The organism is uncultured Sanguibacteroides sp. (assembly GCF_900543425.1).
Lineage (GTDB): Bacteria > Bacteroidota > Bacteroidia > Bacteroidales > Marinifilaceae > Gabonibacter.
The window spans coordinates 173,015-222,040 of the sequence record NZ_UQRQ01000002.1; the positions used below are offsets into that span (position 1 = coordinate 173,015).

The 49,026-nt window shown below is 42.8% G+C and carries 35 protein-coding genes (1 of these 35 running past the window's edge); 18 read left to right on the forward strand and 17 right to left on the reverse strand.

The genetic code is table 11. The annotated features are described in order from the left end of the window. The 4 genes in view from QZR76_RS01840 to QZR76_RS01855 are tightly spaced (at most 44 nt apart) and all read left to right on the forward strand, a layout consistent with a single transcriptional unit that may run on beyond the window. A protein-coding gene (locus QZR76_RS01840; protein ID WP_294139858.1) for a GNAT family N-acetyltransferase crosses the window boundary here: on the forward strand, positions 1 to 214 show its end. The gene continues 644 nt to the left of window position 1, outside the view; only the last 214 of its 858 coding nucleotides appear in the window; its start codon lies off the left edge, out of view; its stop codon occupies positions 212 to 214. A gap of 44 nt (positions 215 to 258) precedes the next feature. Continuing rightward, a complete protein-coding gene (locus tag QZR76_RS01845) occupies positions 259 to 1,110 on the forward strand; it encodes a polysaccharide deacetylase family protein (RefSeq protein WP_294139860.1) in 852 nt (283 codons plus the stop codon). A 1-nt stretch (position 1,111) separates the two neighbouring features. Next, positions 1,112 to 2,011, forward strand: coding sequence for an NAD(P)-dependent oxidoreductase (locus tag QZR76_RS01850; RefSeq protein WP_294139862.1), 900 nt, complete (start codon positions 1,112 to 1,114; stop codon positions 2,009 to 2,011). A gap of 25 nt (positions 2,012 to 2,036) precedes the next feature. Further along, positions 2,037 to 2,993, forward strand: a complete 957-nt coding sequence (locus QZR76_RS01855; RefSeq protein ID WP_294139863.1) for a glycosyltransferase family 4 protein — start codon at positions 2,037 to 2,039, stop codon at positions 2,991 to 2,993. A gap of 41 nt (positions 2,994 to 3,034) precedes the next feature. On the opposite strand, the gene QZR76_RS01860 is transcribed toward QZR76_RS01855, so the two are convergent. The 7 genes from QZR76_RS01860 to tgt form a co-directional block, all read right to left on the reverse strand. Continuing rightward, positions 3,035 to 4,180 carry a Wzz/FepE/Etk N-terminal domain-containing protein gene (locus QZR76_RS01860; protein ID WP_294139865.1) on the reverse strand — a complete coding sequence of 382 codons (1,146 nt, stop codon included), beginning with the start codon at positions 4,178 to 4,180 and terminating at the stop codon, positions 3,035 to 3,037. A 3-nt stretch (positions 4,181 to 4,183) separates the two neighbouring features. Continuing rightward, positions 4,184 to 6,601, reverse strand: a complete 2,418-nt coding sequence (locus tag QZR76_RS01865) for an SLBB domain-containing protein (protein ID WP_294139867.1) — start codon at positions 6,599 to 6,601, stop codon at positions 4,184 to 4,186. Between the two features lie 142 nt (positions 6,602 to 6,743). Then, complete coding sequence (locus tag QZR76_RS01870) at positions 6,744 to 7,271, reverse strand: UpxY family transcription antiterminator (RefSeq protein ID WP_294139869.1); 528 nt, start codon at positions 7,269 to 7,271, stop codon at positions 6,744 to 6,746. Next, a complete protein-coding gene (locus QZR76_RS01875; protein ID WP_294139871.1) occupies positions 7,264 to 9,258 on the reverse strand; it encodes a nucleoside-diphosphate sugar epimerase/dehydratase in 1,995 nt (664 codons plus the stop codon). Before QZR76_RS01875 ends, QZR76_RS01870 begins: the two co-directional genes overlap by 8 nt. A gap of 104 nt (positions 9,259 to 9,362) precedes the next feature. After that, positions 9,363 to 10,808: a pseudouridine synthase gene (locus QZR76_RS01880; protein ID WP_294139873.1), complete on the reverse strand. Its 1,446-nt coding sequence runs from the start codon at positions 10,806 to 10,808 to the stop codon at positions 9,363 to 9,365. 132 nt (positions 10,809 to 10,940) lie between these two features. Then, entirely contained in the window at positions 10,941 to 12,020 is a 1,080-nt protein-coding gene (locus QZR76_RS01885; protein WP_294139875.1) for an LptF/LptG family permease, read from the reverse strand. Further along, entirely contained in the window at positions 12,021 to 13,151 is a 1,131-nt protein-coding gene (tgt, locus tag QZR76_RS01890) for a tRNA guanosine(34) transglycosylase Tgt (protein WP_294139877.1), read from the reverse strand. 228 nt (positions 13,152 to 13,379) lie between these two features. Here tgt and QZR76_RS01895 point away from each other — a divergent pair, with 228 nt between their 5' ends. The 3 genes from QZR76_RS01895 (at position 13,380) to QZR76_RS01905 (ending at position 19,197) form a co-directional block, all read left to right on the forward strand. Beyond that, positions 13,380 to 15,590 (forward strand): S9 family peptidase, encoded by a 2,211-nt coding sequence (locus QZR76_RS01895; protein ID WP_294139879.1) that lies wholly within the window; start codon positions 13,380 to 13,382, stop codon positions 15,588 to 15,590. Between the two features lie 233 nt (positions 15,591 to 15,823). Beyond that, the gene (locus QZR76_RS01900) at positions 15,824 to 17,287 is read left to right on the forward strand and encodes an aminoacyl-histidine dipeptidase (RefSeq protein ID WP_294139881.1); all 1,464 of its coding nucleotides are present in this window, start codon (positions 15,824 to 15,826) and stop codon (positions 17,285 to 17,287) included. Between the two features lie 233 nt (positions 17,288 to 17,520). After that, complete coding sequence (locus QZR76_RS01905; protein ID WP_294139882.1) at positions 17,521 to 19,197, forward strand: AMP-binding protein; 1,677 nt, start codon at positions 17,521 to 17,523, stop codon at positions 19,195 to 19,197. A gap of 31 nt (positions 19,198 to 19,228) precedes the next feature. On the opposite strand, the gene QZR76_RS01910 is transcribed toward QZR76_RS01905, so the two are convergent. Both QZR76_RS01910 and QZR76_RS01915 read right to left on the reverse strand, forming a co-directional pair. Continuing rightward, the gene (locus tag QZR76_RS01910) at positions 19,229 to 19,795 is read right to left on the reverse strand and encodes a fumarylacetoacetate hydrolase family protein (RefSeq protein ID WP_294139884.1); all 567 of its coding nucleotides are present in this window, start codon (positions 19,793 to 19,795) and stop codon (positions 19,229 to 19,231) included. Positions 19,796 to 19,834: 39 nt separating this feature from the next. Next, a complete protein-coding gene (locus tag QZR76_RS01915) occupies positions 19,835 to 20,398 on the reverse strand; it encodes a nitroreductase family protein (protein ID WP_294139886.1) in 564 nt (187 codons plus the stop codon). 136 nt (positions 20,399 to 20,534) lie between these two features. Between QZR76_RS01915 and QZR76_RS01920 the strand changes: the two genes are divergently transcribed. Continuing rightward, on the forward strand, positions 20,535 to 23,366 hold the full coding sequence (locus tag QZR76_RS01920) for a PD-(D/E)XK nuclease family protein (RefSeq protein ID WP_294139887.1): 2,832 nt from the start codon (positions 20,535 to 20,537) through the stop codon (positions 23,364 to 23,366). A gap of 650 nt (positions 23,367 to 24,016) precedes the next feature. Beyond that, complete coding sequence (gene udk / locus QZR76_RS01925) at positions 24,017 to 24,631, forward strand: uridine kinase (protein ID WP_286137461.1); 615 nt, start codon at positions 24,017 to 24,019, stop codon at positions 24,629 to 24,631. 63 nt (positions 24,632 to 24,694) lie between these two features. Here the strand turns inward: udk and QZR76_RS01930 are convergent, their stop codons facing one another. The 4 genes from QZR76_RS01930 to rbr form a co-directional block, all read right to left on the reverse strand. After that, positions 24,695 to 27,361 carry a DNA gyrase/topoisomerase IV subunit A gene (locus QZR76_RS01930; protein ID WP_294139889.1) on the reverse strand — a complete coding sequence of 889 codons (2,667 nt, stop codon included), beginning with the start codon at positions 27,359 to 27,361 and terminating at the stop codon, positions 24,695 to 24,697. Positions 27,362 to 27,435: 74 nt separating this feature from the next. Then, positions 27,436 to 29,268 (reverse strand): DNA topoisomerase IV subunit B, encoded by a 1,833-nt coding sequence (locus QZR76_RS01935; RefSeq protein ID WP_294139890.1) that lies wholly within the window; start codon positions 29,266 to 29,268, stop codon positions 27,436 to 27,438. Between the two features lie 174 nt (positions 29,269 to 29,442). Next, the gene (locus tag QZR76_RS01940) at positions 29,443 to 30,183 is read right to left on the reverse strand and encodes a biotin--[acetyl-CoA-carboxylase] ligase (RefSeq protein WP_294139891.1); all 741 of its coding nucleotides are present in this window, start codon (positions 30,181 to 30,183) and stop codon (positions 29,443 to 29,445) included. A 154-nt stretch (positions 30,184 to 30,337) separates the two neighbouring features. Continuing rightward, entirely contained in the window at positions 30,338 to 30,916 is a 579-nt protein-coding gene (gene rbr, locus QZR76_RS01945) for a rubrerythrin (RefSeq protein WP_294139893.1), read from the reverse strand. Positions 30,917 to 31,114: 198 nt separating this feature from the next. Here rbr and QZR76_RS01950 point away from each other — a divergent pair, with 198 nt between their 5' ends. Genes QZR76_RS01950 through QZR76_RS01970 form a run of 5 tightly spaced genes read left to right on the forward strand, consistent with a single transcriptional unit; the run spans position 31,115 to position 36,112 of the window. Next, complete coding sequence (locus tag QZR76_RS01950; RefSeq protein ID WP_294139895.1) at positions 31,115 to 31,807, forward strand: 4Fe-4S dicluster domain-containing protein; 693 nt, start codon at positions 31,115 to 31,117, stop codon at positions 31,805 to 31,807. 42 nt (positions 31,808 to 31,849) lie between these two features. Next, the gene (locus tag QZR76_RS01955) at positions 31,850 to 32,923 is read left to right on the forward strand and encodes a heterodisulfide reductase-related iron-sulfur binding cluster (protein ID WP_294139896.1); all 1,074 of its coding nucleotides are present in this window, start codon (positions 31,850 to 31,852) and stop codon (positions 32,921 to 32,923) included. Between the two features lie 46 nt (positions 32,924 to 32,969). Next, positions 32,970 to 33,989: an FAD-dependent oxidoreductase gene (locus QZR76_RS01960; RefSeq protein WP_294139897.1), complete on the forward strand. Its 1,020-nt coding sequence runs from the start codon at positions 32,970 to 32,972 to the stop codon at positions 33,987 to 33,989. 16 nt (positions 33,990 to 34,005) lie between these two features. Further along, entirely contained in the window at positions 34,006 to 34,341 is a 336-nt protein-coding gene (locus QZR76_RS01965; RefSeq protein WP_294139898.1) for a 4Fe-4S dicluster domain-containing protein, read from the forward strand. Between the two features lie 7 nt (positions 34,342 to 34,348). Beyond that, the gene (locus QZR76_RS01970) at positions 34,349 to 36,112 is read left to right on the forward strand and encodes a (Fe-S)-binding protein (RefSeq protein ID WP_294139899.1); all 1,764 of its coding nucleotides are present in this window, start codon (positions 34,349 to 34,351) and stop codon (positions 36,110 to 36,112) included. 164 nt (positions 36,113 to 36,276) lie between these two features. Here the strand turns inward: QZR76_RS01970 and QZR76_RS01975 are convergent, their stop codons facing one another. The 3 genes from QZR76_RS01975 to rpsO form a co-directional block, all read right to left on the reverse strand. Then, complete coding sequence (locus QZR76_RS01975) at positions 36,277 to 37,380, reverse strand: 4-hydroxythreonine-4-phosphate dehydrogenase PdxA (protein ID WP_294139902.1); 1,104 nt, start codon at positions 37,378 to 37,380, stop codon at positions 36,277 to 36,279. A 243-nt stretch (positions 37,381 to 37,623) separates the two neighbouring features. Continuing rightward, positions 37,624 to 39,831 (reverse strand): polyribonucleotide nucleotidyltransferase, encoded by a 2,208-nt coding sequence (gene pnp, locus QZR76_RS01980; protein ID WP_294139904.1) that lies wholly within the window; start codon positions 39,829 to 39,831, stop codon positions 37,624 to 37,626. A 118-nt stretch (positions 39,832 to 39,949) separates the two neighbouring features. Then, positions 39,950 to 40,219, reverse strand: coding sequence for a 30S ribosomal protein S15 (rpsO, locus tag QZR76_RS01985; RefSeq protein WP_286359297.1), 270 nt, complete (start codon positions 40,217 to 40,219; stop codon positions 39,950 to 39,952). A 252-nt stretch (positions 40,220 to 40,471) separates the two neighbouring features. On the opposite strand from rpsO, the gene QZR76_RS01990 reads away from it, so the two are divergent. Continuing rightward, positions 40,472 to 41,173, forward strand: coding sequence for a DUF1573 domain-containing protein (locus tag QZR76_RS01990; RefSeq protein WP_294139906.1), 702 nt, complete (start codon positions 40,472 to 40,474; stop codon positions 41,171 to 41,173). Between the two features lie 73 nt (positions 41,174 to 41,246). After that, positions 41,247 to 43,736 (forward strand): Smr/MutS family protein, encoded by a 2,490-nt coding sequence (locus tag QZR76_RS01995; protein ID WP_294139907.1) that lies wholly within the window; start codon positions 41,247 to 41,249, stop codon positions 43,734 to 43,736. A gap of 29 nt (positions 43,737 to 43,765) precedes the next feature. Here QZR76_RS01995 and QZR76_RS02000 read toward each other — a convergent pair whose 3' ends face one another. Further along, positions 43,766 to 44,107 (reverse strand): helix-turn-helix transcriptional regulator, encoded by a 342-nt coding sequence (locus QZR76_RS02000; RefSeq protein ID WP_294139908.1) that lies wholly within the window; start codon positions 44,105 to 44,107, stop codon positions 43,766 to 43,768. Positions 44,108 to 44,466: 359 nt separating this feature from the next. Here QZR76_RS02000 and QZR76_RS02005 point away from each other — a divergent pair, with 359 nt between their 5' ends. Both QZR76_RS02005 and QZR76_RS02010 read left to right on the forward strand, forming a co-directional pair. Continuing rightward, entirely contained in the window at positions 44,467 to 47,376 is a 2,910-nt protein-coding gene (locus QZR76_RS02005; protein ID WP_294139909.1) for a hypothetical protein, read from the forward strand. A gap of 216 nt (positions 47,377 to 47,592) precedes the next feature. Beyond that, positions 47,593 to 48,885, forward strand: a complete 1,293-nt coding sequence (locus QZR76_RS02010) for an arginine deiminase family protein (protein WP_294139912.1) — start codon at positions 47,593 to 47,595, stop codon at positions 48,883 to 48,885. The last annotated feature ends 141 nt before the right edge of the window (positions 48,886 to 49,026 follow it).

Here is a 49,026-nt window from a genome sequence, read left to right on the forward strand (position 1 = left end):
CAGGTTGAATTTAAAAAAATCCAATAATTTTTTAAGACCATTAAATCTTTACGTGGGACTGGGGGCCGATTTAAAAAATGGACATTATTTCAGCATCCCCGGTTTTATTAAGCACTCTCCTTTCAATTTAATCTTCATGGATTTAACGGGCGACCTACCCCCGGTCACGAAAGATAATATCTTTTTTCAGCTGATCGATTTTGACGTGGCGTGATCCTCGTTTGCCACCTGGTATAACCTTTTTATCACTTTATTATAATGAACGTTCTGACCTTCGATATAGAGGACTGGTATTGTCATGATAATTACTCTCAAAACATGGATTGGGATAAACATGAAGTTAGAATACACGAGCCCCTGGAGAGAATATTGTCTGAATTGGAAGAGAAAGGGGTGAAGGGAACTTTCTTCTGTCTGGGATGGCTCGCGCGAAAGCATCCTGAGGTGATCCGGATGATTCATGAAAAAGGACACCATGTCGGTTGTCACTCTTACCAGCATGAATTGGCGTTACGATTAGATTATAAAGCGTTCAAAGCTAACACGCGTGAAGCGAAAGCCCTGCTGGAAGACATTACTGGCGAACCCGTGGACGCATTCAGGGCTCCCTCTTTTTCCGTCACGAGACAAAACCTGTATGTTTTCGAGGCCCTCGCGGAACTGGGATTCAAGTACGATTGCTCGATATTTCCCGCGGACCGGGAATTCGGGGGATTAAAAGAATACGGGGAAGGTATTCCCGGAATTATAAACGTTAACGGTTACAAATTGAAAGAATTTCCGATGAACGTGTATCGTTTTCTTGGTAAGGATATCATTTTTTCCGGGGGAGGTTATTTCCGGGTATTACCTTACAGGTTAACGAGGTATTTCATGCAACACAGTGATTACGTGATAAATTACTTTCACCCGAGCGATTTTGACCCGGAACAACCAAGAATGAAACACTTGCCCTTGACGCGTCAAATCAAAAATTCAATAGGCTTGAGAGGAGCTTTTAAAAAATATCAAAAACTAATCCGGGATTTTGACTTCATCGATATCCGTCAGGCCGATGCCTTGATAGATTGGGATAAAGCAAAAACTTTCGATATCAAAACACAAGGGTAATATGAACAGTCTACTTTTCACGGGAGCTTCCGGTTTTTTAGGAAACGAGATACGTCCTTTATTATCGACGAGATACGAGATAGAGACAGTAGGGCTAACCCCTGTCGATAATTATACGGTCGATCTGGCCAAAGCAATTCCCGCCTTGGCTAAAAGGTACGACGTGGTATTGCATGCGGCCGGTAAAGCACACGTCATTCCCGGGACGGAAAAGGAAAAACGGGAATTTTACGAGGTTAACCTTCAAGGCACGAGGAATTTATGTGAGGCGTTGGAAAAAGCGGGAGTACCCGGGTCATTTGTATTTATCAGCACGGTGGCCGTTTACGGTTGCGAATCGGGAGAGTCTATCGGTGAAGAACACCCGTTAAACGGGGATACTCCTTACGCCGATAGTAAAAAACAGGCGGAAGCTTATCTACAGGACTGGTGTGCGAGGCATAAAGTAGTGTTAACTATTCTTCGTCCATCCCTGTTGGCGGGGAAAAATCCCCCGGGAAACCTGAGATTCATGATAGAGGGGATTAGAACCGGACGTTATTTAAGTATTGCCGGGGGGAAAGCCCGTAAGAGCGTGTTGATGGCGGAGGATATCGCCAGGTTATTGTTCCTGGCCGTCGATAAAGGCGGCGTGTACAACGTGTGCGATGACGAGCACCCGAGTTTCCGGCAACTGGAAAAAACAATCTCGGCTCAATTGGGCAAAAAATTACCCGTGAACATACCTTACTGGTTGGCTAAAACTCTGGCGTTAACGGGAGATTGTCTGGGTAATAAAGCCCCGATCAATTCCTCAAAATTAGACAAGATAACGAAGTCGTTGACTTTCAGTAACGAGAAAGCCAAAAAAGAGTTAGGTTGGGAACCGTTGAACGTGTTGGAGCATTTTAAAATTCATTAATTTTTCTTCAGGTTTGATCCCCATCATGTATTATTTTTTAGTTTTTGTCTTGTTACTGGCGGTCGAGTTAACCTATTTCCGGTTAGCGGATCGATTCAATATTATTGATAAGCCGAACGAGAGGAGCTCGCATACACGTGTTACCCTACGGGGAGGCGGAATTATATTCTATTTCGGAGTCTTGTTTTACTTCCTTACAAACCGTTTTGAATACCCGTGGTTCGTAACCGGGCTGACCCTGATAACCATCGTGAGTTTTATCGATGACATTCATTCCGTGTCCAAAAGGGCACGTTTAGCGATACACGTCACGGCCATGCTACTCTTGTTCTACCAGTGGGGACTTCTTACTTTGCCCTGGTGGTATATCCCGATCGCCTTGATCTTCTGCACGGGAATAATCAACGCGTACAATTTCATGGACGGTATTAACGGCATTACCGGGGGGTATAGTCTGGTCGTACTCGGGTCGTTACTCTACATCAACGAATACCGGGTAAACTTTGTAGAACCGTCGTTACCATGGATCGTGATCATCGCCCTGACGGTATTCAATATTTTTAATTTCCGGAAGAAGGCAAAATGTTTTGCCGGGGATGTCGGGTCAGTCAGTATAGCGTTTATTATTTTATTCCTGCTGGGAAAGTTAGTTATACAAACGCGTGATCTCAGTTACATCATTTTGTTGGTCGTGTATGGTGTGGACAGCGTGCTCACTATCGTTCACCGGCTTCTGTTACATGAAAACATCAGTCTTCCCCACCGAAAACATCTGTATCAATTGATGGCAAACGAACTTAGAATCCCTCACACCGTCGTTTCCGGATTCTATATGTTACTTCAAAGCATCATATGTATAGGTTATATATATTGCGAAGATTACGGATACCGATATCTCATAAGTATGATTTTGATTCTAAGTTGTGGGTATATATGGTTTATGAAAAAGTATTTCAGATTACATTCTATAAAACAAAAATAAAAAAGCCAACAAAAAAGCAGACTTAAAAGTCTGCTTTTTTGTTATTCTTTAACGATCCGCTTTAATTTCTCGCTCCCTGTAAGTTCTGAAACAAAAGGCAATCCCAACACCACGCCGATACCGGCAAATCCTCCCAAAAAAGTAAATAAGATACAAATCAAAGCTCGCTTAGGCTTGGACCGTTCATTGGGAATAACCACCGGATCTACGACCGTCAATATGGGAGTCGTCTCTTTTACGGCAATCTTAGCCTGTTCCAATTGTTTAGCCAACTCATTGTAAACATTATTAGCCAAGGTATACTCTGCCGTCAATCTCTCCTCTTCAATCTTAGCCATGGCCGAAGAGAAATTTTTATTACGATCCTGAAAACGGGCCAACTCTTTCTGTTTCTCTTCAAAATCATTCTTGGTCTCGTTATAACGATCCTCGACAAACTTCAAATTAGAAGCCACTTTTTCTAATTTAAACTCCGTGATATATTTCTGTAACAAAGCCTGTGCCTGTTGAGCCAATTGAGCTACAGCAAGCGGTTCCGGCAATTCCGCAGATAGTTGGACATATCCGTCTTTATCATTGACATTAAGAGAGATGATATCTTTCAATTTTTTAGATACTTCCAATTCATCTTTTGTCATATACTGAATCAGAGAGTTTGCCCCTGTCGGTACGATAGAAGTCGTATCCTTCCCACGAATCGCTTCCATAATAACTCCCGGTAAACCAATTGTATATTTCTTAATAAAACCTATCAAACTGAATTTTTCATAGGTGTCATTGGTATAATAATCAAAAAGTGTTACCGGATGATCAATTTCCTCAAAAGTTAAAGCCGTATTCATCAACTCTTTTTGAAAAGGTACACTAGCTATAATTTTCGGATAAATCTTAGGAGAGAGCACCTCTCCTCCATTCATACTTCCTAAATTAATGCCGACCATGGATGCCAATCCGCTCAAGTTTCCCGATACATTCTTTTCTCCGGACTGGGGTACCAAAGTACTACCGGCAGTATATACCTTAGGGCTAAAGAGAGCCACTAAAACTCCAAGTATCATAAAACAAACCGTTACTTTCAAAATCAACTTCCTGTTTCTCCACAATTTACGGATCACCTCGACCAGATCTATCTCTTGTTCCTCAGGACGTACTTTATTTTGTTGTGGTATTGCTTCGTTCTGTTCCATATCTTATTTCGAATTATTCATAATGGTGGTAATCATAGCGGCCATTGAAGTCGTAGACGAAGTCAAACTCATGATTTCGGCCAAGCTCATTCCTTTTCTTATCGGCTTAATCGGCACGATGATCTCACACCCGGGTTCTATCTGTTTTGCACTGTTTCCCTTTCTCTTCGCTACCATTCCATTCATATAAACAATATACGTTCCCCGCTTTTTGGCTCTGAAAGCAAAACCTCCGGCACTGGAGATATACTCTTTCAATTTCTTCTTAGGATTGTAAGTAGTAGTATTGGGACGCATCACGGCTCCATCCACTTTCACCGTTCCGTCATAAAGCGGAACAATGATACGGTCTCCTTCCCGAAGCACCACATCGTAATCCGATCCCGGATCAGCCATCGCTTTATCCAACTCGATACCTACATAATAGGTATCACCCAGCTCCAAGGTCTTTATGTCGACCGAGTCTTTGCCAACCCCTTGAGTCATCAACTTTAATTTAGACTCTAATCTCCGGCGTTCGTCTTCATTTAGCTTCCGGACCAAACGGGCTCCCTTTATATATGCCTTGGAGGTAAGTCCTCCGGCACGATTGATAACACTCGACAAACGCTCGTTTTTCACCGATTTAGCGTATTGTCCTTCATACATCACCTCTCCTTCTACAATCACATTTTGCTGCTCGCTATAACCGGGAGAACGACGCACCTCTATCTCGTCAAAAGGTTCCAAGACAAAATCCTTAGGACCATCGATAATCAAACCGTCTTTTAGGGTATAACTATATATCTTCGCTTCAAAAAGAGCCTCCTTTTTCGCTTTGGGATTTTTTACCCGACGAGCTACATCCACCTTTACCGTGGAAGCCGATTCCAAAAGTCCGCCCGCCTGTAATACCAAATCTTCCAATGACATATTCTGTATATAGGGATATATACCCGGTTTCTTCACTTCTCCGCGGACCGAAACGATAAAATTTTCCTGTAACTCCAGAGTAGAAGGAATATAGAGTAGGTCATTCTTCTGTAATGCCATATCTTCTTCTTGCCCGGAGAAAATCTCTTGCAGATTCAAAGACTGAACCTGTTTGGTTAAATCCGGATTTTCCCTGTACAACAAAACCCGTCCTGTAAAAGCATCTCCTTTCAATCCTTCAGCAACCTCTACCAGCTGGGATACCGTTTGAATATCTTTACCTAAAGAATAATCTCCCGGACGATAGACCGCCCCTTGCACGGAGACCTTATTTTCAAAACGCGATACGATAGAATCCACCTCGATCACATCTCCATCATCCAGCAAGAACAGAGGAAAATCCTCCTTTTTCACCGTGTAAATCCGGTATTCGGAACCACTCTTACGAATCAAACGTACATTCTTTTTATAAGCATCCCCCGTAAATCCCCCGGCATAGTCTAACAACTTCTGAAGGTTCTCTTCTGCCGTCATCTCGTATTTCATGGGTCTTTTTACCCTTCCTTTTATCTGCACCAAGTCTTTATAAGGACCGACAACAACATTATCCCCGTCCTGCAAAACGATATCTCCGATATTTCCTCCCTCCAGAATATATTTATACACGTCAAGAGTGGCTATCTTATTTCCCTTTCTAAAAATATGTATCTCCCTTAAAGTACCGATATCATTGACTCCTCCGGCTGAATAAAGTGCATGGAAAACGGAAGCCAAGGAGGGTAAGGTATAGCTACCCGGAACAAGCACCTCTCCCATCACATTCACCTGAATACTCCGGATTTGTCCTAAAGTCAGGTTAACAAAAGTAGTCGGTTGCGTTGCCGTTATCGCAGAATATATCTTGGAGAATTCGCTCTTGATTTTCCCGTTTGCCTCTTTTATGGAAAGGCCACTCAAATAAATGGGCCCTAAATTCTCGACAATAATACTTCCGTCGGGAGAAATCACCGATCGTACGGTCTGTTCGGAATCTCCCCACACATCGATAATAACCTCATCGCCTGCCGCCAATTTATAATTTTCAGGAGTAGGAATATTCAATACCGGTTCAAAAGTCAATTTCTTATTATTAAAGAGATCCTTACCAAACACCTCTTCCGTACGATCGACAACAGGAGCCGAAACGGAATCCATCATTACGAACAATGAATCCATGGAACTCAACATCTCTTTGTTCAATGTCCGTAGACGGCTTTCTCCCGATTTGTTACCAGTCGTCTTACCTGTTCCTCCTCCCTTCTCTGCCATCATCTTTTCGTATTGCGCTTTCAGACGTAACATTTGTTCCTTGGTAACCCCACGGTCTTTTAACATCAGCATCATCTCTTGCTGTGTTTTTCCGTCTTTTTGAGCTTGTTTCAACAATTCAATGACCTGTGCATCGGTCATCTGGGCAAAAGAAGCAACAACAGCACCAAATAAAAATACAATAAGCAATAAGAATCTCATATAACCGATTTTAATTGTTTTAAAGTTTTCATTAAAATTATTTACCGCAAAATGACGAAAACGACACTCTCTCACGGGCGACGGCAAAGATACGTTTTTAATTGAAAATCAAAAAAACATATCTGAAAATTGTCTGCTATAACTACCTATCGGAAACGACTCTTTGGTAAGGTTCCACACAACTTAAAGGAACCGAGGTCAGGGCACATCCCAAATGCCCCAGACGAATCATAATTTGATGTTTTCCCCGAACTTCAACCAACTCGCCTTCCAAACCCGCTAATTTTCCCAACACCACCCGCACATAAGAACCGACAGGCAAATCCATAGTAGAAATTTCCACCTCTTCTTCTGCGTTGTCGTTCATAAAACGCAATGCCTTTATCTGCCCATCCGGTATCGGAGCCGGTACACCGAATTCTTTCAAGAAAGAGACCACCCCAAAAGTTGTCAACACCTTCTGCATTTGCAACGAGTTCACATACACGAATATATACCCGTTTATCAAAGGAATCTCCACCTTTTTATTACGGTCACTCCACTTTCTGATCACAATACGTAATGGCAAATAATTAACAATCCCCTGCTGATCCAATCGCTCTTTTACTTTCTTCTCAGCCCGGGAAGCCGTATAAACAGCGTACCAACGTGGTCGATTTTTCTCAGACATCACCCACAACCTCCTGTTTTTCCGATATTTCTATGCGATCAAGCACTCCTTGCATCTGCTCGCTCATTCCCTCTTCTTCCATCTGGAAATCAATGGATTCGAAAATGGAATTTTTAGACTTAAATTCAGGAACGATGTTTTTCATCTGTTTCACAACAACGAAACTATCCGTCGTCTCCAAAGCAGAACGTAATGTATTTATCTCCTCCAATACCTCTTTGTAATCATACTCCCTAACCTTAGCTATTTTTATCCGATCGTGAACCGTGGGTAGAGTCGTCTCTTTCACATTCAAAACCTCCTCGTATAGTTTTTCTCCGGGACGCAATCCGGTAAAGACAATGTGAATATCCTTTCCGACCTCAAAACCGGATAACTTGATCATTTTCCGGGCCAGATCAACGATTTTTACACTTTTTCCCATGTCAAATACGAAAATCTCCCCTCCATGTCCCAAAGCTCCCGCTTGCAAAACCAATTGGCAAGCTTCCGGGATAGTCATGAAAAAACGGGTAATTTCCGGATGCGTCACCGTAACCGGCCCTCCCGTTTCGATCTGCTTTTTAAAACGAGGAATAACCGATCCGTTTGATCCCAAAACGTTTCCAAAACGGGTCGTTATAAAACTGGTTTGTGATATCTTATTCAAAGACTGGGTGTAGATTTCGGCAACCCGCTTACTGGCTCCCATGACATTTGTCGGATTTACCGCCTTATCCGTAGAGATCATAACAAAGCGCTTACATTCGTATTTCACGGCACAATCCGCCATATTCTTGGTTCCGAACACATTGGTTTTCACACCCTCCACAGGATGCATCTCAACCATCGGCACATGTTTATAAGCCGCAGCATGATAAACGATATCCGGATGATACACATTGAATATACCTTCCACTCTCTCTTTATCGCGTACATCTCCGATTTCAATCTTATAATTATAGAAATGAAACTCCTCTTTCAACTCTAATTCTATATCATACAGCGGGGACTCTGCCTGATCAAAAAGCACAATTAAAGAAGGTCTGAAATGAGTCAGCTGACGGACGATCTCGCTTCCGATAGACCCGGCTGCGCCCGTCACCAAGACGATCTTATTAAGTAATTGCTTCCGCAAATTATCCTCATCCAATTTGATCTCTCCCCGCTCCAGTAAATCTTCGATCTTTATATTCTTTATATGCCGTATGCTCAGATCTCCGTTAATCCAACTCTCGAAACGAGGAACCTCCAACACGTTGACATTATATTTCAAACAGGTCTCGACAATCGTACGCTTCTTATCGTGAACAATCATCTTTTTAGCGATAATAACTTTATCCACCTTATTTCGCTTCAACAAATACCCTAAAGAAGACATTTTGTAAATCTTAATTCCCTCCAATACTTTCCCGGCCTTTTTATCATTTACATCAATAAATGCAAGAATATTATAGGACATGTCTTCCGCGTTATCCATCGCATGCTTAGCCATGATCCCATACTCATCACTTCCACAAATAATTACATTTTTCTTTACTTTTTCCGCACCTATATATTGAATAAAAAGAGTTTTTACAATCAGCCTGCTTACGATCATCATACTCATCAACAACACGTACTCCGTCAAAAGAACGGAGATAGCTATCAACAAATGACCGGTTATCAGAAAATAAGCACCACTCCCCAAAAGGAGTACCAGCTCTCCGGCCGTCAGGACATAATAAATGCGTAAAGCGTCTTCCGTTCCGGTAAATCGAACAATACCGGAATAAGTTTTTCCCAGAATAAAACTGATGATCCTCACCCCCACGATACAAATCGCCCCTCGTGAAACAAGAGACATATCTATGCGGTCTAACTGGAAATTTCCAAGTATCAAATAAGTGATACTGACCGCAAAAAAACTCAACATCACGTCGATTATAAAAACGATCCATCTTGGAGTATAGGAGAAAGAGTGCAGTGCTTTCATCCTATTCAAACCATTTGTAACAAATGCAACCATAATTCCCTTTATATTACATCTCTCATGGGACCATGCAACTACCCCATGAAAGATGTTGTTAAAGTATAAAAAACCACAATAGTATCTACATTATATCTATATATTTAATAAACTTTTAACACATTTACCTCCTCAGGTGTTAAAAATCTCCATTTTCCGCGAGGCAAGTTTTTTTTCGTAATTCCGGCAAAATAAACCCTATCCAGACGAAGAATCTGATAGCCGAAATGTTCGAATATACGACGAACGATTCGATTCTTCCCGGAATGAATTTCAATACCGACCTGCGTACGATCATCAGCAGCGATTTGAATATCGTCAGCCTGAACAAAGCCGTCTTCCAGCTCAATTCCGTCCCGGATGGCCTGAATATCTCCCACGCTTACTACTTTATCCAGAAAAACATGATATATCTTTTTCTGATTGTACTTCGGATGCGTCAACTTCTTAGCCAGATCGCCATCATTCGTGAATAAAAGCACCCCCGTCGTTTGGCGATCCAAACGCCCGACAGGATAAACCCGCTCTTTACAAGCTCCTTCGATCAAAGACATAACCGTCTTTCGTTCCATGGGATCATCTACCGTGGTCACATAATCTTTAGGTTTATTCAGTACCAGATATACTTTACGTTCCGGCACCACAACACGATCATCCACCTCTACCTTATCTTCCCGTTTAACCTTCACGCCTACCTGTTGTATTACTTCGCCATTTACTTTTACTCGCCCGGCCAAAATCAATTCATCTGCATCCCGGCGGGAACAAATTCCTCCTTTGGCAATATATCTATTCAAACGCAATTCCGTCTCATCGCTTTCGTTCTCCAACCGATGAGCCAACTGCTTTTTTTGAGAATAAACACTCCTCTTTCCTTCTCTTGCATCCTGAAACGTCCGGCGTTCGCGACTGGGACGATCTGCCCGGTTATATCGATCGCTTCTCTCTTCACGTTCACCCCGGTTATATCCTTCCCGGTCAGAGCGTGTGTCTCTCCTAAACTCTCTTCTTTTTCCCGATTCCTCCCGGTTATCCCTCTGCTGAAAACGTCTTTCCCCTCTGTCGCCCCGCTTCTCTCTGTCGGAAGAAAACCTCTCGTTTCTATCTTCCCGATTTTCTCTTCTCTGAAAACGATTCTCCCTCCGTCCTCCTTGTTCTTCACGTCTTTGATAATTCTCGTCTCTGCGATTGAATGAACGCTCTTTTCTTTCCCCGTCACGCTCCCCCCGATCTTCCTCGTAACGATTCCTCCGATCTTCCTCGTAACGATTCCTCCGGAACCTTTCTCCCTCTTCGTTACGTTCACCTCTGTCAAAACGACGAACAAATTTACCTTCACGTTCTTGTTTCAAATCTCTAATTTCAACCCGTTTAAATCTTCTGACCGGACGATCAGACTCTCCCTCTTCGGAAAAATCATCTCTCCGCTCTCTGTTAAAACGATTTGCCCTTTCATTTCCCTCACGGGTATCAGGCTTCCTTTGCCGATTCTCATCACGATTCCCGGCATTCCGACTAATCCTAGGTCTTTTCTCTTCCCGATTGTACATAACAGACTTCTAATAAATTTAAATATTAATTATAATTGAGCATACTGTAAATCAACAGCATATTAAACTCTTTTCGATTTTTAGATAACTGATCTTTCTATTTTTTTAATTAAATTATACTCCCGATTCAAATTATTTCGGAGCTGTCCGATAAACAAAAAATGCTACAAAAGCATACAGGATATTAGGTATCCATACTGCTAATAACGGATTCATATTTCCATTGGTTGCAAATACCGTTGAAAATTGCATAAATAGAATATAAGAAAAACTGATCAACAACCCTAATCCCAGATGGAATCCCATCCCTCCCCGAATTTTTCGAGAAGCAATACTCACCCCAATCAAGGTCAGGATAAAAGTGGCAAAAGCATTGGAGAATATCCTGTATTTCTCGATCTGAAATTCAACAACATTACTACTTCCCCTCAACTTTTGTCGGTCAATGTACTCATTCAATTCCGGCAGAGTTAAACGCTCCTTTATCTTTTTGGGATCTTCTGAAAATTCCGCCGGAGTAAAATTCAATAAAGTATCGATCTGCCGACCTGTTGTGTATGTCTCTTTCATCCCGTCAAATTCTCTATACGTCCAATCCTTAATCGTCCATTTTCCTTTATTCTCGTTCCATTCGATCAATCGGGCATTCAATTTATTTATTAACGTATCCCCCCGAAAATTCTCGTATGAAAAATCATATCCGACTTTAGGGCCGACTGAAAAAGAAGACATATAAATATAAGAACCGGGAGCAACTTGACGATGAATATTCTTCTCCCGATTTTGAAAAGTTTTCCAAATGTATTTTTCCGAAAACTCTATTCGCTTCTTATTGGCATTAGGGATGATAAAAGCTGTCAACAACAAGGACAATATCGCAATAACGCCCGCCGAAATCATATAAGGACGTACCATCCGACTAAAACTGGTTCCCGTACTCAAAATAGCTATGATCTCACTATTATAAGCCATTTTGGAAGTAAAGAAGATGACTGAAATAAATGTGAACAGAGAGGAGAATACATTCGCGAAATAAGGCACAAAATTCAGGTAGTAATCAAAAATAATAGCATTGACCGGAGCACTATTCTCTATGAATTTCTCCAAACGCTCCGAAAGATCAAAAACGATAACAATACTAAGTATGAGTACCATTGAAAAAAAGAAGGTACCCAGAAACTTTCGTATAATATATATATCCAGTTTTTTCATCTACAACCGAGTTGTCACTTTTTTTATTGTTTTCGTTTTCCACTCAAGAAAATCACCTTCCAATATATGTTTCCGCGCCTCTTTTACCAACCACAAATAAAAGGACAAATTATGGATCGAACAAATTTGCAACCCTAAAATTTCATCTGCCTTAATCAAATGGCGCAAATAAGCTTTTGAATAATCTTTATCCACGAAAGAGAGCGCTAAAGGATCAATGGGTGAAAAATCCTTTTCCCATTTTTTATTCTTAATATTAATTACTCCCTCCGTCGTAAACAACATCCCGTTCCTTCCATTCCGGGTAGGCATAACACAATCGAACATATCCACTCCCAAAGCGATGGCTTCTAAAATATTCTCAGGCGTACCGACGCCCATCAAATAACGGGGTTTGTCTTTCGGCAAAATCCGATTCACGATCTCAATCATCGCGTACATCGATTCCGCAGGCTCTCCCACCGCCAATCCTCCAATAGCATATCCTTCCCGTTCCAAAGCCACCGCATGCTCAGCGGCACGTTCCCGAAGATCTTTATACACACATCCTTGAACAATCGGAAATAAAGACTGATGGTAACCGTATAACGGCTCCGTTACATCAAAACGTTTCACACAGCGCTCCAACCACCTTTGTGTCAATTCCAAAGATTTTTTAGCATAAGCATAATCGCTTTGTCCGGGAGGGCATTCGTCGAAGGCCATCACGATATCCGCACCTATCTTACGCTGGACATCCATCACGTTCTCCGGTGTGAAAAGATGTTTTGAACCATCAATATGAGAACGAAAAGTAACCCCTTCTTCTGTAATCTTCCGGCTATCCGTTAAAGAAAATACCTGAAAACCGCCACTATCTGTCAATATCGGTCTATCCCACGCGTTAAATTTATGCAAACCACCTACGGCCTGTAACACGTCCGTACCCGGTCTCAGGTAGAGGTGATACGTATTTCCTAAAATGATTTGAGCATGAATATCCTCTTTTAGCTCACGAGCATGAACAGCCTTCACGGTTCCTACTGTTCCTACCGGCATAAAAATGGGGGTCTCAATGGCTCCATGGTCTGTTGTTAACACGCCACACCTTGCTTCACTCTGCTTATCTTTCGCTAAAAGGGTGTAATTCATTCGCTTTCATTTTTGAAACGGCAAAGATAATGATTATTTTAAATTAAAATCATCTCTCTTTCCTCTAAATATTGAGAAATGCTTCCTTCACGGTAAAATCCCTCCGAAATTTTAAGCTCCAAATCATTTAATCGTTATTTTAAACTTAAAATCGGCAAATCATTTTCAAATAAAAGAAAAAAATAGAATCTTTGGAACTTGATTCAAAATGCTAAAAAATTATAGGTTATGAGAATGTTTTACAAGTTAATTGTATTCCTTTTTATTGTAGGGTTGGCTTTACCCGGATATGCACAAAGCGAAAATAAAAAATTTAGTTTGGCCGATTTCTGTCTCAATTATACATTTATGCCCACGGGGGTTCGGGGTCTTCGTTCACTAAATGACGGAGAACATTACACCGTTTTGGAATCCCACGGACAAAAATTAGTTATGTATAGTTACAAAACCGGCAAGGCTGTAAACACCCTGTTGGACCTTAGTGATCCCAAATATAAAGAAGTAAAAACAATACAGGATTACGAATTCAGTCCTGACGAAAGTCGCATTTTGATATGCACGAACATAAAACCGATCTATCGCCGTTCTTTCACGGCAGATTACTACGTGTTTGATTTCAAAAACAGAGAATTAAAACCGTTATCCGAAGGCGGACCTCAACGTTTGGCCACCTTCTCCCCGGAAGGGACCAAGATAGCATTCGTTCGGGACAATAATCTCTTTATTGCAGATTTACGTTTCGGCTCGGAATTACAGATTACCTTCGACGGAAAATTTAATAGCATCATTAACGGCGCCCCGGATTGGGTTTACGAGGAAGAATTTGAATTCAACAAAGCATTCGAATGGGCTCCCGACGGATCAGCTATTGCTTTCATGAAATTCGATGAATCGGATGTAAAGATATACCATATGAATATGTTCAAGGGGGAGAGACCGGAACTAAAAGAAAATGCCGTTTATCCTTCTAACTACTCTTATAAATATCCGAAAGCCGGCGAAGCAAATTCCAAAGTCAGCGTACACGTGTACGACATAAAGGACCGCGTTACCACTCCTATGAACATCGGAGAGGAAACCGATATCTATATTCCGCGCATCAAATGGACAACCGATCCTAAAAAATTAGCCATACTGAAACTAAACAGATTTCAAAACAAACTGGAAATTCTGCTGGCAAACGCTCGGGTAGGCAGTACGACCACCTTATACCGGGAAGAGAACAAATATTACATAGATGAAAATAATTTCGATAACCTTATTTTCTTGGAAGACGGACAATATTTCGTATTCAGTAGTGAAAAAGACGGTTATCTCCATCTATATCTTTTCGACATGGCCGGAAAGGAGAAACAGGCTATTACCTCCGGTCATTTCGACATAGCTGATTTTTACGGGTACGATCCGGAAAAGAAATTATTCTACTACTCTTCTCACGAGGTTTCTCCTATCGAGAAATACGTCTATTCCATCGACCTAAAAGGAAAAAAGAAACTGTTAACCCCTACGCAAGGCTGGAACAATGCAGAGTTTAGTAAATCTTTCAAATACTATGTGAACACGGTTTCCAATGCCAATACCCCTCCTGTTATTACTCTTTACGGGGCCAACGGGAAAGCCATCCGTACACTTGAAGACAATGCGGCACTAAAGGAGACGTTAAAAGATTACTCCGTGGCTCAACGGGAATACATTCAAATTCCGGCCGCTGACGGAACAACTCAACTCAACGCGTGGATCATGAAGCCCGTGGATTTCAATCCGGAACAAACCTATCCGTTATTAATCATTCAATACAGCGGACCTAATTCTCAACAAGTATATAATTCCTGGGCTATAGACTGGACACAATACCTGACACAGGAAGGCTATATCGTAGCTTGCATAGATCCGCGGGGAACTGGAGCAAGAGGAGAAGAATTCAGGAAATGTACTTACATGCAGTTAGGTAAAATCGAAAGTGACGATATGATTGCTGCGGCCAAATGGTTGGCAGAAAAACCATACATCGATCCGGCAAAGGTAGGTATCTGGGGATGGAGTTACGGAGGTTTCATGTCTTCTCTTTGCCTGATGAAAGGAAACGACGTCTTCTCCACGGCCATAGCAGTAGCCCCGGTCACCAACTGGAGATTTTATGACTCCGTTTATACGGAACGTTTTATGCGTCGTCCTCAAGATAACCCGAACGGTTATGATGACAACTCACCGATCAACTGGGCTGATAAACTAAAGGGACATTTATTAATTTGTCACGGAACTGCAGATGACAATGTTCACATCCAGAATGCTTATGAATTATCGGAAGCCTTGGTACAAGCCAATAAACCATTCGATATGCAAATTTATACCAATCGTAACCACAGCATATTCGGAGGAATGACACGTCTGCATTTGTACGGCAAATTCATGGATTACCTGAATAAGCATCTAAAATAAAACTATTTAAACAACTTTTATACGCCGGACTTCTTCAATTTGTACAGGAAGGAATCCGGCGTAATCTTTAAGTAAGAAAACCATTTTTAACCCTTTCATGATTCTATCCAACGATTTTTTTATAACTTTAGGCGTTTAAAATGCCATTGGAGATAAATTATATCCGAATTTTTCGGGAAAATACGCTTCATTGCCAGCAAAGTAAAAATCGTTTAACTTAAAAAATAAAGATTATGAGCAAATGCATATGCACGCTGGAACCCAAGGCTATTTGGGAAAACTTTTACAAACTGACTCAAGTTCCTCGTCCTTCCAACCACGAAGAAAAAGCAAGAGAATTCGTGATGAACTGGGCAAAAGAAAACGGAATAAAAGCCGAGATGGACGAAGCCAATAATATACTATTGAGCAAACCCGCAACTCCAGGAATGGAAAACCGTAAAGGGGTAATTTTGCAAGGTCATCTGGACATGGTTCCTCAAAAAAATGAAGATAAAAAACATGACTTTACCAAAGATCCTATCGACGCTTATATCGATGGAGAATGGGTAACGGCAGACGGCACAACCTTAGGAGCTGACAATGGAATCGGTGTTGCCACGGGAATGGCATTACTACTATCCAAAGACATTCCTCACGGACCGTTAGAAGTACTGATTACAGCCACAGAAGAGACGGGAATGGACGGAGCTAACGGCATTCGTCCGAATTGGTTAAAAGGAGATATTCTCTTAAACTTGGACTCGGAAACAGAAGGTGAGTTATACGTCGGTTGTGCAGGTGGTATCGACGGAGAAATTCACTTTACTTACACTCCGGAATCTGTTCCGGCCGGAAACAAAGCCTATAAACTGGCCTTAAAAGGATTAAAAGGCGGACATTCGGGTATGGATATTAACTTGGGAAGAGGAAACGCGAATAAATTATTCTTTCGCTTCTTAAAAGCTGTTGCACAAGAGCTAAACATAAGAATCGCTTCCGTAGAAGGAGGAAACATGAGAAACGCCATTCCGCGCGAGGCATTTGCCATTGTAACTCTTCCCGCGGCCCATGTTGATAAATTCCAAAACAGAATTAAAGAATACGAGGCCATCTTTAAAGCAGAACTTAGTGCTAAAGAACCGACACTGCAATTATTCGCGGAGGAAGTTTCCATGCCCGATAGCGTAATGAATGCCCAAGTGCAAGCCAATGTCATCAATGCTATCGTGGCCTGTCCGAACGGTGCAATGAGAATGATCGATTCGATGCCCGACACGGTAGAAACATCCAATAACCTTGCCATCGTTAAAGGAGGAGAAGGTAAAGTGGAAGTTTATATGTTGATGCGTTCTTCCGTTGAAACGGCAAAAACGGCATTAGCCCAATCCGTTCAGGCTGTTTTCGAGCTGGCAAAAGCGGATCAAATCAATTTCGTGGGAGAATATCCCGGCTGGAAGCCCAATCCGGACTCCGCAATCCGTAAAACCATGGAAAATGTATACGAGAAATTGTATGGTAAAAAACCTGCTATCATGGCCATCCATGCCGGATTGGAATGTGGTATTCTGGGGTCCACTTACCCGAACTGGGATATGATCTCTTTCGGACCGACCATCAGTTCTCCACACTCTCCCGATGAAAAAGTAAACATTGCCTCTATCGTTAAATTCTGGGATTTCCTGAAGGCAACCTTGCAGGCTATTCCTGAGAAATAAGCAATATCAAGACAGATTTATTTTTTATTTTGAATACTTTTTCAAAACATAAAAAATAAATCTGTCTTTTTTTCATAAAAACGACATCTCCAAGCGCAAACGTTAGCATTTTTCACAAAACCAACCTACGCCTGCCTCTCATTTAACAACGTATTCTCTCTTTTTTGTATTATTTTAACCATAAGGGACGATTTTCTGTATTATCTTTGTTGGGAAAATTCAAACGTTTAACTATGACTTTAAAAAAATTGACGTTACCTGAACTGCTAAAACACAGCTGTTCTAAGTTCGCAAAAAATCTCTCTTTAAACTTTGTTGCTAGCGGGAAAAGAACTTACCAAGATTTATACAATGACGTCATTGCTGTTGCCAATCATTTGATTCACCTAAATATAAAAAAAGGAGATAAAGTAGCCATCCTAAGTGCTAATATGCCGAACTGGGGAATCACTCAATTTGCAATCGCAAGTACAGGAGCTATTGCCGTTCCGATCTTACCCGGGTTTTGCTCTACAGAACTTCAAAATATATTGGAACACGCCGAAGTAAAAGTAATTTTCGTATCTCGCCTTTTGGCCAAATGTCTGGAAGATGTCAAGACCCCGTTCTTAAAACATAAGATCTTAATCAATAACTTTGCAAGCATTCCGGAAGGATGCTATGCCCCTGAAGAATTGGATAAACTGACTCCTGATATCGATCTTAATAATTATTCTCCACTACCCGACATTACGGTAGAAGAAGAAGATACGGCATCTATTATTTATACTTCCGGTACGACAGGATTTTCCAAGGGAGTAGAATTGACACATAAAAATTTAGTCTGGGACGCCCGCCAGTGCCGTACCATACAGCATGTAGACGAATCGGACCGTTTTTTGAGTATTCTTCCCATGGCACATACCTATGAAAATACCTTGGGCTTACTGTTACCGATTATGTTCGGGGCACAAATTTTCTATCTGGATCGAGTACCGACCCCGAAACTTTTAGTTCCGGCCATGCAAAAGGTTCATCCTACGGTTATCTTATCAGTACCGCTTATTATCGAGAAAATATACAAAACACAAATTGTTCCTAAATTCAATAGTAACAAAATTATTCGTACCCTATACGGTTTTTCTGTGACCCGTAAATTCTTCAACCGAATGGCAGGTAAGAAATTAATGGAAACATTCGGGGGACAATTAAAATTTTTCGGGGTCGGTGGCTCCAAAATCGACGGAACTGTCGAACAATTTTTAAAAGAAGCGCGGTTCCCCTATGCCATTGGTTACGGATTAACCGAAACAGCACCTATGGCCGCAGGTTCCAATCCGTCAGGAACATTCCTGCAAGGAGTGGGGCCGATAATGGAGGGCGTTTCCATCAAAATCAACGAACCGGATGAAAAAGGAGAAGGAGAAATCTGGATCAAGGGGCCCAACGTGATGAAGGGGTACTACAAACGTCCCGAATTAAATGCCGAAGTCTTCACGGAGGACGGATGGTTTAAAACGGGAGATTTAGGATCTTTCGACAAAAAGAACCGTTTATCTATCCGCGGTCGAATCAAAACGATGATTTTAGGTGCCTCGGGAGAAAACATTTACCCGGAAGAGATCGAATCCATCATCAACAATTTCCGGTTTGTAAACGAATCGTTAGTCGTTGAAAACAGCGGTAAGCTGGTTGCCATGGTTCATTTCAACATGGAAGAGCTGGAGAAGCATTATAAGAACCTTAAGAATCAGGCCGATAATTACAAGGCGATGATTAGTGACTACATTGAAGAACAGAAAAAAGAGTTGCGCGAATACGTGAATGCCCGTGTCAATAATTTCTCCAAATTACAATTGGTCATGACTCAACATGAACCTTTCGAGAAAACTCCGACCCATAAAATAAAAAGATTTTTATATAACAAATAATTAAAAAAGTCGAGTTTCACACTCGACTTTTTTAACGAATATAAAAATCCAAAAGTAACTTCTCATCGAGGTATCCCTTGAGATGATCGCCTATCTGAAGCCCGCGATAACGAAAAGGATTTCCACAGTAAATATAGTCTCCGATCTTCAACATGTAATATTCGGACATCACGGCTATAACTTGTTCCGGCGTAATGGAAGCTCCCATTACATTTTCTCTAAAGATCTCTTTCCCATTCAACTCCAAGACATACTCTCCTCTTATCTTTTCCCGGTTACACAAGGGGGAGATTGCTGCCGCTCCGTCAAAAGAAGAAGCTACTGCCGGAGACAATCCCTTCCCGAACAGTTCCCTCTCCTGATTATCCGCATAAAAACGAATACCAATTCCCACCTCCTCGTAATACCGGGAAGCAAAACGTTCGGATATTCCCTTGCCAATCTTACAAACACGCAATACCAGTTGCGGAACGCAACTCAACTCCGTTGCAAAGGCTGGAATATAAAAATCTTCATTATTCCGTAACAAAGCGTTATCTCCAAGAGTCACCCATGTTTGTTCTCCGGTAACATTATATTCCGTACATAACAGCTTCATTTCAATAATATTTATGAATAAAACAACACATCTCCCGTATTAAACCAACAAATCCTGCACCGCCCGTTTAGGAACATGATGGGAACCGTCGCTCTCCCTCCAATACTTATAATCTTCTCCCCACATCTCTTCCAACACAACGGTCTCTTTCGGTTTTCCCAAAGCAATCACGTACATGATCTTCAAATGATCCGGTAGTTGAAGAATAGCCCTCAACGAATCGTTTTTAAAAGCTTTTATGATACATCCTCCATACCCCTTTTCTACCGCTCCGAGCAAAATCGTTTGTGCCTGTATTCCGTCATCACATAAACAGTTCTCCACGATACTCGTGTCCAATAACTGTATCAAATAAGCAGAAGGACGTTCCCCCTCTTCCGGTCCGACCCAGTCGGTCAAATAACCGGCCCAAGCCAAGGTATGAAAAACCCGATCGCACTCATTTTCATCCGTAACCATTCTGTATTTCAAGGGCTGAGCATTCCTGCCGGAAGCGCAATAACGGGTTAATTCCACGAGGCTCTTCAGCTCCTCGGGCGTTATCCTCACCTCCTGGTAAAAACGACGATAACTTCTATTTTTTAATAACAATTCTTTCAACATAGATCTGATTTTAGATTGTAAATTTAAATCGTAAATTTGCTTCGAAGCAAAATTAGTAATAATAATTCGAAATCCCACGGATAGACAGAGTATCGGCAACAAGTGCAATAGTTCGCTATCCATAATAAATAAAACGATGAGTTCATTTCTGCATCTATTGGCAAAGGATCTGATACAAAAACGAGGAGATGATTTCAATGACCTGACAATCATTTTCCCTAATAAACGTGCCGGTCTGTTCTTTGCAAAAGAACTGGCAACCTTTATCAACAAACCAGTATGGATGCCGGAAATTATCACGCTGGGAGAATTTATAGAACGATACACGGGATTAAAGAAAACAGACGACCTTCCCCTTATCATCAAACTCTATAAAGCCTATCAATCCGTTTCCGGAACAACGGAACGCTTCGACGACTTTTATTATTGGGGAAACATGCTACTCGGGGATTTTGACGACATCGATAAATACCTCGTCAACGCGAAAGACCTCTTTTCAAACCTGACCGCTTTGAAAGAAATAGAACGTTCTTTCCCCTATCTTTCCCCGGAACAAATCGAAATCATACAAAATTTCTGGAGCAGTTTCCACCCCGATAAGTTCAGCCCGGAACAACTGGAGTTTATCCACGTATGGGAAAAACTATATCCGACCTATCAATGTTTCAAAGAAAAACTACTTTCCGAGAAATTGTGCTACGAGGGAATGGGGCAACGGCTTTTCTGTGAAAACATAAACACCGTTCACTCGGATAAATCCATCGTCTTTGCCGGATTTAACGCGTTAAATTTCTGTGAGAAAAAAATATTTTCCCATTTCAGAGACAACGGAAAAGCTTCATTCTACTGGGATTACGACATCTATTACCTAACAAATGAAAATCATGAAGCCGGACAATACATCCGGGAAAACATGAAACTCTTTCCCAATGCCTTAGGACTGGAACATTTCAACAATTTCCGTTACAACAACAAACACATCGAATATATTTCGGTACCTTCGGTTATCGGGCAAGCTAAACTAATCCCTTCTTTACTGGAATCTTTCCACCTGGATTCAAATAGCTCCTATATCGATACGGCTATTGTTTTATGTGACGAAAAACTACTGACACCTATCTTGCATTCTATTCCGGATTTCGTCCGAAAAATCAACATTACGATGGGATATCCGGCCCGAAATACCGCCATTGCTGCCCTGATCTCCATGTTGGGAGATCTGAAGCACTATGCCAAAAAAGAGAGTACGATGACCTATTACTATTATAAGCCTGTCATCGCACTACTAAACCATAAACTGATCCAAAATGCTTGTCCCGAAGAGATTCATCAGATAACCGATTATATAAACACGCGGAATATCGTGTATGTGGCAGAGAAAAGCCTGCAATTCAATGAAATAACCCGAACTATTTTTTCCTCGGAAGAAGAGAGTTTACCGACATACCTGTTAAACGTGTTAAAAAAGTTACTTGCATCCCTATCGACGGAAGAGCAAGCAAATGCCGCTATTGAAAAAGAATTTATCTTTACCCTGTACACGATCATACAAAGCATTGGAAACACCTTTCGCGAGGAAAAAATAACCCCGGACGATCCATTCTACATTCGAATGATCAGTAAGATTCTGCAAGAACTATCCATTCCCTTCTCCGGGGAACCTTTAGAAGGTATGCAGGTCATGGGATTAATGGAGACCCGCATGTTGGACTTCAAGAAGCTGATACTCCTATCCGTCAATGAAGGCGTCATCCCCAAAAGCAGCTATAGTTCCTCTTTCATTCCGTATAATCTTCGATTGGGATTCAATTTACCCACGCCGGAACACCAGGATGCGCTATTTGCCTACTATTTTTATCGGCTACTCCAAAGAGCGGAACAAGTTAAATTACTATACACGAATACCACCAAAGGAATCTCCGGCGGGGAAATGAGCCGCTTCCTTTACCAAATAAAATACGAATCGGGACTACAGATACAGGAAACGAACTTCCAGAACGATATTTCCGTCCAAAACGTTCCTTCACTAACTATCCCTAAAAACAAAAGTATACTACAACAATTAGAGCGTTATACTCGACAGGAGGAAAAGGGTATTTCACCTTCGGCATTAAACACGTACATGGAATGCCACCTAAGGTTCTATTTCAAATACATAGCCCGTATCAAAGAGAAAGAGGAGATCGCCGAAGAACTGGATCAACGTCTTCTGGGTACCATTTTTCATCAGGCAACCCAAACCCTGTATCAAACGCTTTCCCAAGACGAGATAACAGTTGAAAAATTAGAAATGCTTTCTCAAAACGAGGCATTACTCGAGAAACACATCCGACAAGCCTACTCCGCATTGTACGACACGGCCGTATCTCAGATAATGGAAAGCGGAGCTAACGATTTGGTATTAAGCGTGGTAAAAAAATACATCAAAAAAGTACTCGAATACGACAAAACGCTTTGCCCTTTTCAAATCATCTCTATGGAAAAAGATTACCGGAGACCTGTTCTCATTCAAACCTCCGAGGGGACCAAAACCGTCTACGTGGAAGGAGACATCGACCGGGTAGACAGAACTTCTCGGGGAATCCGGGTGATCGACTATAAAACAGGAACGGATAAAACCGACTTCAAAGATCTGGCCTCCATCTTCGACGCTACGAATAAGCAAAGGAACAAAGCAGCTTTTCAGACCTTACTCTATTGCATGATGTACGAATACGAAAACCCCGATACAGACCCGATACAGCCGGGAATATACAGTACCAAACTACTGTTTACCCCTAATTATAACTACTTGCTGAAATGCAATAACGAACCGATCTGTCGGTTCAAACCATACGAGCCGGAATTCAATCGTTTACTCGTCCAACTGATAGAAGAGCTCTTTTCCGTCGATCATCCATTCGAACAAACCCCATTACGTGAAAAATGTAAGCATTGCCCTTACAATGAAATCTGTAAACGGGAATAAAAAGATTGTAGATTCAGAGATTAAGTGATTAGGTGATTGCCGATTGCGGATTGAAGAAGCAGGGATAAAAACGGAGGGGCATAAATAGTGGACGACGAGCGTCGTGTTAGCTTTTAGGTACGACCGGACGACGGTTTGTCCGAGCACAGCGAGTCCCGGAGGACAGCGAACGAAAAACATCTACACGACCGACGGGAACGTCAAAGACCCGGAGGAGTTATCCCACTTTACAATTTTAGATTGACGATTTTAGATTGACGATTTAAAGATAGCAAGATCTGAATTGAATCCTAAATCAAAATTAATTTACAATTAGACAAATTAAGTGATTAGGTGATTGCCGATTGCGGATTGGAGAAGCGAGGATAAAAACGGAGGGGCATAAATAGTGAACGGCGAGTGTTGTGTTCGGGTTTCGGAACGACCACACGACGGTTTGTCTGAGCGTAGCGAGTCCCGGAGGGTAGTGAACGAAATCCGTCTACACGACCGACGGGAACGTCAAAGCCCCGGAGGAGTTATTCCACTTTACAATTGTAGATTGACGATAAAAAAACGGCAAAGTCTGAATTGAATCGTAAATCAAAAAATTCATTTAGACCTTATAATAAAAATCACTATTTTTGTACAAAATAATCGATACGGTCATGATAGACACAACCATCATAGGAGTAGCAGGCGGAACAGCCTCCGGCAAATCAACCCTTGTTCAAAAATTACAGGAAGCTTTTATCGGCGAAGACGTACTTACGTTATGCCACGACTATTATTACAAAGCACATGACGAATTATGTTACGAAGAGCGTACGAAATTGAATTACGATCATCCGGCCTCCTTCGATACCGATATGATGATCGAACATATCCTTGCCCTAAAAGCCGGTGTCCCCGTCGAACGTCCGGTCTACTCTTTCGTGGAGCACAATCGGCTACCGGAAACCGTTAAAGTCTATCCGACAAAAGTGATTATTCTCGATGGCATCCTGATCCTGGAAAATAAAGAACTTAGAAATCTTATGGATGTTAAAGTATACGTGGACACCGATGCCGATGTCCGCCTGGGACGCCGCCTGCTCCGGGATGTTCAGGAACGGGGCAGAAGCATGGACTCCGTTCTGACCCAATACTTCGGAACAGTAAAACCCATGCATGACGAATTTGTCGAACCCTCCAAACGATATGCAGACATCATCATCCCGGAAGGCGGTTTCAATTCCGTCGCTCTCAGTTTATTGATCGAAAACATCCGATCCCTGATCCGTTAAACGGGGACATAATAAACTCCAAAAGTTCGACATATTTACTTTTGGAGTTTATTCCATGCGTTATTATTCAAAATCTAAGGTCATTTGAGATTCACCGCTCAACATATCCGGATTGGTAATTTCAAAATCTACGGAACTCCCTTCTTCTCCTTCCGGTTGCGTCTCTTCCTCTCCCGCATCCAAAGGTTCTATTTCCCGGATCTCCTTCACATCATAGGTCGTCATCCGTTTTCCACGGGCCTTATAAGATTTTTCGGCAATAAACTCGTCAGCGACGATGATCTCACCCGGCCTCTTCTCGTAGCGTCCGCCGAACAGAATCTCGAAACGGGGTCTAACCTCTCCGCTCAAACACACCAGACGAGAGCCTTCCGTATCCCCGATAAACGACAATAACTTCGCACTATCTTCAAAGCGGAATCGCTTCAGATAATAAAATTGTTGTTCGGCATCAAAAAATACGGCTGACCATATTTTATCGGGTTCAAATTTTTCCAGTTTCAAAAAACCTTCCTCGTAATGATTGCTTAAATCAAAGTCAGAAGTATAATAAGTCCCATTTTTATTGATCACTAATATCCTGTCGTCTCCCTGGAATTCACCTAAGTAACGTCCTCGTTCGTCCGTACTCAGTCGCAAAATATCCTCGTCAAACCAGATTTTCCGTCCGCCTAAAGTCGATATACCCTTCTGTACTAAAGAAATTTTATGAATATCATTTTTACTCAGAACATTTCCCTGCGAATCGCGCCCTTTAATCGCCAGATTGGCAAAATCATACTCGAAAACCAACTTCTTCATTCCCGGTTTTGGTTTCAGGCAAACCTTTATCACCTCCGCCTCTCCATTGGGATTAGCACTAAAATAAAGCACCCTCGAACCGGAAGTTCCTTTCGTCAGATTGTATTGCTTATCTCTCGTTGTTCCCGTCACAAAGAAACGTTTCACATACGATGCTCCGACTTTTCCGTCCCGGTATGCCACGTTATAGATCGTCCGCTTATCACTCTTCTTAAATACGTTCACGTATAGTACGTCTTTTCCGACAAATAACTTATCGGCCACCTTGGTCACGTAATACGTACCGTCTTTCCGGAACACGATCACATCATCGATATCGGAACATTCACACACGAATTCATCCTTCTTCAATGCCGTACCGATAAAACCTTCCTCCCGGTTGATATAAAGCTTTTCGTTAGCCACAACGACCTTGGTTGCCTCGATATTTTCAAAATTCCGGATCTCGGTAAGCCGTTCCCGGCCTTTACCGAACTTATCCTTGATATTCTTGTAATATTTTATCGTGTAAGGGATAATGTGCTCCATATTGTATTTCACCCGTGTGATCTCCTCTTCCAATCCCTTGATATAATTTTCAGCTTGCTCCGAGTTGAATTTAAGAATACGTTTCATCTTAATCTCCAACAACAGCTTTATATCCTCATCCGTCACGGGACGCAACAACTGCGGCATAAAAGGTTCCAAACGTTTACGCACATGACCGATAACGGCCTCTATCGTGGCACTCTCTTCAAACTCCTTATCCTTATAGATCCGTTCTTCAATAAAAATCTTTTCTAACGTGGAATATTGCCAGTCCGCTTCTAATTCTCCCAACCTAATCTTCAGCTCCAGCAGAAGCAAAGCAACCGTATCGTCCACCGACTTTTTCAAGATGTCGGTTATCGGCATAAACACGGGTTTGTCGTTTTCGATCACGCAGGAATTGGGAGAAATAGATAACTCACAATCCGTACAGGCATACAAGGCATCGATCGTTTTATCCGAAGATACACCCGGGGCCAAATGAACCAGAATTTCCACGTCTGCCGCCGTATTATCGTCAATCTTTTTGATCTTGATCTTACCCTTCTCGTTCGCTTTAAGTATACTGTCAATCAAAGAAGAAGTGGTTCGACCATAAGGAATCTCCGTGATCTTTAAAATTTTATTACTTGCCTCTTTCTCGATCTTTGCCCGAATCTTTACACTTCCTCCCCGGATTCCGTCATTGTATTTCGAAACATCGACCATACCTCCGGTAGGAAAGTCCGGATACAATACAAAATCCTCGTGTTTCAAGTAAGCGATACAAGCATCCAAGAGCTCGTTAAAATTATGCGGCAATATTTTAGAAGCCAATCCTACGGCAATACCTTCAACCCCCTGAGCTAACAACAAGGGAAATTTTACCGGTAACGTGACCGGCTCCTTGTTCCGTCCGTCATAGGACAATTTCCAATTCGTGGTTTTGGGGTTAAAAGCGACCTCTAAGGCAAATTTCGACAAACGAGCCTCTATATAACGAGGAGCCGCAGCCGAATCTCCGGTCAATATATTTCCCCAATTCCCCTGACAATCGACCAATAAGTTTTTCTGTCCCAATTGTACCAAAGCATCCCCGATAGAAGCATCCCCGTGCGGGTGGTATTGCATCGTACTACCGATAATATTGGCAACCTTATTATAACGACCGTCATCCATCTGCTTCATCGCGTGCAAAATACGACGCTGCACAGGTTTCAACCCGTCATTCACGTAGGGAACAGCTCGTTCCAATATAACGTAAGAAGCGTAATCCAAAAACCACGTCTCGAACATTCCCGACAAATGACGTATAGAACGAATCTTTCCATTCTCATCCTGTCGATTCTGAACTTCCGCATTTTCGGTATCATCCTTTACCTCGTTTTCTTCCGTCTTATCCTGATTTTCTTCTTCCGCCATAATATAATTCAAATTTAAAACTTAAAATTCAAAACCCTCTATCGTTTTACATTTCAAATTCCATATCCGACACCTCAAATTTCATCTTTTTCCACGTAAAGATTCTCAATAATAAAATCCTGACGTTCATTGGTATTTTTCCCCATGTAATAAGCCAATATATCGTCTATTGAATCTTGTCTCGTCATTCGTACGGGTTCCAAACGAATATCTTTCCCTATAAAATGACGGAACTCATCCGGAGAGATCTCGCCTAATCCTTTGAACCGGGTAATTTCAGGTTTCGGACCCAAGCTCTTGAGAGCCTTTTCCCGGTCTATATCGGAATAACAATACCGGGTCTCCTTCTTGTTTCGCACGCGGAAAAGAGGCGTTTGTAAAATATACAAATGACCAGCCCTGACTAAATCGGGGAAAAATTGTAAAAAGAAAGTCAGCAACAACAAACGAATATGCATACCGTCCACATCCGCATCCGTCGCGATAATAACGTTATTATATCGTAAATCCTCTAAACCGTTTTCAATATTCAAGGCAGCCTGCAACAAATTGAACTCCTCGTTCTCGTAAACGACCTTTTTCGTCAGTCCGTACGAATTCAAAGGCTTACCGCGCAAACTAAATACAGCCTGTGTATTCACATCCCGTGACTTTGTAATAGAACCGCTGGCAGAATCCCCCTCGGTAATAAAGATCGAAGACTCCGTCTTTCTCTCGTGATTCGAATTAAAGTGTACCCGACAATCCCGCAACTTCCGGTTATGCAGACTTACCTGTTTAGCCCGCTCCCTTGCAATCTTCTGGATCCCGGACATAGCCTTACGCTCCTTCTCTGCCTCTATGATCTTACGCAATAACAATTCTGCCGTATCCGGATTCCGGTGCAAATAATTATCCAACTCTTTCGTCACAAAATCCATGATAAAATTGCGAACCGATGGCCCCTCCGGAGCTATATCCTTCGAACCCAATTTGGTCTTCGTCTGAGACTCGAATACCGGTTCCTGGACTTTTATGCTGATTGCCGCAATTATCGACGTACGGATATCCGACAAATCAAAATCTTTTTTGTAAAAATCACGGATTGTCTTTACCACAGCCTCCCGGAAAGCGACTAAATGTGTTCCTCCTTGCGTGGTATTCTGTCCGTTCACGAACGAGTAATACTCCTCCCCGTATTGACGGCCATGTGTCATGGCCATCTCTATATCGTAACCCTTTAAATGGATAATCGGATAAAGTCCCTCCCCATTCATGTTCTCCGTAAGAAGATCATATAAGCCTCGCTTCGAATAAAATTTTTGTCCGTTAAAAACAATGGTTAGCCCGGAATTCAAAAAAACATAATTCTTGAACATAGACTCCAGGTACTCCATGATAAAATGATAATTTCCGAATAGTTCCTTATCCGCAATAAAGGTGACTAACGTGCCGTTAGGCTCTTTCGTCGGCTCAACCTCCTTCTCCTCCACTACGATAGCCTTACTATAACGTACATATTTTGTCTCGCCATCCCGAAAAGACTGAATAGTAAAATTTTCAGAAAGAGCATTTACGGCCTTGATTCCTACGCCGTTCAATCCTACGGATTTTTTAAAGGCCTCGGAATCGTATTTTGCACCGGTATTCATTTTAGAGGAAACATCTACCAATTTCCCTAACGGAATGCCTCGTCCGAAATCCCGTACAGACACCGTCCGTTCCTCTACGTTTATAACGATCTCACTCCCCGCACCCATGGCAAACTCATCAATGGAGTTATCAATCACCTCTTTCACCAAAATATAAATTCCGTCATCCATCGCAGCCCCGTCGCCTAACTTCCCAATATACATACCCGGCCGTAGTCGTATGTGTTCCCGCCAGTCCAACGTTCGAATAGATTCTTCCGAATAATTCTCTACCATATTTTATGTTCGTTTTGCACAAAAATAATAAATATCTTTTTTTAATCCTTCTCCCGCACCCTACTTCCCGTCATTTTTTAGTTCTATCTTCCTATTTATCAACAAGAAAAAAATTAGAAAATCCCTGTTCAACCGCCCCTAACATACTCCCGTTTTTCATTTCTCTAAAACCATTTAAAGATACGCTACTTCTTTAAACCCGTAAACCCGCTCTTTTCCCTCCGTATCTCTCAACAGGAGTTGTCCGTATTCATTTATTCCCAAAACAGAAGCCCGGAAAATTCCTTGTTCGTCTTTCCAACGATATACCCCTTCCCGGCGATAAAGCACGGATATAAAATCTTTTTCTAACTTATCGTAATCGTAAACTTGTTCGTAGCGCCGACCTATTGCAGACAACAACTCGGCCAATGTTTCAGTCAGATTCTTCTCCGTCCCCGTTAACTGCACGAGAGAAACCGGATTAGGAGCATCCGATAAGAAACGGGATTGATTTACATTCAATCCGATGCCACAAAAAGAAAAAGCGACCTCCCTTCCCAAAACCGCGTGTTCGATCAATATACCCGCAATCTTTCGCTCTCCTGCGTAAACATCATTCGGCCATTTTACGAATACGTTTTCCACATAACGGGAAAGGAAATCATGCGTCCCCAAGGCAACGGCCATCGACACGGCAAATTGTTCCCCGGCAAGCAAGCCCTCCGGTTTAAAAACAACGGTCATAGAGATATTTTTACCCGGTTCGCTCTCCCAATGATTCCCTACCTGTCCCTTTCCTTGAGTTTGCCGGTAAGTCAAAATCACCATCTTATCCTCCAACTCTTTCCACCCCAAACGAGCGGCTTCACTATTGGTAGACTCCAATTCGTCATACTCGAGAATCCTGAATCCACTTAATTGATACTCCTGCATATCCATTGTCTTTAACCAAACAAAAATAACAAGAATAGTCGAATCTTCCTCATAAATTCAAAAACAAAAGATGCCGTCCTCAAAAAAGACAGCATCTTTCATACTTCTCGAAATCGGCTTAAAACAGGCAATCTGCTTTAACCGAACGTCTGTATTAATAGTTTTCCTTAAACAACTCAAAATAAGCTTGCGGATGCAGGCAAGCCGGACAAACTTTAGGAGCTTCCGGCCCCTCATGGATATAACCGCATCTCCGGCAATACCACCTCGTCGGTTGAGAACGTTTAAATACGATACCCTCATCCAAATTCGAAAGAAGTTTCAGGTAACGGGCTTCATGATTTTTCTCCGCTTCAATGATCATCCGGTACATCGTGGCAATTTTCTTAAATCCTTCTTCTTCCGCGACCCGGGCAAATTCAGGATAAAGATGATGCCATTCATCGTATTCTCCTTCTGCCGCTTCCCGCAAGTTATTAGCCGTATCCAAAATGATCCCGCTAGGATAAGAAGCCGTTATTTCCAACATACCTCCCGGCAACTCGCTGAAAAAGCGTTTCGCGTGTATCTCTTCCTGAAGCGCAGTCTCGTAAAATATCCCCGCAATCTGCTCGTATCCCTCTTTTTTTGCCACTTCAGAAAAGAACGTATACCGATTCTTTGCCTGTGATTCTCCGGCAAATGATTTTAAAAGATTGGCTTCCGTTAAAGTCCCTTTAATCTTCTGTTCCATAAAATTAGTATTTAAAGTATTTCATATCCTCTATATACGGGAAGTAAAAATCTAAGTTTCAAACGAACAGAAAAGGGGTGGTATAAATACACATTCGCAATAGGTATTTGCCTCCTTTAATAAACAAATCATAAGGTTTAATTTTGCAAAATCTCATCGTATGGGAAATTTTTTATAAAACGGTAAAAATCGAAAGACATGTCCGAGATATTGAAAAAATTACGCGAAGACATCCATTTCATCGAGGGAATGAATAGCTGCATGAATTGTGGAGTATGTACAGCCATATGCCCTGCCGCAGAGTTTTACAACTACGACCCGCGCATGATTGTAGAAACCGTTCAACGGGATGACGAAGAAGAAATTAGAAACTTACTGAAAAGTGATACCATCTGGTACTGTGGAGAATGTATGTCCTGTAAAACCCGCTGTCCGCGATGCAATACCCCGGGACTTGTCATCATGGCATTGCGCCGAGCTTCTCAGGAATTAGGCTATTTCGTTTATTCCGAAAAAGGACGTCAGCAATATGCCCTCAAACATGTCATCGGAGAATCGGTATTAAAACGGGGATATTGTGTAACTCCCGATTTGGTCAAACCGGAAATGCATCCGGAACAGGGACCGGTGTGGGAATGGATATACGAACACTTGGACGACGTGTATGACCGTTTACACTCCAATTACCGGAAACCGGGAGCGGGAGCCATGAGGGAAATCAACGCGGAAAGCATGCAGGAACTCCGGGAGATATTCAACGTCACCGGGGGAACCGAATTCATGAACCACATCGAACAATGTTCACGAGATAAAGCGAAAGAAACCGGAATCGACCTGGAAGAGTCTTATTTTCTAAAAACTTACATGGAGAATAGTAACAACCACCAATAAGACCGCTCAAAGTCATAAATCATAAATTGTAAATAAAATATTATGAATCTCGAGGGGAAACAACAAATATGGAAAGATTATCAGAAAGAGATTGCTGATGATAAATACTACTACGCGAGAAGTTGTATCCGTCAGACCTTTTTTCCCGGATCGGAGTGGGCCTACGTGGACATCATGAAAAACAAACTGGGAAAAGACCTGCTGGACGATCCTCGCCATACAACGTGTACCGGAATAGGCTATCACTCTGATATCGTTCCTGCCGAAACCATTATGACGGTCGTTGCACGCCATTTTGCATTAATGACGGAAGCAGGGTACGAGAATATGACCCCCTCCTGCATCACGTCCTTCGGTATATACACGGAAATTCTGGAGACCTGGGAGCACCATCCCGAAATAGAGGAGAAAATACGGGAATACCTGTGGAAAGCCACTAAGCGGGAATTCAACAAACCCAAGAACCTGGCTCACACCTCCGATGTGATGTATAAATTCCGAAATGAAATTTTTCAGCAAGCTCAATACAAGCTCATCGATGTACATACCGGTAGGCCGCTCCGGGGAGTGGATCATATCGGGTGTCACTATTCCAAGATGTTTCCCACCAAAGGTATTGGGGGAGCGGAATTCCCGGCCGTACTTTCAGGCATGATCTACGCTTGGGGCGGAGATGTCATCGATTACCCGGAACGACGCCATTGCTGCGGATTCGGATTCCGGCAATACTTAGTCATGGCGAACCGGGGATATTCCGTGGCCAACTCAAAGAAAAAATTCGAATCCATGCAACCCTATGAACCGGATTTTATCGTGGCTAATTGTCCGGGATGCGCCATGTTCCTGGATAAATGGCAATACACGATCAGCGAAATGGAAGGTATCACTTACGGAACCAACGGTTACGGAATACCCGTGCTGACTTACGAGGAGTTGGCAGCCTTGGTGTTAGGGTATGATCCCTGGGAAATAGGACTGCAAATGCATCAGGTATCCGTTGAACCCCTTCTGGATAAAATGGGAGTTCGCTACGATCCGGAAGCCAAATATAAAAACAAAAAGGGAGAGGATATCGGACGTCCCAAATGCCCGACCTATTTAAAAATCAGAGAATAAAGGTCATTAAGTAAAAAGAGAAATCATACAAATTAAAACAATATAGATGGAAACCGTTATCATCATAGGAGCAGGACCGGCAGGATGTGAAGCTGCCTATCAATTGGCTAACCAGGGTATCCGCGTGGAATTAGTGGAAAAAAACAATGAAACGGGAGGTAACCTGAATAACTGGTACCAACTGTTTCCCGACCGGAAATACGCCAAAACCCTTAACGACCAACTGAAAGAGCACCTGAATCACCCCGGCATCAACCTACACCTGGGAATGGAACCCCGGAAAACGGAAAAATCGAAAGAAGGAAACTACTCGGTATTACTGAGCGACGGCAGTTTAATCGAAGGAAAAGCCGTGCTGATAACGGCAGGTTTCAAATTATTCGACGCTAAACGAAAAGAAGAGTACGGTTACGGCATATACGAGAACGTGATCACCTCCGTAGAACTGGAAAACATGTTCTATAACCACATCATTCGAACCCGTAAGGGCAAAATACCCCGGAGAATAGGAATTATTCATTGCGTCGGCTCCCGCGACGAAAAGGTTTGTAATTACCATTGCTCCAAACTATGTTGCATCACCGGGGTAAAGCAAGCTATTGAACTACGGGAATTACTACCGGAAACTGAAATCCTCTGCTTTTATATGGATATGCGTATGTTTGGCCCGGGGTACGAGGAGATGTACCGGGAAGCACAGGAAAAATACAATATTAAATTTGTCCGGGGACGACTCTCCGAAGCCGCTGAAAACATGGAAAAACAAATCGTCATTAAGGTTGAAGACACGCTGGTCGGTAAACCGTTGCGTATGACCCTCGACATGATGATTTTATTGATAGGCATGGAATCTTCCGAAGGAAACCGTCATATGGCGCAAACTTTAGGATTGGAGCTCGCCCCGAACGGTTTTATTAAATCACAAGATCCTCATTACCGGAATAACCTGACCAACAAGGAAGGTGTTTTCATCGCCGGATGTAGCGGGGCCCCTATGAACCTGACCGACACCCTGGCCGATGCCCGTTCTGCCGCCATCAACATTTTGGAATACGTGAAACAATAAAACGACCTGGATAATCATGAATTTTTGGGGATTTAATATATCGGAGACCAGAAGTATCAACTACGATACAAACGACAAGAGCATGATGGAATATGTAGCAAAAGAAGCTCCCAGCAGTAAACTTTGTATCGGATGCGGAGGATGTACCGCGGGGTGCACGGCCGGTAATCTGACTGATTTCAATATCCGGAAAATTCAAATGCTGATGAAGCGGGGAGAATACAAAGAAGCGAGAGAACAGTTGCATAAATGTATGTTATGCGGGAAATGCATGTTGGTATGTCCTCGCGGAGTAGAAACCCGGAAAATGATTTTAGCCATGGAAAACTATATTAAAAATAACTCGAAATAAAGAGCTTATGTATTACGATCATTTTGTTTTACCCTTTACTATCGGGCTCAATATATTACTGATCTATTTGTGCATCAAATATTACAAATGGATCAGAAGTTTTCCGAAAGCAGACCGGATAAAAATACGAAAAGGACTGTTTTCAGTCCAAACGCTCCGTTCCGCGAAAGAGATCTTTCAAGAAAGTTTAATTCATCACAAAATATTCAAAACCAACCCTATGCTGGGATACATGCACATGACTTTCGCTTTCGGTTGGTTCCTGTTAATCGTCGTCGGAAAGATTGAATCCATGGTCTACCACACGAGTGCGTTCAATCCCCCCTATTTTGCCATTTTCTTCCGTTACTTCCACCCGGCAAAGGAGACCTTTCCCTATAGTGAAATTTTCGCCTTTCTGATGGATACGATTTTGTTATTTTTATTAATCGGCATTCTATTGGCCGTAACCAAACGCTTCTATTCCGCCCTGTTCGGAATGAAAAAAACGACCAATCAGAAACCTTACGATCTGATCATTCTAACCGTGTTATGGCTTATTTTTCCGGTTCGTTTTTTAGCGGAAAGTTTTACCAGCGGGACAAACGGGGCAGGTAGTTACCTTACCTATAACGCGGGAAACTTCTTTGCCCAGTATCTTCCGGTAGAACATCTCTCCTACGCGGCGTGGTGGACCTACTCCTCCTTACTCGGGCTATTCTTTCTGCTTCTCCCTTTCTCGAGATACATGCACATCCCCACGGAAATGGTCTATATCTTCCTGAAAAATTGGGGAATAAAACAAGGGAAAAAATACAACGGTTTCAGCGAAATACAGGTCAACGCCTGTTCCCGATGCGGAATATGTATCAATACCTGTCAACTAAACTCCTCCTGTGAAATAAACGATACCCAACCGGTCTATTTTTTACGCCGGTTAAGAGACAAAAAAGAGTATGACAAACAAGCTGAGAACTGCCTGATGTGCGGAAGATGCGAACAATCTTGCCCCGTCGGCATAAACCTGAATGCCATTCGTCTCAGTAAACGCCCGGATATAAACAGGATCACAAAGGAGACTTACGCGTACATACCCAAACCGGATATCAAACCGGCCAAAGTCGCTTACTTCGCCGGCTGTATGAGCCACCTGACTCCCGGTATCATAAAATCCATGCAACAAATTTTCGAACGGGCTCAGGTAGATTATACTTTTATCGACAAAGAGGCCGGAATCTGTTGCGGACGTCCTTCTGCCCTCAGCGGCAACTGGAATGCAGCAAAAATCATCATGGACCACAACCAGGAAATGATAGAAGATTCCGGGGCACAAATTCTGGTTACCTCCTGTCCGATCTGTTACAAAACTTTCAAAGAAGATTATACGCTGAAACTACAAATTATGCACCACACGGAATACATCGATCTTCTGATCAAAAACGGCCAGCTTCAAGTCCGCTCCAACGATCTGAAGACCGTATTCCACAATCCATGCGAATTGGGTAGAGGATGCGGTGTAGTGGAAGCCCCCGAAAGTGTCTTAAAACGGGTAAGTCACAAAATAAACACAGCTTATGACGGGAAAAAATCACTTTGTTGCGGGGGAAGTCTGGCCAACACGGCTATCGATTCAAACCAGAAAACAAAATTAAGTTCAGACACGGTCAACGCTTATGCAAGCTACCGACCGGATATTATCGTCACGGCATGCCCTCTCTGCAAAAAGACACTAACCAAGACATCGTCCCAGATCCCCGTGAAGGACATCGCGGAAGTCGTGGCGGAAAACTGACAATGAATAGCACATTGTACCCGTCCCTGTGGGTTACAGGACGATATACATTAGAGGATTATAGTAAGATAAAAGAAGATATTTTAGTATAAACTGTAAACTTTTTTTAGGACAAGACAATCATTCAATCACGAAATCACAGAATCACGAAATCACAGAATCATTTAGAGATCGTCAATCTCCTCTTTTACCCCTTCGATCTGCTCTACATTCAAATCGGTTTCGTTACTGCTGGACGCAATATCATAATGAGGTAACGGATTTTCTTGAAGGAATAAATTCTGTTGACGGTTGTTGAAAATATCCATAGCCAGGTAAACGGCATTTCTCAATCCCTGTTCGTCAGCCACGCCCTGTCCCACGATATCGTATCCCGTATCATCCAATGAAGAGGTACAGACAACAGGTATTCCCGCGACATAAAAAGCTCCGTTATCTTCTTGAATCGTGCTGAAGGGAACAGCACCCTGATCATGATACATGGCCAAAACTGCATCGAATTTCTTATACATTTGTTCTGCAAAAAAACGATCTGCAGCGAAAGGTCCCACGGCAATGATTCCGTTCTCCCGGGCACGTTCAATAGCCGGATGAATCACATGAACCTCTTCTTCGGTCAATTGCTTGCAATCCACCTGCGGATTCAGTCCCAATACGGCAATCTTAGGTTTCTGAATCGTAAAATCCAGCTTCAACGCATCATTCAACAAATTCAGCTTTTTCACGATATTCTTTACCGTAATTTGATGGGGAACATCACGAAATTTCACATACTCCGTCACAAACCCTATCTTTATATTATCATTCACCAAAATAGACATAGCTTCCGGCCTATCGTACCGCTTCGCAAGATACTCGGTCAGACTGCCGACCTCTTCCAACGCGTAACTTGCATTTCCTTGCGGAGCAACGGCCAGTACATCGATAGCCCCTTTGTCCAATTGTCCTAATGCGTACGTGAGAGCAGTCATAGCCGAAGCATCCGATTCCGGTGTTTCCTGACCGATGTCCACCTTCACATTATCGTCAACACAATTGACTACATTTCCTCTCTTCGAATTAGCCTCCGAAGCCTCCCGAATCGTATTCAGACTAAAATTCTCCACGTTCAACGCCTTTCGGTAATAAGCTGCGACTTTGGGCGAACCGTAAAGAATGGGAATACATAATTCACAAATCCTATTCTCGGCTAATAATTTTATGATCAACTCATAAGATATACCGTTCACATCCCCTTGCGTAATCCCTACTTTTAATCTGTTTTCCATAATACTAATTATTTCATGTTTCGCAAAGGTAAGAAAAAACGGTAAAAAAAGAACGAGGCGACCCAAAAAGTAAGTAGGTCGCCTCGTTTCTTCTATTTTTATAGACCGTTGAATAGGTAAATCTTTATTAAGCCGGAATCACTAAATTCTGCCATCTTTAAATCATAAATCCGAAATCGTAAATCCGAAATCTTTTTATCACTAAATCACAGAATCTCTGAATCACTAAATCTCTGAATAGTCCTATTCTTGTTGCCTCTTCCGAATCTCCGGTTTTTGAGGACGAGGTCCGCGATCGGGGCGTTCTCCCCTTTCATCTCTTTCAGCCTCTCCTTCCGGACGTTCCGGCTTCGGAAGCAAAACTTTTCTGGAAAGTTTAAACTTACCGGTTTTCGGATCGATATCGATCAATTTCACTTGGATCTTATCTCCCTCTTTCAAAGCATCCTCTACTTTTTCCAAACGTTTGTGATCAATTTCAGAGATATGAAGCAATCCGTCTTTTCCCGGAAGGAATTCCACGAAAGCTCCGAAAGTAGTGATATTCTTTACCACACCTTCGTACACTTCACCGATCTCCGGCTTGCTGGCAATCGCTTTAATCCGGGCTACCGCAATAGCAATAGACTCGGCATTAGAGGCGGAAATATCCACTATTCCCTGATTACCGACCTCTTCAATAACCACGACAGCTCCGGATTTTTCCTGAATATCTTGTATGATCTTGCCACCGGGGCCAATGATCGCACCGATCTGATCCTTATCGACAGTTAAAGTAACCATACGGGGAGCATGCGGTTTCAGATCCGGACGCGGTTCCGGTAACGTCTCCTTAATAATATTCATAATATGCAAACGTCCTCTTCTGGCCTGATCCAGAGCTTTCTCCAAGATCTCATAGGGAAGTCCGTCAACCTTTATATCCATCTGGGTTGCTGTAATTCCATCCACCGTTCCGGTCACCTTAAAGTCCATATCGCCCAAATGATCCTCATCACCAAGGATATCCGATAATACCGCATACTTGGCACATCCTTTATCGGTGATCAATCCCATGGCAATACCCGTTACCGGTTTTTTCATCGGAATTCCCGCATCCATAATCGCCAGAGTCCCGGCACATACGGTAGCCATAGAAGAAGAACCGTTAGATTCCAAAATATCGGAAACCACGCGTACGGTATACGGATAATTATCAGGCAACATTACCTTTAGGGCACGATGAGCCAAATTTCCGTGACCTACCTCCCGACGACCTACTCCTCTGGAAGGTTTCGCCTCTCCGGTAGAGAAGGGTGGGAAATTATAATGTAATAAGAATTTTTCTTTTCCCTGTTCCGTAGCTTCATCCACGATCTTTTCGTCTAACTTCGTTCCCAGAGTTACCGTTGCCAAAGCCTGAGTTTCACCCCGGGTAAAGACAGCAGATCCGTGAGGGCCCGGTAAATAATTTACTTCACACCAAATCGGACGAATTTGCTCCGTCGTACGACCGTCCAAACGAAGTCCTTCGTCCAGAATCATCCGGCGAACAGCCTCTTTTTCCACGTCGTGGTAATAACGGCCTACCATCATTTTTTTCTCTTCTCTCTCCTCTTCCGGAATCGTCTCCAAGTATCCTTCCCTCACTTCGGTAAACAATCTCTCGCGCAAATGCTTGTCGGCATTACATTGACGGGCAACCGCGTAAGCTTTGTCATAACACTTTTCCCATACATCTTTACGCAACTCTTCGTCATTCACCTCATGGCAATACGTCCGCTTCTCCTTATTCACGGCAGCAGCCAATTCCATCTGAATTTGACATTGTTCTTTGATAGCTTCGTGGGCAAACTTAATGGCATCCAACATCTCTTTCTCGGACACCTCTTTCATTTCGCCTTCCACCATCATAATGTTATCCATCGTGGCAGCTACCATAATATCCAAATCTACCTCTGCCATCTGACTCTTCGTCGGGTTAATTACGAATTCCCCGTTGATACGGGCTACGCGCACCTCTGAAATCGGCCCGTGAAATGGAATATCGCTCACGGCAATAGCAGCCGAAGCGGCTAATCCGGCCAAAGAATCAGGCATAGACTCTTCGTCGGCAGAATACAAGGTTACCTGTACAAACGTCTCCGCATGATAATCATCCGGGAACAATGGACGCAAAGCCCGGTCGATCAAACGAGAAACCAGTATCTCGTAATCGGATGCTCTTCCCTCTCTCCGCGTAAAACCTCCAGGGAAACGACCGATAGAAGAAAATTTCTCTTTATAATCCACGGACAACGGCATAAAATCCACGTCCGGTCCAGCTTCTTGAGCTGAAACAACTGTTGCCAGAATCATCGTGTTGCCCATCTTTAACATGACGGCACCGTCAGCCTGTTTGGCTAACTTTCCGGTTTCCAGCGTAATTACCCGACCATCTTTCAGGGTAATACTCTTTTCAATCACATTCATAGTAATAAATAATACAGTTAAAATATCAATAATTTTAACGGAATTCTTTTAGACAAGGAGGGGGGAGGGAGGATAAATAAAGCAAATCCGAGGAGTTCCTCGGATTGCCTCTATGTAACTACTTACGTATATTCAATGCTTTAATAAGCGCACGATATCTCTCGATATCCTCTCTCTTCATGTAATCAAGCAGTGCTCTACGTTTTCCTACTAATTTAATTAAAGATCTTTGAGTGGCAAAATCTTTATGATTCGCTTTCATGTGCTCCGTTAAATGAGCAATACGGTAGGAAAATAAAGCTACTTGTGACTCAACAGAGCCGGTATCTTTATTAGACTTCCCGTACGTTGAAAAAAGTTCTTCTTTCTTTTCTGATGTCAAATACATGATGTTCAGTCTTTTAATTTTAAAGTTTATTTTAACGCCGCAAAGATATACTTTATTACGATACAAAACAAGAATACTCCGTTGTAAATTGTAGATTGCAAATTGACAATTAAAGGATTCTGCCATCTTTTAATCATATTTTTTTTAATCTCTAAATCTACAATTTACAATCATCAATCACCTAATCATCCAATCCTTTAATCACAGAATCCCTAAATATTTATATCTTTGCAGCTAAAACGATATACTCATATGTTCAGGAACTACATTATAGTTATCTTGTTATTTATTCCCTCCCTACTCTTGGGACAGAAAGTAAAGATCGCGTTCGATACGCGAGAACATCGTTTCGGGCAGATCCAAGAGAAAGGGGGTAAGGTGTCGTTTGACTTTACCTTCACGAATAAAGGAGACGCACCGCTTATTATCCGATACGTGGAAACCAGTTGCGGATGTACCGCCTCCAAATGGGATAAACGCCCCATCCCGCCGGGAGGCTCCGGAACGATTAGCGTTTCGTTTAATCCCCGTTTTCGTCCCGGTCATTTTTCAAAAAAAATTGTCGTCTATACGAATGCGACTCCCCCGAACCATGTATTGAAGATCACCGGAGAGGTTGTCGAAGAACCGTCGGAGATCACGCGAGAGTATCCTTTCACCATAGGTACCCTACGATTTACAACGGATACCATTTTATTGGATCCGCAGCACATACCGGAGCAAATTATCGGGATGATTCAGATGGGAAAGAAAAAAATTACCCTTACTCCTGTTTACAAACCGGAATTCGTTGAGATAAGTTATGCCCCTTTGATATTGCAAAAGCAACAAAAAGGAGACCTTATTATCAAGTTAAGAAAAATAAAAGAAGAGAACAAAGTCGATTCACTTATCGTGAAAACAAGCGACGGGGAACAGGGAAAATTTATCATAATAACAAAACATACAAACTAAATAACACGCTCTTACAACAACACCCAATCTCTCAATCACTTAATCACAGAATCACTTAATCACAATATTCTTTATGGTTTTTCCCGAAAATTTTGAATCCAAAATCAAATTCGACAAAATACGTCAATTACTATCCAATAATTGTCTCAGCGACATGGGACGGGAATTGGTCGGCGATCTATCGTTTATGACCGATCCGAATGCCATACGGTCGGCCCTGGAAGAAACAGGAGAACTGATGTGCATCTGTCAGGAAGAAGACAATTTTCCGGTCTCCTTTTATCATGACGCACGACCGTTTCTGAACCGGATTCGGATAGAAGGGCTTTTCCTGGAAGTTCATGAATTAGTAATACTGAAAAACTCACTGGAAGCATTAAACGCCATCATTCGTTTTTTCCGGGGAAAAGAGGAAAAATACCCTAAGTTAACGGCTCGGGCAGGTAACCTACAAGTATTCCCTTATGTCCTACAACGCCTGGATAGCATTATCTCCAAATACGGAACCATCAAAGATTCAGCTTCTCCGGAACTGAATACCATCCGGCACTCCATCACGAAAAAGCAATCGGGTATCTCCCGACGAATGCAGACACTATTACAAAAAGCCCAGGAAGAGGGTTGGGCCGACAAAGAGAGTGCCGTATCCATCCGCGACGGCCGTATGGTCATTCCCGTTCCATCGGCTTTCAAACGTAAGCTAAACGGTATCGTACACGATGAATCGGCAACCGGAAAAACCTCCTACATCGAACCGTCGGAGATCATTGAAACAAACAATGAAATCCGGGAATTGCAATTGGAAGAAAAACGGGAAATCACCCGTATTCTAAGACGATTTGCCGACGACCTGCGTCCCTATATCGACGACCTGTTTCCGGCCTACGACTTTATGGCTTTTGTCGATTTTGTCCGGGCAAAAGCACTCTTCGCCCTAAATCTGAACGCCATCGTTCCGGCATTCGAAGATACCCCTTCCATGTTGTGGTACAAAGCCAAACACCCCTTGCTCTACCTAAACTTCAGGGCAAACGGGAAAGAGGTCGTTCCGCTAAGTCTGGAGATCAACGAGGACCAGCGTATCATCCTGATATCCGGTCCCAATGCCGGGGGAAAATCGGTCTGTCTGCAAACTGCCGGACTTCTCCAATACATGTTCCAATGCGGACTTCCCGTTCCGGTCGAAGAGAGCAGTAAATTCGGTATCTTCCACAAGATATTAATCGATATCGGCGACGAACAATCCATAGAGAACGACTTGAGTACCTATAGTTCTCACTTGCTGAACATGAAAAATTTCGTCCGATACGCCTCTTCCGACACCCTTATCCTGATCGACGAATTCGGGACCGGAACGGAACCCATGCTGGGCGGTGCCATTGCCGAAGCAATCCTGAACGCTTTAAACAATCAACAGGTCCGGGGAGTGATCACCACACACTACACCAACCTGAAACACTTTGCCTCTTCCGTATCCGGAATAGAAAACGGAGCCATGCTTTACGATACCCATCACATGCTCCCCTTATTCGAATTGGAAATCGGAAAACCAGGTTCCTCTTTTGCCTTCGAAATAGCGAAAAAGATCGGATTGCCGAAAGAGATATTGGATGATGCCGCGGGGAAGATCGGGGAAGAACACGTCAACTTCGACAAACACCTGAAAGAGATCATCCGGGACAAACGATACTGGGAAGAGAAGCGAAAACGAATACACCAGAACGAAAAACGGCTGGAAGAAGTGCTCGCCAAATACCAAAAAGAATTGGATGAAGCATCCAAACTCAGGAAAGAAGTATTGAAAGAAGCCAAAGAAAAAGCCCAGGAGATTATCGCCGGAGCAAACAAGACCATAGAGAACACCATTCGGGAGATCAAAGAGAGTCAAGCGGAAAAAGAACGTACCAGAACGGCAAGAGCCGCATTCGAACAGGCAAAAGAATACCTTCTCGACGAAAACACGGAGGAAGAAGAACGCCTGAACCGCAAGATCGAAAAATTGAAAAACCGGGAAAAAAACAGACAGGAAAAACGAAAACAACAACCCCGACAAGCAATAGAAAGCCAGAGAAACGAAAAGAAACAATCAGCCGTCTTTGAAAAAGGCGATCTGGTAAAAATCGACGATAACACCGTGGGGGAAATCATCGAGGTAAACGAGAAAAATGCAGTCGTCGCTTTAGGAGGATTGATGACCACGATAAAAATGGAACGTTTGACAAAACTTTCCGGCAGTCAGGCCAAAAAAATAAAACAAAACAAACCTCAAACCGGCTATTCCAACTATTTGGAAAACATCAGCCAGAAACGGATGAACTTTAAACCCGACATAGACGTTCGAGGCCTCCGGGGAGACGAAGCCCTGCAAAAAGTAGTAGCATTTATCGACGAGGCCGTTATGCTAAACATGAAAGATTTACGAATATTGCACGGCACAGGTACCGGAGCCTTACGGCAAATCATCCGGGATTATTTAAAAACCAATCCCGTGGTCGGGCATTTTGCCGATGAACAAATACAACTCGGCGGAGCCGGAATCACGGTAATCAAATTAGACCTATAAAAACAAGCGAGATTTTCATCTCGCTTGTCCTATTTTTTTTCCTCTAAAAATTTAGTGATTATTTTTCGATAAACATCATCCTCGACCTCCACCTCCAACATGACTTTCCTCTTGGAAGAAAAATCTTCCGATTTACGGCTACACGCCTCAACCACAATATTTTCTTCTTTCAACTTCTCCGAGAACAAACGAAACAAATCGATATTCAAAGCCATGCTGATTTTATACAACAAATCTGTGTCTATCGATTGACGCTTAAAAAGATGATATACCAGACTTCTCTCCTTATTGATCATCCGGGCAAACTGGCTGGCTGATAAGCCACTCTTTTCAAATTCCTTCTTTATTATTTCTCCTATATCCAATTCCATAATAAGCAAAATTACAAGATTTATCGGGAGAAAAGATTTAATGTATGTGATATTATCCTACATTTTTGTTGAAAAATATTTGCACATGTGAATTTCAAAACATACTTTTGTGAAATAAAATCACATTTTAATGAAACATGTGGAAATATTCACATAAAATTATGATAAGGTTTTCACAGATAAGTCAATAAAAAAACAGGACAATATACTGGAGATAATTTTTTAACGGCATTAACTCATAAAAAAGGAGGTAGAGAATAAAAAGGCATTGAAAAAGAATAAAACCTAAACACGAAACTATGAAAGAAGTTTCTATCGCGTGACTTCAAATTTTATTTACTAATATAATTTTAATACGTATGAATAAAAAAGGGAATTTTGCAAAAACCGCATTGTTATGTGCATTGCTTTATGGACTTGCAGGGCCTACTTTCGTCGGTTGTAAAGATTACGACGACGATATAAAGAACCTGCAAACGCAGATCGACGCCAATAAAGAGGCTCTCGCTAAAATCAAAGACTTGATTGACAAAGGAGCTGTCGTGACGAAAGTAGAGACCGATAATGAAGGAGGTATCTTCTTAACTTTATCCGATGGAACGAAACACCACATCACCAAAGGTGACAAGGGGGAAGACGGAGCCGAAGGACCGCAAGGTCTTCCGGGAGCAACGGGAACAAACGGTAAAACCCCGACGTTCTCTGTCATAGACGGAACCTTAGCTTACCAATTCGAAGGAGAAGATCCGGTAAAGATTGAAGGAGCAACCCTTCCCAATATAACCGTAGACGATTTTGTATTCACCTACGACGAAGAGGCCAACCAATTATTACTGAACGGTAATCCCGTGGCAACCTTACCACAAGGACCAGAAGGACCTGCCGGAAAAGGTGTGGTAAAATTCGAAATCATCGACGGACACCTGTGGTGTACCTATACCGACGGTGAAAAAGCCGACCTTGGTCAGGTAAAAGGCAACGACGGCACGACCCCGGAGGTGCAAAACCCGAAATTCGAGTTCTCTATCGTGGACGGCAAACTGATGGTCAAAGACCTCAACAACCCGCAGGCACTACCCGTTGAAGCAGGTGACCTTAGCGGTATGTTCCAATTCGGAGCCGACGAAAACGGCAACTGGACCGTGAACGGGAAAATCGTTGGTCAAATCGCGCAAAGCGTGAAATTGACGGTGGTTAACGACGTGCTTTGCCTAAACGGTGTTGCCATCGATCCGGAAATCAGGATGAACAACAACATCTACATGATTAAAAACGCCAACGGAAGCATCACGATCAACATGCCGAAACAAGAAAACGAAACCATCGTGTACGAGCAGGTAACTCTTCCGACCGTGGAAATGATGGGTGCCGCCCTGAGAAGCATCGCGTTCATTCCGACCAAATTAGGCGACACGGACGTGGAGATCAATACATTGAACACCTATGCCACCATTGATGAAATGGTAGCCGCTTCCGGTGGAGAGATTTTGGCTGGCAACAAGAACGTGGAAATGTTATTCCAGGTATATCCGACCACCTTCGACCTGACACAAGCAACATTGAAGTTCAATACCGAAGCTCCTATCGCGAGAGCTGCCGGCCCGGTTTTCGGAGCCCCGCTTATCGAAGCCGTTGCAGGAACTCCCGGTAAGTTCAAAGTAACGGTAGCCGTAGACGGTTTGGAACAAAATAAAGTATATCCCGTTTCCGTCGTGGTAAATGACGAGATCACCTCTTCTTTTATCAAGATCGAAAATGCAGCCCCGTTGGCAAAAGCAGACGTGAACATCAAGACAATCGACGACGAGGGTGTTGTCGGCGCCGTACTTGCCAATACGCAAAGGAAACTAAAATACAACAATACTACCGGTATCAGTTACCAGTTAGCTGTTGTAAGAGATGCGGACGATGTTTTATTGAATAATTTAGGCTTCACAACCGGTATCGAATTGGCATTTGCCGATCCGGATGATCCGAACAACGCCTACTTCGAACTGGATCAGGCCAACCTGACGGTAAAAGCCAAAGCAACCAATACCCCGGCAGAAGCTCTTGAAAAAGAATGTAACGTCATTTTCTACGCTAAAAACGGAGCAAACTACATCACCTCCAGCGTCGAGATTCCTTATATCCTGAAAGACAAGGACGAAGATGTTCCGCCGACCCCGGGTACGATCCCGACTGTATTCACGGCGAACTTGTCCGCACAAAGAAATCTGGGCGTTGCTACAGATTTGACGACAGCTACAGGATGGAATTCCAATGCCATCGCCAACGAATTGGTTATCTCCGCGACAACCTTAGAGGGTTATACCTACGCCACCGTAGCCGGTGACGGAAAATATACCGTGGAGATCGAAGGAGCGACAGCAGGTGTAATAACCAACGCGGACTGGAACGTAACCAACGTAAGCGGTGTTCCCACGATCACGATCCCGGGAACGGCAGCAGTAGAGGATTACACCATCACGATCACCTACCAAAAAGATGCCAATACTAAAGTACAGGCTAAAGTGAACCTGACCGTAACGGAAGAGGCTTCTACCTTGCAAAAAGTACCCGGATTCTGGACAGGAAACACGTTGAACATCAAAGGTAAGCAAAGTAATGCCGGAGCTAATCCTCAAAACTGGGATATGAGTTTCGACCTGACAGAAGCCATGAAAGTAACGGCTCCTCAAACCTTAACATTCGAAGTTGACCCGGGCAATACTTACGCTGAAATAGACGCGGACGGTAAAACATTAAAATTAAAAGCTGCGGCATTTGATGCTGGAGACCTTAGCGCCCTCCAGGGAGTACAAGTGAAGGCAATCGTTAAGAACAGCGCAGATGCAGCAATTTACGAGGAAGAAATCGTTGTAAAATACGTGAACCCGTTAGGCAACTTCACTACAACAGATGGAGCCAAATTTATTGCTTACAATGCAACCGGAAACAACACGGTAGAGATTACCAAACAATTGTCCTTAAAGGCAATCGACGGTTTCGAACTTGTTAGCTCATCAAACGGTAAGATCGACGCAACGAGTCCTTCCGTATTCGGCGGAACAACCGAAATTAAGGTATTCAATCACGGTACGTCAACCCCGGCAATCAACGTGGCAGTCGATGATGCAAACGGCTTGTTGACTTGGACCGTAGTCGATGGAGCTGTGTTCTCCGAGATCACGGTGGACGTAGTTGTGGCATACAACACGAAATACGGCAACCGCACGATCACGATCCCGGTAACGATTAAACCGGCAAGTGAAGTGCCTGCACCTTAAAGAATAAAGAAGTTATGAAGATATAGCTTTAAATTCAGACCAATGCAACCATTCGGGAGTTGTGCAAACTCTCGAACACGGGAAGGGGTACCTTTGTACCCCTTTCTTCATTTTTATGCATAATTATTTTCCCTTTTTGCATAATTATAGTGTTGATTTATACGATTTATCCTCTATTATGTACTATTTTTGTGGTGTAAATCAAAAAAATACATTATGTCTAAGATTGTTGAGGTAAATGTTCAATCCGAAATCGGTAAATTAAACGGAGTGATACTCCACACGCCGGGCGAAGAGGTGGAAAACATGACTCCTGAAAACGCTGGCAGAGCGCTCTACAGCGATATTTTAAATCTATCCATTGCAAAAAAAGAATACAAACAGCTTAGTGAAGTTTTGGGTAAACTGACCAAAACCTATCAGGTAAGAGATCTGTTGACAAACATTTTGAAGGACGACAAGATCAAGCAGACCGTGCTCGATCGAATCGAAAAAATCGAACCTTTTATCGCCGATGTTACCCCGAAAGGTTCCATCAAAGAGCGGTTATTGGATGAAAATGCAGAAGACCTGGCCCGTCTGCTCATCGAGGGAGTGGAAATGACACGCGATACGCTGACCAAATTCCTGAACAAGGATTGGTACGACCTGCGTCCGCTGCATAACTTTTTCTTTACCCGTGACGCTTCCATGAGCATGTACAACGAGGTATTGATCGGTAAAATGGCTAACGCCGTACGCGATCGCGAATCCGTGATCATGCAGTCGATCTTCGACTTCACCCCGGAATTCAAAACCCAAACCCTAAACCTCGATCCGGCCTGCAACGCGGCCAATCGTAAATGCACCATCGAGGGGGGCGACGTGCTGATCGCACGGGACGACATCCTGGTCATCGGAAACGGCAGTCGCACCAATACCCACGCCATCGATATACTGATGAACGAATTCATCAGCCGCAAAGAAGAGCGGGTACAACACATCCTCGTGCAGGAACTCCCGCACGCCCCCGAATCCTTTATTCACTTGGATATGGTATTCACCTTCCTGGATCGGGACAAATGCATGGCGTACGAACCCCTCATCATGAGCCCGGGCAACTACCAGACCGTACACATCAAAATCCAGCACGGGAAACTGATCTCCATCCGCCGGGAAAAAAACCTGTTACACGCTTTGAAAAAATTAGGCATGGATCTGGAACCCGTGTTCTGCGGCGGCGAGGACGACACCTGGAATCAGGAACGCGAACAATGGCATAGCGGTGCCAACTTTTTCTGCGTCGCTCCCGGTAAGGTAATCGGCTACGCCCGCAACAACTACACGGTAGATGCCATGAGTCAGGCCGGATTCGAAATCATCCGGGCCAACGACGTCATCAACAACAAAACAGACCTGAAAAACTACGAAAAATACATGATCACCATCGAAGGCTCCGAACTCCCCCGCGGCGGCGGCGGTGCCCGTTGTATGACCATGCCCGTCAACCGCGACAACGTCGAATGGTAAAAACACCAAAAGAGAGCTCCCGCTCTCTTTTTTTATAACCCACAGGGACGGGTACAATGTGCTATCAAACCAATATACCCCGATCTTCTCGCAAATTTTAAATTTTCTCCATCAATTAGCTTATTTATTATTATTTTAATT

Coding starts and splice junctions, on each gene's coding strand:
- QZR76_RS01845 (WP_294139860.1), top strand. CDS start 259: ATGAACGTTCTGACCTTCGATATAGAGGACTGGTATTGTCATGATAAT.
- QZR76_RS01850 (WP_294139862.1), top strand. CDS start 1,112: ATGAACAGTCTACTTTTCACGGGAGCTTCCGGTTTTTTAGGAAACGAG.
- QZR76_RS01855 (WP_294139863.1), top strand. CDS start 2,037: ATGTATTATTTTTTAGTTTTTGTCTTGTTACTGGCGGTCGAGTTAACC.
- QZR76_RS01860 (WP_294139865.1), bottom strand. CDS start 4,180: ATGGAACAGAACGAAGCAATACCACAACAAAATAAAGTACGTCCTGAG.
- QZR76_RS01865 (WP_294139867.1), bottom strand. CDS start 6,601: ATGAGATTCTTATTGCTTATTGTATTTTTATTTGGTGCTGTTGTTGCT.
- QZR76_RS01870 (WP_294139869.1), bottom strand. CDS start 7,271: ATGTCTGAGAAAAATCGACCACGTTGGTACGCTGTTTATACGGCTTCC.
- QZR76_RS01875 (WP_294139871.1), bottom strand. CDS start 9,258: ATGGTTGCATTTGTTACAAATGGTTTGAATAGGATGAAAGCACTGCAC.
- QZR76_RS01880 (WP_294139873.1), bottom strand. CDS start 10,808: ATGTACAATCGGGAAGAGAAAAGACCTAGGATTAGTCGGAATGCCGGG.
- QZR76_RS01885 (WP_294139875.1), bottom strand. CDS start 12,020: ATGAAAAAACTGGATATATATATTATACGAAAGTTTCTGGGTACCTTC.
- tgt (WP_294139877.1), bottom strand. CDS start 13,151: ATGAATTACACCCTTTTAGCGAAAGATAAGCAGAGTGAAGCAAGGTGT.
- QZR76_RS01895 (WP_294139879.1), top strand. CDS start 13,380: ATGAGAATGTTTTACAAGTTAATTGTATTCCTTTTTATTGTAGGGTTG.
- QZR76_RS01900 (WP_294139881.1), top strand. CDS start 15,824: ATGAGCAAATGCATATGCACGCTGGAACCCAAGGCTATTTGGGAAAAC.
- QZR76_RS01905 (WP_294139882.1), top strand. CDS start 17,521: ATGACTTTAAAAAAATTGACGTTACCTGAACTGCTAAAACACAGCTGT.
- QZR76_RS01910 (WP_294139884.1), bottom strand. CDS start 19,795: ATGAAGCTGTTATGTACGGAATATAATGTTACCGGAGAACAAACATGG.
- QZR76_RS01915 (WP_294139886.1), bottom strand. CDS start 20,398: ATGTTGAAAGAATTGTTATTAAAAAATAGAAGTTATCGTCGTTTTTAC.
- QZR76_RS01920 (WP_294139887.1), top strand. CDS start 20,535: ATGAGTTCATTTCTGCATCTATTGGCAAAGGATCTGATACAAAAACGA.
- QZR76_RS01930 (WP_294139889.1), bottom strand. CDS start 27,361: ATGGCGGAAGAAGAAAATCAGGATAAGACGGAAGAAAACGAGGTAAAG.
- QZR76_RS01935 (WP_294139890.1), bottom strand. CDS start 29,268: ATGGTAGAGAATTATTCGGAAGAATCTATTCGAACGTTGGACTGGCGG.
- QZR76_RS01940 (WP_294139891.1), bottom strand. CDS start 30,183: ATGCAGGAGTATCAATTAAGTGGATTCAGGATTCTCGAGTATGACGAA.
- rbr (WP_294139893.1), bottom strand. CDS start 30,916: ATGGAACAGAAGATTAAAGGGACTTTAACGGAAGCCAATCTTTTAAAA.
- QZR76_RS01950 (WP_294139895.1), top strand. CDS start 31,115: ATGTCCGAGATATTGAAAAAATTACGCGAAGACATCCATTTCATCGAG.
- QZR76_RS01955 (WP_294139896.1), top strand. CDS start 31,850: ATGAATCTCGAGGGGAAACAACAAATATGGAAAGATTATCAGAAAGAG.
- QZR76_RS01960 (WP_294139897.1), top strand. CDS start 32,970: ATGGAAACCGTTATCATCATAGGAGCAGGACCGGCAGGATGTGAAGCT.
- QZR76_RS01965 (WP_294139898.1), top strand. CDS start 34,006: ATGAATTTTTGGGGATTTAATATATCGGAGACCAGAAGTATCAACTAC.
- QZR76_RS01970 (WP_294139899.1), top strand. CDS start 34,349: ATGTATTACGATCATTTTGTTTTACCCTTTACTATCGGGCTCAATATA.
- QZR76_RS01975 (WP_294139902.1), bottom strand. CDS start 37,380: ATGGAAAACAGATTAAAAGTAGGGATTACGCAAGGGGATGTGAACGGT.
- pnp (WP_294139904.1), bottom strand. CDS start 39,831: ATGAATGTGATTGAAAAGAGTATTACCCTGAAAGATGGTCGGGTAATT.
- rpsO (WP_286359297.1), bottom strand. CDS start 40,219: ATGTATTTGACATCAGAAAAGAAAGAAGAACTTTTTTCAACGTACGGG.
- QZR76_RS01990 (WP_294139906.1), top strand. CDS start 40,472: ATGTTCAGGAACTACATTATAGTTATCTTGTTATTTATTCCCTCCCTA.
- QZR76_RS01995 (WP_294139907.1), top strand. CDS start 41,247: ATGGTTTTTCCCGAAAATTTTGAATCCAAAATCAAATTCGACAAAATA.
- QZR76_RS02000 (WP_294139908.1), bottom strand. CDS start 44,107: ATGGAATTGGATATAGGAGAAATAATAAAGAAGGAATTTGAAAAGAGT.
- QZR76_RS02005 (WP_294139909.1), top strand. CDS start 44,467: ATGAATAAAAAAGGGAATTTTGCAAAAACCGCATTGTTATGTGCATTG.
- QZR76_RS02010 (WP_294139912.1), top strand. CDS start 47,593: ATGTCTAAGATTGTTGAGGTAAATGTTCAATCCGAAATCGGTAAATTA.